The following is a 57,671-nucleotide window of genomic DNA, read 5'->3' on the forward strand; positions in this document are numbered from 1 at the left end:
TAAGGAAGAATCAGAAATCGATCCACTTGCTAAGGCAATTTTTGAATTACCCGGAGTTGTATCTGTTTTTTACATGGATAGATTTATAACCATTGAAAAAGAGCCAAATACAAGTTGGGGAAAAATTCAAATGCCATTTGTAAATTTGATTAAAAATTTTAACAAAGATTTAATTCCACAAGAATCTGAAAATTCTTCTTCAATAGAAAATGATACTGAGTTACTTAAGCAAATTAATGACTTACTAGATAAAAGAGTTCGACCGGCACTGGCCGGAGATGGTGGAGGGTTGCAAGTTTTAGATTTGCATGATAAAACTTTAACAATCAGATATCAAGGAGCCTGTGGAACTTGTCCAAGCGCAATTCAAGGAACTTTAGTTGCAATTGAAAATTTACTAAAACGTGAAATTGATCCTTTTATGGAGGTTGTAAGCGGATAAATTTTTAATAAATCCCAACTCTTATATTGTTGGGATTTATTATTTTTCAATAAGCTGAGGTTACATAATTGATCCAAATTTGTTTAGAGAAAACAAATATTCCAAATTTATTCTGTTATAAATCCTTTCGCCTTGTTCAACTTAAAAATTATATAAAATTGAATATCTTTGGTCTATTAATTTATTAAACTGCTTAAATACATTTCATTTTTTTCAGTTAAGAAATTTGTTAATTCTTCATCAAAGAAAAATTCTTCATTTCCGAATGCTGGAGTTAAATGTGTAAACCATGTTGCGGTTGGATCATAAGATGCAAAAAACGGTTTCTTAACCCAATCCGGGTTTCTTGCTTGAAGCAAATTTAGTACAAATACTTTTTCGTCATTAATTTCTGCAACTCCTTCAATTGCAACTTTTCCCGGTAATGCAGACATTACTGGTCCTTTTGCAGTTCTTGATAATCCAGATAATTTACTAAATGCACTTTTGTAAATTTTAAATACCTGTGCAATCGGAATTTCAAAATATTTTTTTGCACCGGTATTTCTTTCTACAAACATATAATATGGAATTAACCCCATTCGTACTTGCTCTTTCCACATTTTTTCCCAAATTTCCGATTTATCATTAACATGTTTTATTACCGGAGATTGTGTTCTAATTTCTACACCAATATTTCGCAATTTTCTTATTGCTTCATCAACAATTTTTGTTTGAAGTTCTTTATAATGACTAAAGTGCGCCATTATTGCAATATGTTTTCCGGATTTAATAATTCTTTCAAATAGTTTTAAAATATCATCAGCATCGTTATCCGTAACAAATCTATAAGGCCAATAAGCTAAAGATTTTGTTCCGATTCTTATATTTTGAATGTGCTCAAACTGATGTGATAAAAATGGTTCTAAATAAATTTTTAATTTCTGATATTTCATTACCATTGGATCTCCTCCGGTAAAAAGTATATCAGAAATTTCTTTATGTTTTTTAATATATTCTTGGAATCTTTTTGATTCATCAGTTGCGAATTTTAAATTATCAATTCCAACAAACTGCGCCCATCTGAAACAAAATGAACAATAGGAATGACAAGTTTGTCCACCGGATGGAAAAATCAAAACTGTTTCTTTATATTTATGTTGCAAACCATTTATGGGAAAGTTATCAAGATATGGAACATTTGCCGTTAATTGTCCCGCCGGATGCGGATTTAATTGCATTCTGATTTCATCAGAAATTACTTTTATTTTTTGGGGAGATAATTGATTTTTTATTGCTTCGGCAATTTTATTAAAATACGGTGGACTTAACATATCCTTATGCATAAAAGTTAATTGAAATATTGGATCTTCCGGAATGTTCGACCAATCAATTAATTCTTCAATAACATAATTATTTACTCTAAAAGGAAGAACATTTGCAACTACTTCCATATTAAAAATTTCGGTTTTAGGAAGTATTTTTAGTTGTGGAATATTATATAAATCTTTTAGTTGAAATATTTTCAGTTTTGGAGTATTCATATTTCCTCCTTACTTATTTTTAATTTAACTAAAAATCCGCTTTGCGAAGATTTGATTATAAAAAAGGAAACTAACTTAAAACGAGATTGAGAAAAGGAAATTTGAGAAAAGCGGCATATGCCGCCTTTTTATTTAATTGTATTTACTTTGCTGATATCGTCAATTTTTACAAAACTTTCTTGAAATTTATAACTTCCCTTATCAGATTTCATAGTTCTTACAACTTTTACATTAACGTCAACTTTTTTACCAACGTTTTTTGCTTTATCTGCAAATGTTTGCTTTTTTGCCATTTTTATTTTCTCCCAAAATTTACTTTTAAAATTACTAAAAAAAAGCTAAAGATGAAATGCAATAACTTTTACTTTATCAACTTTGAGTTTGGAGCAAATCAACCAAAATATGTCCGCTTTCTTCCAAATACGGATCTTCAACTTTTAAACTTTTTTTAGTTACTTCTTTTTTATCGATTATTTCAATTTTATTTAATTTTGCTCTTTCTTCTTCTCTCTGTTTTCTTTTTTGTTCACGTTCATCACGCTCTTTTTTTCTAATTTCCTCATTTAATGAAAATTCAACTTTATTCTTATTTTCTATGTATTCTTTAATGTCTTCAAGAATATAATTAAACTCCGGTTCCTTTAAAATTCTATCCTTATGATTTTCAATTAAACTTGGAAGAATTTTTGTAAAATCTCCATATTTTTTAAATTGACTTGTTTGAATTTGGTCCCATTTTAATGCACTTGGCATTGAACTTTCTCCATATTCACTCGGATCTAAAGCAGTTGGAAATTGCACATCTGGAATTACACCGAGATTTTGCGTACTGCTTCCATTTATTCTATAATATTTTGCAATTGTGAGTTTTAACTGTCCACTTTGATCTCCAGCAGATGGAACAAATCTTTCTAATCCAATTAAATTTTGAACAGTACCTTTGCCATAAGATTGTTCACCTAAAACAATTCCTCTTCCGTAATCTTGAATTGCACCAGAAAAAATCTCAGAAGCTGAAGCGCTATATCTATTTATAACAACTGCTAAAGGTCCATCATAAATAATCGTTGGATCAGGATCTTTTTCAACTGTAACATTTCCATTTGACTGCCTAACTTGAACCACTGGTCCATCTTTTATAAATAATCCGGTTAATTCAACAGCTTCATCAAGAGCACCACCGCCATTATTTCTTAAATCGATAATAACACCGTCAACTTTTTCTTTCTTCAATTCACGTAAAATTTTTGAAACATCACGAGTTGTACTTCTAAAATCCGGATCACCATTTCTTTTAGCATCAAAATCAACATAGAAACTTGGAATTTCAATTACGCCTAATTTATAATCAACATTATCTTCATTTATTGTTATAATTTTTTTCTGTGCTGCTTGTTCTTCTAATTTTACTTTATCTCTAATAATTGAAATCGTATCGGGTTTTGAATCAATTCCATTTTTCGCACGTAAAACTGATAAGCGAACTTTTGTTCCTTTATCACCACGAATTAAATCGACAACATCATCAATTCTCCAACCTATAACATCAACTAATTCTTCATCGCCTTGTCCGACAGCAATAATTAAATCATCTGCATGAATATTATCTGCTTTGAATGCAGGACCGCCGGGAACTATATTAACAACTTTTGTGTAATCATTATCAGTCTGCAAAGTTGCTCCAATTCCTTCTAAAGAGAGTTTCATTCTGATGTTAAAATTTTCAGAAGTTCTCGGAGCTAAATAATTTGAGTGCGGATCAATTGCATCTGCAAACGAATTTAGATAAAGCTGTAAAACATCTTCGGATTTAAATTGCAAAATCGCTTTATGATAATTTTTATATCGATTTACTAAAGTCTCTTTTGTTTTATCCCATTCTTTCCCGCTAAGTTTTAAATTTAAAGCTTCATTTTTTAATTTCTTTCTCCAAACTTCGTTAAGTTCATTTTCAGAAATTGGCCATGGTTCTTTATCTCTATTAATTTGATAAGTTTCATTTTTTGTAAAATCAAACTCTTTGTTTAATCTGCCAAAAACGTATTTCATTCTTTCATTCATTCTTGTTTTGTAAACATTAAAAATTTTAAATGCCGCATCAAGATTTCCGAAATGCAGATTTTCATCAATTGCAAATCTATATTTTTCAAATTCATCAATATCGCTTTTTAGAAAATACGATTTGTTATAATCCAAAGAATTTATATAGTTATCAAAAATAACTGATGATAGAGAATCATCAAGATCAAATTTTTTATAATGATAACGCGATAATATTGTTGTTACCATTTTATTTATTTCCGGATAAAAATCTAACGGTTCAACAACTTTGTTTGAGTCTAAAATTTGATTTTGCGCGTGTAATTCTTCGGAAATATTTTTCTGACAATTATTTAAAACAAAAAATACAGTTAAGAGAATTATATATTTCTTCATTAAAATAATCCTATTTTTAAGCGTAAGGTTTGTTACAATAAAAACAAATTAATGTTTCATTGATGAATTGGGAAATATAAGAAATTTACATTCCAAAAAATAAGGTAATGATATGGAACTGGAAAAATTAAGAGAATATTGCTTAACTAAAAATGGTGTAAAAGAAGATTTTCCTTTTGATAATGAAACTTTGGTATTTAAAGTTGGAAGTAAAATGTTTTGTTTGGTTAGTTTAGAATCTCCCTTACGAATAAATTTGAAATGCGAACCGGAAGATGTTATAAATTTGATTGAAGAACATGAAGAAATTTTGCCCGGATATCACATGAATAAAAAGTATTGGATTACCATTAAATTAAATGGGAAATTAGGTAATAAATTTATTTTTAAGCTAATTGATGATTCATATAATTTAGTTTTCGAAAAGTTACCAAAGAAAGAAAGGGATTTAATTGAGAAAAGTTTTAGATAATTGACCGAGGATTTTCCCCGGTCAAATTATCTCGCATTCATTAACTAACAGAAGTCTATACCCACAACTCGAGTTTATTCTTTAAACCGCTGACCACTTCGTTAAGTTGTATATCTTCAGAAGTTAATTTTTCAATATTTGTAAAAGCATGAATTACAGTAGAATGATCTCTTCCGCCAAAATGAAGACCTATGGTCTTTAATGAAGCTTTTGTTAATTTTTTTGATAAATACATTGCAATTTGTCGAGCTAAAACCACTTCTTTTTTTCTATTTTTTTCACGAACTTTATTTTCATCAACTTTAAATTCTTGGCATACAATTTTTGTAATACTATCAATTGAAACATTTACTTCTTTTCTTGTAGAAATTTCGTTAACAGTTTTTCTGGTTAGTTCAAAATCAATTTCTCTTCCGCTTAAAGAAGAATTTGCCAATAATTTAATTAAGCAACCTTCTAATTCTCTTATGTTTGAAGTAATGTTATAAGCGATGTAATCCAAAATTTCATTAGAAAGCGAAATTCCGAAACTATTGCTTTTATTCTTAAGAATTGCAATTCTAGTTTCAAAATCCGGAGCTTGAATATCTGCTGTTAATCCCCATTGAAATCTTGAAATTAATCTATCGTTCATTCCCTTTAGATCTTTTGGCGGTCTATCACTTGATAAAATTATTTGTTTTCTTGATTGATGAAGATTATTAAAAATGTGGAAAAACAGATCTTGGGTCTTTTCTCTTCCGGTTAAGAATTGAATATCATCAATTATTAAAACATCCATATCATTATAAAAACTTGAAAACTCACCAACATTATTTGATTGAATTGCTTCAACAAATTGTGTTGTAAAAATATCTGCTGAAAGATATATAATCTTTTTATTTGGATATTTTCCAAGAATGTTATTTCCAATTGCTTGTATTAAATGTGTTTTTCCTAAACCAACTCCGCCGTAAATAAAAAACGGATTAAAGGAAGTTTCTCCCGGATTATCAGAAATTGCAATTGCAGCAGCTCGCGCAAGTTGATTTGATTCTCCTTTTATAAAATTATCAAAAGTGTAACGCGGACTAATATTTGATTCAAATTCTAACTCAACTGATTTTTCTGCAATTTTAGTTTTTTCAACAATTGGCGGATCAAATAATTGAAGATCTTCTTTTTCTTCCTCATTTATTATATAAATTAATTTTGCTTCCGGACCTAAAACTTGATTTAAAGTTTTATTAATTAATGTGTTGTAATGTTCTTCTATCCACTCAATAAAGAAATTATTTGGCACCGAAATTCTTAAAGTTCTACCATCCCAATCATAAGGTTTAATTGGTAAAAACCAAGTATTGTATGTTATATTTGATACGTTTTGCTTTATCAATTTTAAACATTCCTTCCAAATCGGAATAGAACTGTTATCTTGCAATTTTGCCACAGAATTTATCGAAATTTTTAAGTTATCCACAGATTTTATCAAGAAAAAAGATGATTAAAATAGCATTTAATGTTCGATTTAATTTTCTTCAATTTGTATTATCAACAAATTATCCACATTTGAAATTTGCAACTAACTTGTTTAATTTTAACAATTTACAAAATGTATTTAATACTTAATCACAAATAATTACCGTAAACCGAGAAAGAAATCTTTGAATTTACAGCATGAAACGTTTCACGATTTCAAATTATTAACAAGTTATCAACAATGATTGTGGTGTTCAACTTTGAATCAAAATATGATTAAAAATCATCTCGCACAAATTAATTTTTCAACAATTTTATAATGTATTGTTTTATAATAAAATAAAATTTTTATTTAATGTTGCGAGTTGAAAGAAGTCAGAAATATTGATAATTAAAAGGAATAAAAATGTTTATTTAAGTTTTTTTATAACCAAAACAATTATAAACTTGCTGCTTCTGATTAGTCCAAATTATTGGAATTATTTTTTTTGAACAAATTAATTATTTACAATTTCTGTAAAACATTATTTTATAATAAAATAAAATTTGATGAGTTTCGATTATGTAAGAGAAATATTTATTTTCTTAAAACCAATTTGTTAAAAATATTTTGTTAACTTATTATTTTATTTAACGTTACGGTAAATGAAAAAATTGAAAATTTGATTAGATATTACAAAAAAAATTCAACTAATTTGTAATTATATAAACCATTAAAATTTGCTTATTTTTCTAAACATTTTAAATTTTTGAGAGGAATTTTATGAAAATTGTTGTTACTGGAGGTGCGGGATTTATTGGAAGTCATATTGTTGAATATTGGTCAAATAATGGTGCAGAAGTTCATGTTTTAGATAATTTAAGAAGCGGATTTGAAAAAAATATTGCAAATTTTAAAAATGTGGTTTTTCAAAAAGGCTCAATTACTGATAAAAATTTTGTGAGTAAAGTTTTGGAAAACACGGATTATGTTTTTCATCTTGCGGCATTAATTTCTGTTCCGGAATCTTTAGAAAAGCCCGATGAATGTTTAGATATAAATGTAAAAGGTTTGTTAAATGTTTTGGATGCAGCAAAATTACACGGAATTAAGAAAGTTGTTCATTCAAGTTCAGCAGCAATTTACGGTGATGATCCTCGTTTGCCAAAAGATATTTCTATGAGACCAAAACCTCAAACTCCATATGGAATTACAAAACTTGACGGCGAATATTATCTTCAAATGTATTTTGAGCAATATGGTTTGCAAACAACTTCGTTAAGATATTTTAATGTTTTTGGTCCGCGTCAAGATCCTAAAAGTCAATATGCTGCAGCAATTCCAATTTTTGTTTATAAAGCTTTAAAAAATGAACCAATAATAGTTTATGGCGATGGTGAACAAACTCGCGATTTTGTTTATGTAAAAGATGTTGTTGCAGCAAATGTTTTAGCCGCAAATTCAGAAAATGTAATAGGCGTTTTTAATGTTGCAAACGAGCGAGCAATTACAATAAATGATTTAGCAAAACTAATAATCAAAACTACAAACTCAAAAAGTGAAATTGTTTATCAACCAATACGACCCGGAGATATTAAACATAGTTTAGCATCTATTAAAGAAACAAGAGAGAATTTAAAATTTAATCCTTCACACGATTTAACTTCATCTTTAGAAACAACAATAAAATATTTTGAAAATCTGAATAAATAAATGAAAAAGAAAAATATTCTAATAGTGTTTACCGGTGGAACTTTTTCAATGAAAATTGATAAAGAAACCGGTGGTGCAATTCCATATTTCCACGGCGAAGAATTAATTGAAATGATTCCCGAAGCAAAAGGATTGGCAAATATTTCTATTTATAATTTTGGAAATTTTCCCGGTCCGCACATGACACCGGAATTAATGTTAAAACTTTCTCAAACAATTCAAAAATTTGTAAAGAAAAAAAATGTTGATGGAATTATTGTAACTCACGGAACCGACACACTTGAAGAAACAGCATATTTGCTTGATCTTACAATTAATACAGAAAAACCAATTGTAATAATTGGTGCAATGAAAACAAGCACCGAACCGGATTGGGACGGACCCAAAAATTTAATTAATGCAATTAGTATTTGTAATAATGAAAACAGTAAAAATTTGGGAGTTTTGGTTTGTCTAAACGGAGAAATAAATGCTGCAAGCGAAGTAACAAAAACTCACACCGAAGATATTGAAACATTTCACAGTTTAGATTTTGGCGCATTGGGATTTATTGATAAAGGGAAAGTTTGGTTTAATCGTTTGCCGAGAAAATTAGAAAAAATTGAAACCGATAAAATAAATTCCAATGTTGATATAATAAAAGTTTATGCCGGAATTAAAGAAAATATTTTTAAACTTATTGCCGATACAAAAATTGATGGATTAGTTGTCGAAGCTTTGGGAGTTGGAAATGTTCCGCCGCCAGCATTTGAAGGAATTAAATATGTGTTGAGTAAAAATATTCCAGTAGTTTTAGTTTCTCGTTGCCCCGCAGGAGAAACTTTGGATATTTACAGTTATGAAGGTGCAGGAAAATGGTTGAAGAAATCTGGAGTAATATTTTCTGATTATTTAAACGGACAAAAAGCCAGAATTAAATTAATGCTAGCTTTGGGAAAAGGATTAAAGTACACAGAATTGAAAAAAATATTTGAGAATTAAAGTTTTCTAAATTTAGTTCTCAAAATAAATTATGTTGTAATTTTTTTTTTAATGTTAATAACAGAATGAAATTAATTTTCTAAAAAGTTGAAAATTCTATTTAATGTAATGTTATTAATCTCTGCCGAAATTATATAAGTCCCACTCGATAAAAATTCTAAATTAAGATTATCTGAATTTTCATAATTATTTTTTGATCTGGAAAATTTATACACTTGCTGCCCGAGAATATTAAATATTCTAATATTTAATTCACCCAACTGTTCATTCTTAACAGAGTATTTTAAATTTCCATAAGATGGATTAGGATATATTTCAAAATCTGTTTGGGATTGATTATTATCATTTTTAATAGATGTTGGATTTCCAATTAATTGCAAAATTCCATAATCATCACTATTCATCCAATGGTTATTATAATTTTCCTCCGTTACAAAAACTGAACCGAAAAAATTATCTCTTAACTTTGGAGTTTCGTTTGGATCGTCATTATCACAATACGCTACTGAAAGTCCAATAATATCATTTTGTTTTAATATAACTCTTGATGCTTCTGGACTTTCATTATCATAAGTATTATCAAAAACCTTCAACGAAAATTCCCAACAGTACTTATCACCGCTTTTACGCAAAACTAATTCTGGAAAATGTTTTGTATAATTTATTATTAAATTATTTGCCCAGCCAGTTCCGTCAAAATCTAAAGCAACAAAGTTTGAATTGACACTATCTTCAGAAGGAAAATCGATTGAAATATGATAGGAAAATGCATCTTCGGAAATAGTTCCAGCAACTTTATCATCAAATATATGTACACCGCCAGAATTATCTTGATCAATAAAAACTTCAATTATGTCAAAATTATAACTTTCATTACTTCCTTTAAATTCAAAACCATCAACCCAAACATCATCATAAATTTCTACCAAAAAGTATAAAAGATTTGTTTCGGGTGACCAAAGTACTTTGTAGTTTCCATAATAATCAGAAGAATCAACATAATTTCCCCAAGGAATCCAAACTTGATCAATACTTTGCCAACTGGCTTTTTCCCAAGCAATATCATTACTTATTCCGTCAATTACAGGAACTTTATCTGATTGCATAACTTTTACTGTATCATCTTGCTTAGCAAAAACACATAAATAACTAATTGTTAGAATAATCAGAAATATGATTTTCTTCATTTATTTTACTCTTACTAATTATACTGATTTTAATCTTTTTTATAGATCTTAAAATTATTTATTTCATAAGTATCTTAAGAACTTAGAATTACCAAATTTAAATTTGGAATTACAAATAAATATTTTGAATTAAACTTTTCCGACCATATTTTCCGGTGCAAGTAATTTATCTAATTCTTCAACCGATAATAATCCCTTTTCTAAAACCAATTCATAAACTCCTCGGTTATTTTCCAAAGCTTCTTTTGCAAGCTGTGTGCTTGTCTCATAACCCAAAACCGGATTTAAAGCTGTAATTAATCCAATACTATTTTTCACCAAATTTGCACAATGATCGGCATTTGCTGTAATTCCATCAATACATTTATATTTTAAAGTTGTCATTCCGTTTATCAACATTGAAATTGATTCAAAAATACTTTGAGTAATTATTGGTTCCATTACGTTAAGTTCAAGTTGTCCGGCTTCTGCGCCAAGTGTAACGGTTAAATCATTTCCAATAACTTTAAATGCAATTTGATTTACAACTTCGGGAATTACTGGATTTACTTTTCCCGGCATTATTGATGAACCCGGCTGCATCGGCGGTAAATTAATTTCGTTAATTCCGGTTCGTGGTCCCGAAGAAAGTAATCTTAAATCATTAGAAATTTTTGAAAGTTTTACTGCCAATCTTTTTATTGCTGATGAATAAATTACAAACGCACCAGTATCTTGAGTAGCTTCAACTAAATTTGTTGCACTAACAATTTCTAAATTTGTAATTTCTCTTAAATGTTCAATACATTTTTCTCTATATCCAATTGGAGCATTAATTCCAGTACCAATTGCGGTTGCGCCCATATTTACTTCTAAAAATAAATTAGCATTTTGCTCAAGTCGCTGAATTTCTTCACCAAGTGTTACAGCGTAAGCTTCAAATTCTTGTCCTAAAGTCATTGGAACTGCATCTTGTAATTGCGTTCTTCCCATCTTAATTATATTAGAAAATTCTTTTCCTTTTTCTCTGAAAGATTCAATCAACTCCTTTAATACAAATATTAAACTTTCGTTCGATTTTATAATTGCAATTTTCACTGCTGTTGGATATGCATCATTTGTAGATTGTGAAAGATTTACATGATTATTCGGATGACAGTATTTATAGTCTCCTTTTTCTCTATCTAATAATTCCAAAGCTCTGTTTGCAATAACTTCATTTGCATTCATATTTGTGGAAGTTCCGGCGCCGCCTTGAATCATATCGACGACGAAATTTGTGTGTAGTTTTCCATTAATGATTTCATTGCAAGCTTCAATTATTGCATCGGCTACAGGTTTTGATAAAAGTCCTAAATCATAATTAGCTTTTGCTGCAGCCATTTTAACAATTCCCAACGCAGAAACTAAATTTGGAAAGGTATTAATACTTTGTCCGCTTATATTAAAATTCTCTAATGCACGCAAAGTTTGAATTCCATAATATCTTTCTTGTGGAACATTTCTATCGCCTAAAAGATCATGCTCTTTTCTTGTTCTTCCAGATTCATACTGGTCACCAATATTTACCGCATTGATATTTGTCCTTTTCATCCTTCTGGAAATTACGCGCGAAATTGTTGAATAAAGTTTTACTGCAATTTCTCCGTGTTTGTTAGAAATATTAGTTAATTCCAACTTATCAATAATTATAATTTTTGTGTTTAATAAAGTTCTTGCAGATGTTGAATGTGGAGAATCATCAATCAACGAGCCTTCTCCGAGAAAATCATACTTTGAAAAAAATGCTAATCTTTTTTCTTGTCCAAACGGAGTTCTTTTAAACAACTCAACTTCACCTTCATAAATTATGAACAAAACTTCATGCGGATTATTTTCACTAAATAGAATTGCATCTTTTTCATAAGATTCAATCACCATCTTTTCCGCAACAATGTTAAGTTCTTCATCTGTAAAATTGTTAAACAATTCAACTTTTTTGATAAATTCCTTAATATCTGCAACACTCATAAAAACTCCTAAAAATTTTTTATTTTTTTTGTAACAAAATGAATTTCCATTTCGTCTTTATGTATAGAAACTATGTTAACTGATACAAAATACAATTTTTTAGTTCAGCAATACAAGAGCAGAATTTACAATTATTCTGTTTACTTGTTAAAAAATAAAATGGATGCTGAAGATGTTACTCAAGAAGTTCTGATTAGAATTTGGAAAAATTTGGGGAACTTTAATATTCTTTCTGCAAAAACTTGGATTATGAAAACGACACACAATTTATGTTTAGATTATTTGAGAAAACGAAAATCAGATTTTTCTAAAAACCCTTATTCTATTGATGATGTAAGTGAATTTATTGAAAATAAAGATTCTGAAAATCCGGTTTTGAAATTTGAAAATGATTTACAAAACGAAAATATAAAATTGCAGATTCAAGAACTTCCGGAAAATTTAAAAAGTGTTTTTGTTCTATACGAATTGCAAAATATGAAATACAAGGAAATTAGTAAGTCGCTTGATATTCCAATAAATTCCGTAAAAGTATATTTATTAAGAGCGCGAAAACAATTACAAGAAAAACTCAGCAAATTTAAATTGCAAGAGGTGGCTTAAGTGAATGAAGAATTATTAAATAAAATTATTGACGTCGCATATAGAAATGCTTCGGTTTGGAAAAAGTTTGAAATTTATTTTCTTGCCTTTAAAAATTCTGAAGTGAAAAATACTTTGGCTGAATATAAAGTTACTGCCAAAAAGGTTAAAAATTTGGAAATAGAAGATTGTCCGGAAAATATTATAAATAATGTTGCAAAAATCATAAAATCAGAAAACATAAATTCACATTCGCTGATTTCTGATATATATAATATTTTATTCAATCGACCTTTGCTTTCCGGAACTATGGCAACAGTTTTCATTTTAGCAATAATTTCAACATTTGTTTTTCAACGACCGGAAATAAAGGAACATTATACAAAACAAGAAATTGAAATTGCCGAAAAACAAACCAGAGAAACATTTGAATTAATTGCAAGTGTTTTGAATAAAACAAAAAATACCGTTGAACAAGAAGTTCTTGCAAAACGCGTAAGCAAACCAATTAAACAAAGTTTGAATTTAGTAAACGATTATTTAGAAGGAGAAAATAAAAATGAAAACATTAATTAAATCAGTGTTGATTACCATATTTTTTGCAGCAATAAATATTACTGCACAAGAAAACGATTATTCAAAATATGCGGGTTATGTAAATTTTGGTGATTTAACTTCACTTCAAAGCGATGAAGAAGTTACTGAAATTTTGATTGAAGAAAAATTATTGAAAATGGTTTCCAAATTTACGGATGAAGATCCGGAACTTTCTGAATTAGTAGGCGGATTAAAATTAATTAAAGTAAATACATTTGCTGTAACTCCAAATAATTCCGGTGATTTGATGAAACGTGCGCAATCTATTGACAAGGATTTGATGAATAAAAAATGGGATAGAGTTGTTAAAACAAAATCAAAAGGAAACGTTGCAAATGTATATTTGAAAACTGCCGGCGATGATGAATTTGTTGGATTAACCGTTGTAACTGTTGATGAAGGCGGAGAGGCAGCTTTTGTAAATATTGTTGGAAATATTAATATGGACGCTTTGGGAAAATTGGGCAAAAAATTTGATATTCCCGGTTTGGATGGAATTAAGAAAGAAAATTGAAATTTAATTTTGTTCTATAAATCTTTTTCTTAATCTTACTCTTAATCATAATCGCTCAGTGTTTACAAAAAATGATTAAGAATAAGATTAGGATTAAGAGTAAGATAAAAATGTAAAAAAAAGATTAAATAGGAAAACACAATCCGCGAGGATGAAATGAAAATTAAATATTTATTTCTATTATTCGGAATTTCAATTTTAAATTCTGGTTGCATTGGAATAAACAGAGAATTTAAGAATATTCGTTCACAAATTTTGGAAAGCTTAAATGATGATTTTGATAGAGAAATAGAATTTTCTGTTGGTCCCGTAGGATTTTTTATCGCAAGTCAATTTGTAAAATTTGCAGATACCGAAGAAAATGTTGATGAAATGCTTTCAAAAATTAGAAATATTCAAATTGGTGTATACAATAGATTGAGTAATTTTTCACATCCATCATTTAAACTTTTAACAAATATCTCAAAATCTTTTGATGATGAAAAATGGAAACCAATTGTTAAAACTATTCAAGAAAATGAACTTACCGGAATATTTTTAAAAGAAAATTTTCATGAAGATATAAACGAACTTATTATAATTTCATTAAATGATGAAGAACTTGTATTGGTTAAACTTCAAGGAAATCTTGGTGCAATAATGGATGTAATAATTAGAGATTATGGTCACAATATAAAACTTGCTGAGAATAATTAACTTCTGAATAATCTAATAGTGCTTGTCATTCCCACGAAAATGGGAATTCAGTAGATTCCCGTCATTTAGTTAACGGATTCAGAAGTTTCAAATTTTCCTTAAATTTTTAGTTAATCTATTTCGATCAAAACACTTTGTTAAAACAAATTTCACAACTATTTTTCATTTCGCAAGTCTAAATACAATAAATCTAAATCAAATCCGTTTACAAAATAAAAAAGGTAATTTATGTTGAAATATGTACTACTTATTCTAACAATTTCTTTAATTTCGGTAAATACATTTTCGCAAAAATTGCCTTCACAAAACGAAGTAAAAGCTTACAAAACTTCTGAAACAATAGTTTTAGATGGTGAATTATTAGAAAATGTTTGGAAACAAAATCCTACAACATATTTTATTCAAAAAGAACCTCATGAAGGAAAGCCGGCAACTCAAAATACAGAAGTTAGGGTAGCATTTGATAACGAAAATTTATACGTGAGCGGAATGTTTTATGATACAAATCCCGATTCTATTGATCAAAGTTTGATGAGAAGAGATAATATGGTTCCTTCAGATTGGTTTTTCCTTTTTCTTGATCCTTATAATGATGACCGAACCGGATATTATTTTGCCGTAAATCCCGGTGGTTCTATAAATGATGGAATTTTATTCAATGATAGTTGGGACGACGATACTTGGGATGGCATTTGGGAATCTAAAACAAAAGTTCATGAAAACGGCTGGACTGCGGAAATGAAAATTCCCTTTTCACAATTAAGATTTAGTGAAAGCAATAAAATGATTTGGGGAATTAATTTTAACCGCGATATAAAAAGAAATGGAGAAAATTCTTTTTACATTATGGTTCCACCGAGTGAAAGCGGATTTGTTTCAAAGTTTGCTGATTTAGTTGGATTGGAAGGAATAAAGTTTAAACAGCGTCTCGAGTTTTTACCGTATATAGTTCAAAAAGCTCAATATTTAAAGCATGATTCGGGTGATCCATTTTACAAAGCAAATCAATATCAAACTTCTGTAGGTGCAGATTTTAAAGTTGGAATTGGAAGTAACTTTAATGTGGATGCAACTGTAAATCCGGATTTTGGACAAGTAGAAGTTGATCCGGCGGTAATTAATCTTTCCGCATTCGAAACATATTTTCAAGAAAAGCGACCGTTTTTTATTGAAGGTCAAGATATGTTTTATTTTGGAATTGGCGGTGCAAACAATAATTGGGGATTTAATTTTGGAAGTCCGGAACTATTTTATTCAAGAAGAATTGGAAGAGCTCCGCAAGGGAATTTGCCGGATTATGATTATGGAGATTATCCAAAAGAAACACGAATTTTAGGAGCAGCAAAACTAACTGGAAAGATTGATGAAAGCTGGTCGCTTGGTGCAATTAACGCAATTACAGAAAGAACTTTTGCAACGATTTCTTTAAACGAAAAAAAATCTAATATTGAAGTTGAGCCATTTTCAAATTACGGAGTTTTACGTACACAAAAACAATTTAATGATAATCGTCAATCAATTGGAGCAATTTTTACTTCAGTAAATAGAAATTTGGAAACTGCGGATCTTAAAACTTCATTAAGCAACCAAGCTTATACTTTTGGTTTAGATGGATGGACGTTTTTAGATTCCGCAAAACAATATGTAATTACAAGTTTTTTTGTTGGTTCTTATACAAGCGGTTCAAAAGAATATATGTCTTATCTTCAAGAACAACCATATAGATATTTCCAAAGACCAGATGCTACATATATGAAACTTGATTCAAATAGAACAAATATTGCTGGATATTATGGCAGAGTTATGTTAAATAAACAAGAAGGAAATTTTTATATCAATACAGCTTTAGGTGCAGTATCTCCAGGATTTGAAAATAGTGATTTAGGATTTCAATGGATGGCTGATAAGATAAATGGGCATTTGGTTTTAGGCTATAGATGGTTCGATCCAGATAATATTTTTAGAAGAAAATCTATTTATATGGCTCATTTTAGAGATTACGATTTTGAAGGAAATTTATTGAACAATGGAGTAATGCTTTTTTCTAATTTACAATTTGTCAATTATTACAGCTTTGTTTTTCAAGGATTTTACAATACTGAAGAATATTCAAGAAATTTAACTCGCGGTGGACCTTTAGCAAAAAATCCCGCACAAAAATCACTTTCCATTAATGCTTCAACTGATTCAAGAGAAAAAATAATTTTAGGATTAGAAACTTCATATTATGATGATGAATTTGGTAGCAATGCATTTGATATTGAATTAGAGTTAGAGTGGAAACCTATAACTCAGCTTAGCTTTAGCTTTGGTCCTAATTATTCTATAAATAAAGATAAGCGTCAATGGATTGGAAGTTTTGCAGATGTTAATGCAAATAATACTTTTAAAAATAGATATGTTTTCGGTGAACTAAATCAAAAAACAATTTCATCAAATATAAGATTCAATTGGACAATTACACCGCAAATGAGTTTTCAATTATTCTTACAGCCATTAATTTCTGTAGGAAATTATGATAATTTCAAAGAATTGGCAAAATCAAAATCTTTAGAATACAATAATTATTCGGAAATTGGTGACGTAAGTTATAATTCTGAGAATGATGAATATTCAATTGATCCAGATAAATCGGGACCTTCGGAACAATTTACTTTTAGTAATCCAAATTTTAATTTTAAATCTATTCGAGGAACATTTGTATTTCGTTGGGAAGTTTTACCCGGTTCGATATTTTATTTAGTTTGGTCGCAAGATAGAGATGATTATAACAATCCCGGCGATTTACAATTTGGAAGAGATTTTAGAAATTTAGTTAAAGCTGAATCAAATAATATTTTTCTTGCAAAGTTTTCTTACTGGTTGGATTTTTAAAAGTTAAAAAGCGAAAATCTTTTTAAAATAGCTTTATTTTGAATTTTGAGAAATTCTTAAAAACTAAAAATAAAATTGCCATTAATACGTTTACCATAATTGTAAATATCATCGATAATTCTTTCGTTGGTAATGTTATTATTCCCCAAATGTGATAAAAACTCGCAGTAAAAACTATTAAAAAATAAATTACAACAAAAATTAGTTTGAATTTTCTCTCGTCAATTTCATTAAAAATTAATTTTAATAAATCGAAAAGAAATAAAATAAATGCTACACTTAATGGAGCCATCAATCTTTCGGGTTCACCAAAAAATGAAAGTGCCATAACAGTTATTGAAAAAATTAAAAAGTAAAAATGTTTTCTGAAAAATAAAATCGTTTCTCTAAAAAATATAATTGGAATTAATCCAAACGGTGTGAATGGAACAATAAATCTTTTAATCAACAAAATTGGTTTTGAGAAATAAATAACTTGCGTTGTGTATTGAACATACAAACTTTCTCCGCCTTCTGAAAATATTATCATCCTGATTAAAACATATACAAGTATTGAACTTAAACTAAGAATGAAATAAATAATATAATTTTTTGCAGATGTTCTTTCTAAAAATAAATAAACAAATCCCGCCGGAAGAAAAAGCAAAACATATTCTTTTATCAAAACACTAATTGGAAAAATTAGAAAAAGTAAAATCCAATTTTTACGTTTCAGTAGAAGAAAACTTAAGAATAAAATTCCAAGAGAAATTACATCTCCAACTTGAAAATAATTCCAAGTATTGTATAGAAAGAAATATCTATTAAGTTGAAATGTTAACGTGAGAAAAAATGATAATTTTATTCCAACATTATTATCCAACAAAAATAAGAAAACGGAAAACGCTAAAAATAGAAGTGCAATATGATTTAGTAAAACAAAGTTATTTATTATTGAAAAAGGTAAAAGTCCGGCAAGCCAAGGAACAACAATTCTATAAACAAACGGACGTATAACTTCTTGATTCAATTGCGGCGAAGCTTCAGCCATTAAAATGTATTTATTAAAATCTGAATTTGAGTATAATGAATTTGAGTAATCAATTTTATTTGTTAAAAGAATCAGAAATTCAGTCACAAGAAATATTACAATTAAATATTTCCAGTTTTGTTTAGCGAGTTTTGAAATTGGGATAATATTTTCTTTCAATTTAAAACCAATAAATCAATTTGCGAATTGCTTAATCCAATAATTCGGATTTAGTTCTTCTCCGGTTGAACGTTTGATAAGCTTATCCCACTTGAATAAAGCTCCGTATGAGAAAAATAAATTAATTAAATATTCTCCGACTTCCTTTTTGCCAACGAATGAAATTTTTTCAGATGAATTATTTTTCAAAACTTTTTCTTTTATGTAATAATAAAGTTGCGATGCTAACAATTCTCCAAGCATATAATTATGATAGTAAACCGGATAAAGTGCAATGTGAATTTTTGAAGCCCAGTCTGGCTCATTTCTGTATTCCGGTTTTTTCAAACCTTGATATTTTTCTGCTAAACTCCACCAAAGAGAATTTAAATCTTGATCTGGATTTTCAAATAAAGCTTTTTCAAATCTGTAAATAACTTGTACCCAGCATGAGAAAATTATTTGCTCTAGTTGAAGCGTTTTAAAACTCTTTTCGGAAATATCATTTTTTTCTTCATTACTTATTCCAATCATTTCTTCAAGCCAATTTGGATTGGATGCAAATCTTCCGAATAACATTGCAATTGCTTCTGTAGTAAAAATATGTGCATGTTCCCGTAAAGCCCACGGTAATTTTGGACTTACATATTTATCATAAACTGCGTGACCAAACTCATGAAGCATTGTTGACATCCATTTATAATTTGGTTTGATGTTACACAAAACTCTTACATCACCTAATTTATCTATTTGGGTGCAATATGCATGCTGATATTTTCCTTCCTTTTCATACAGATCACTTTTGGCAAGCATATCTTTAATATTCAAACCAATTCCGGTATAATATTCATCGGTGAGTTTTTCAATATTTTTGTCTTCAAAGAATTTATCGAAATCAACATCATAAATACTTGGTCCTTGCTGAAAAAATTTATCTTGATAATGCCAAGGCATTAATTTTTCTTTTTCAATTTGATAATGATTTGATAAATAAATATCTATTTCATATTTAATTTCCAAAAATTTTGGTCGCGTTAATTCATCAAGTTCATCAAAAAGATTATCTAAAAATTCTGGTTCAAGTTCGTTCAACTTTAAACTCATTTCATGATAATTCTTATAACCTAAATTTTGTGCGGCTTCATTTCGTAATTTTACTAAGTCAATTACATCATTGCTAACCATTTTACCAATCTGCTTGCTTGCCTTCCAAATTTCTTCAAGCTCAGTTATATTTTTAGACTTTTCTAAAATTTTATCAATTTCATTATCAGTAAATTTCTTTCCATTTACTTCTGCTCTGTAAGTTGCAAAAGTTCTCTCTATCTTGTTTGATAGGGAAATTGTTTTTGCGATAAGTTTTTCCTCAATCTGGTAGCTAGCATAAGTGTTATATAGAATTTCAATTTCTCTCTGATTTACCGAATCAAAATTTTGAATTGAATGCTTAAACTTTTTTAATTTTTCAAAATCTTCTTTGTTTGAAAATATTTTCTTTAGTTTTAATTCAAGTTCTGCGGTTTTTTCATAATCTTCCGGTTTGCCGGAAATTGTAGCATTGAAATTAGAGAGACTCAATTCTTTGCTTAGATTTACAACTTTTTTTTCAAATGATTGTATGAATTCTAAAAATTCTTTTTCCATTTTTTATCCAATAGAATGTAACCTCAACCTTTAAGTTGAGTGTTTTTAATAAAAATCGCAAACTAAAGTTTGCGACTACAAAAATATTGAGTTGAGAATTGTTTGAATGTTAATTAAATAAATCTTCATCCCGCATTAAAAGAAGTATTGCAGATTGAGGAACGATAACAAGTTTTTGTTTATCAAGTTCAATATCAATTGCTTCTTTCCGAACAAAAATTGCAAAGTCTCCTTCTTTAGCTTGTAAGGGAATATATTTTGTATCTTTATTTTTTTTCCAAGGTTCGTCTTCATCAATTGCAGAAGCAACCGGATAACCCGGACCAGCTTTAATTATATATCCGCCTTGAACTTTTTCTTTTTCTTTAACTCCGGGCGGAAGATAAAGTCCGCTGTTGGTTTTTTCTAAATCATCTTCGGGTTTAATTAAAACACGGTCGCCCACAATTATTATTTTCTTTGTATCAATCATATTTCATCTTATTTTAAAATTTATTTTCAAAAATAGTAAAGTTTGTATTCTATAAAAACTAACTAACAATTAAACTATTATCTTTTTTTAACATTGATTTTGGAATTACAGAAATTATTTCAGATACTAATGCATCAATAAGTTGTTTTTTTAAATGCGCGCGGTGATAAATTATATTCACTATTCTTTTAGGAACCGGCGATTTAAATTCTCTTACAAAATGAATTTTATCAGATTTATTTAATTCCAATGTTGCAAGAAACGGAAGCAATGTCATTCCGAAATTATTATCAACAAGTTTCATTAAAGTATCTAAAGTGCCGCCTTCAAAACTAAGCTGATTTAAACTTCCGGTTTTTTTTCTCTCAATAGTATTACACACTTGAATTACATGATCTCGCAAACAATGTCCTTCTTTTAAAAGCCAAACGTCTTCTACATTTAAATATTTTGCATTTATTTTTTTCTCATTATAGAATTTGTGATTTGGAGAAACATAAGCCACAAAAGGTTCATAATATAATTGTTTTTCAATAAGTTCTTTTTTGAAACTTGGAGATGCAATAATTGCAGTGTCTAATTCATCCTTAAGTAATTTCTGTATTATTTGATCTGTTTGAATTTCATCAAAAATCAATTCCACTTTGGGATATTTATTTATGAAGTTTACAAGGAATAACGGAATAAGATACGGAGCAATTGTTGGAATTATTCCAATTTTAAATTTTCCGCTTAATTCACTTTTTTCTTGATCGACTAAATCCAAAATTCTTTCGTGCTCTTTTAGTACAATTCGTGCTTGTTCAATTATTTTTTTACCAATCTCTGTAGCTTCAACCGGCTGTTTACTTCTATCAAAAATTATTGCGCCTAATTCTTCTTCTAATTTTTTAATCTGCATACTTAGAGTTGGCTGAGTAACATAGCAATGATTAGCGGCAGTTGCAAAATTCTTGTAATTATCAATTGCAATAATGTATGAATATTGGGTTAATGTCATTATAAATTTTATTTATGATAATATCAAAAATATCAATTTGATTTATAACTTATCAAGAAATAACTTGAACATTATAAAATTTATTTAATAAATGAAGAAAGTAGTTTTCAAAATATTAGGAATCTTCTTTGTAGCAATTGGAATAATTGGAATATTTGTTCCACTTTTGCCGACAACTGTTTTCTTACTTATTGCTTCATATTTCTTTTTAAAAGTCTCACCAGAGTTAAATACTTGGCTTTTGCAAAATAAATATTTGGGTATTTATCTTAGGAATTACAAAGAAAAAACCGGAGTTCCGCTAATTGCAAAAATTAGTTCAATTTCCTTATTGTGGATTTCAATTTTATATACAATTTTTTTTCTGATCCAAAACGTTTACTTACAAATTTTTCTTTTTCTCATAGCAATTATTGTTTCAATACATATTCTATCAATGAAGACTTTTAAATTACAATCAAAAACAAACGATATTTAATTAACGTGGAGAACAAAATGAACGAAAGAAAATTAACAACCGCACATGGACAACCGATTGGTGATAATCAAAATTCTTTAACTGCAGGAAAACGCGGACCTTTACTAATGCAAGATTATCAGCTTCTTGAAAAAATGGCAACATTCAATCGTGAACGAGTCCCAGAAAGAGTTGTTCATGCAAAAGGTTCCGGTGCATTTGGAACATTAACAATTACAAATGATATTACAAAATATTCGAAAGCAAGAGTTTTTTCAGAAGTTGGAAAGAAAACAGATTTATTAATTAGATTTTCAACAGTTGCCGGAGAGCACGGCGCAGCTGATGCAGAACGTGATGTTAGAGGTTTTGCAATTAAATTTTATACTGAAGAAGGAAATTGGGATATGGTCGGAAACAATACACCGGTTTTCTTTATCCGCGATCCATATAAATTTGGTGATTTTATTCATACTCAAAAAAGAGATCCAAAAACTAATGTAAGATCAAATACTGCAATGTGGGATTTCTGGTCACTTTCACCGGAAAGTTTGCACCAAGTTACAATATTATTTAGCGATCGAGGTTTGCCACAAAGCTATAGATTTGTTAATGGTTACGGAAGTCACACTTACAGTTTTATTAATTCCAACAACGAAAGATTTTGGGTTAAGTTTCATTTTAAAACAGTACAAGGAATAAAAACTTGGACTAATCAAGAATCTGCAGAAGTAATTGGCAAAGATCGAGAAAGTTCACAACGAGATTTGTTCAATGCAATTGAAAATGGTGATTTTCCAAAATGGAATTTCAAAATTCAAGTGATGACGGAAGCGCAAGCGGAAGTTTATCATATAAATCCTTTTGATCTTACAAAAGTTTGGCCGCACGGCGATTTTCCATTGATTGATGTTGGCGTTATTGAATTAAACAAAAATCCTGAAAATTATTTTGCCGAAATTGAGCAAGCTTCGTTTGAGCCTTCCAATATTGTTCCGGGTATTAGTTTCTCTCCGGATAAAATGTTGCAAGCAAGAATTATGTCTTATGCAGATGCTCATCGATATAGAATTGGGGTTAACTATGCATCGCTTCCTGTAAATAAATCAAAGTCTGAAGTAAATACTTATCACAGAGATGGAAATATGAGGTTTGACGGAAACCATGGCGGAGCAGTAAATTATGAACCAAATAGTATGGGCGGACCAAAACAAAATTCAGCATACAACGAACCGGCATTAAAAATTTCCGGAGACGCTGACAGATATGATCATAGAGAAAATGAAGATTATTTTTCACAACCGGGAAAACTTTTTAATCTGATGAATGCTGATCAGAAAAATCAACTTTTTAATAATATTAAATGTGCTATGGATGGAGTACCGGAAAGAATTAAAGTCCGCCAGCTTGCTCATTTTTATAATGCAGATTTTGAATACGGAAAAGGAGTTGCAAAAGCTCTTGGTATGGAGAATATAGATTTGGACAAATGGTCATCAAAATCATATTCGGATTTAGTAGAAAGTACAACTGAAGAAAATTATAAATAATTCAATCATATTTTTGAATCATAATTATTAATTTTTCTTTCAATAATTTAATAAACCCCAGTGTTCTTGGGGTTTTTGTTTATATGAAAAAATTCATCCATAGGAAGATATTTTTTTCACAAATTTATTAGTTAAATTTCAGCATGAAAGAAAAATGGAATGATAGATATAGTTCGGAAGAATATTATTTCGGTAAAGAACCAAATGAGTTCTTTAAAGATGAAATTGAAAAATTAATTCCCGGAAATGCTTTATTTATTGGCGATGGCGAAGGACGAAATTCGGTTTACGCAGCAAAGCTTGGCTGGAATGTTGATTGCTTAGATATTAGTGAAAACGGTAAAGAAAAAGCTGAAAATTTAGCTAAAGAAAATAATGTAAAAATAAATTACAAAATTGCTGATGCAATTGAATTTAATTATCCCCAAGAAACTTACGATGCAGTTTTTGTTATTTACTTTCATGTTGATGAAGAACTGAGAGAAAATTTTGATCATCAAATTATTAATTCTCTAAAACAAAACGGAGCTGTAATAATTTTAGTTTATGAAAAAGATCATCTTAAACTAAATACAAAAGGACCTTCCTCATTAAATCTACTTTATTCGCTTGATGAAATTGTTGAAAATTTTATTGATCTGGATTTTGAAATTCTGAAAAAGGAAAAAATCTCTCGCGTGAAAAATGGAATTCCTCAAGAAGCAATTGTAATTAAGTTTGTGGGAAGAAAAATATAATTTGATAAAATTCATTTCAATTAATTACTTAATAATTAATAATTAGAAAATAGAGCACTGTTTACATTGAGTTATAATGATTTTAACAATTATAAAATTCAAAATAATTTATGTTTCTTCTTTTTTCCTTATTTCAAACATTATATTAAAATTTTAGATTAAAATCATTTTTTCATTTCTTATATTTCATCAATAATTTACTTCAATTTGAGTAGCCAATGCAAATACAATTGATTAATGAGAATTTCAATATTTACAAATACAAATTAATTGATTTCTTAAAAGAACTTCATCAGTTTACCATTGATGCCGGAAATCCGGATTTTCAGAAAATTATAAGCGATTTAAGATCAAACATTAATGAACCATTTTTATTTGTAGTTGTTGGTGAAGTTAAATCCGGAAAAAGTAGTTTTATAAATGCATTGTTAAATGATGACATTTGTAAAGTTGATGCTGCGCCTTGCACGGATGTTGTGCAAAAGTTAGAATATTCGGAAACGAAAAACGAAACTCAACTTAGTGAATTTTATAAAAGAATCGGAGTTCCTTCAGAAATATTAAAATCAATTGCAATTGTTGATACGCCGGGAACGAATACAATAATAAAAAATCATCAAGAAATTACACAAAAATTTGTGCCCAATAGTGATTTGGTTTTATTTGTCTTTCCCGCAAAAAATCCTCACACACAAACTGCATGGGATTTGTTGGATTATGTAAGTGAAGAATGGAAAAAACACGTTGTGTTTATTTTGCAGCAAGCCGATTTAGCAAGACCAGATGAACTTTCTATAAATATTGAAAAGGTAAAGGAATATGCAATTCAAAGAGGAATTACATCACCTATTGTTTTTACAACTTCTGCAATTTTAGAAATAGAAGGAAAAGAAAATTCCGGCTTCCATGAAATTAGAGATTTTATTCACAACACAATTACAGGTGGAAAACATTTAAAGTTAAAACTTCAATCAATTTTAGATACTTCCGATCAAGTAATTATAAAAACCAATTCAAGTTTAGATCAACTGAAATTAACTTTGGAAAAAGATTTAGCATTTGCGGTAAAAATTAAATTAAGATTAGAAACCGGCGAAAAACATTCTACATATGAAATTAAAAGTTTAGTCGATAGATTAGTAGCAAATTACGATAGAGTCTCTAATGAAGTTAAAGAAGAGTTTGAAGAAGGATTGTCAGTGTTTTCATTATTCAAAAGAACATTTGGTGCAATCTTTAATAAAGAAAGTTCAATAAACAATTGGATAAAAGAGCTTCAAAAAAGATTTGAAAATAAATTACATACATCGTTTGAAGAAATTGCAGATGACGGAGCTAAACATTTTCTTAGCGGAATTAGACAATTATTACAAACATTAATTGATGAATTAAATTTCAAAGAGCAGCAAAGAATTAATAGAGATGAACTTTACGTGAAAATTGGCGAAGAACGTCTTCATGTTATTCAAGATGTAAAAAATAAAATTAGTGATTTAATGTCCAATGATTCTTTTACAACTTTCTTAAATTCTAATCCTTCCAATATTGCCCCAACAGCAATGGGCGGCGGATTGCTTGCAATTGTTGGTGCAATTATTTTATCAACAACACAAGTAGCGTTTATGGATATTACCGGAGGAATTTTAACCGGTGCCGGTTTATTAATCGCTGGCGGAGTTTTAATTTTTAGGAAATCAAAAATTGTGAAACAATTTAAAGAAGGATTAGATTCCGGAAAATTAAAATTTGAAAATGAGTTGAGCAAAAAATTAAATACAAAATTAAGTCTTATTTATGAAGATATAAATCGTACTTTTATTCCATTTTACGAATACACTGAAAGTGAAAAGAAGCGACTTGATCCATTGTTTGAAAAAATAAAATTGGTTAAAGAAAATTTTATAAAGTTGAAGAATGATGTGAATTCGAATTTATAATCAGAGATGAAAGAATTAAATTTTCAACCGGCAAAATCTAAAGATGATTTTAGAAAAAATTACAAACTACATGATCTTGCTGAATATCATGGAAAAAATCTTTTAACTCAATGGGGAATTGATTTTGATGATTTTGGAAAAGATAGACGTTATGAAAAAGTTTGGGAAAAGGGTGAAGACAAACCCGATGTCATTGCCCAATTAAACGATAAGAAATTTTTAATTGAGTGGAAAAGTAAATCATCAAATTTATTTTTAGTAAATAAACGAGCAATAGAATCTTACACAAGTTGGTCTGTAAAATTAAATCTTGATGTAATAATATGTTTTTTTGTATTTGATGAAAAAAAATTTCTGAAAGATAAGAGGTTTGCGAAAATATTTTTTCACTATTTTGAAATAATAGAAAACAAAGCTTGGGATAAAAATATAGTTGCAAATTTCACAGATGAATTACCAATTCTAAATAAATTAAATCTCTTAAAAATCCTTAATAATAATACCCAATAGTAAAATAAAACATAAATGGACCTCTACTGATTATTCTTTCCGGTGAAGTATCTTTTAGATGTAAGCTTCTACCAACTGAAAATTCTGCCGGACCAACTGGCGTATCCAATGCAATTGATAAACCCAATGCATGTTTCAAATCATTAAATTGAATTTGTTCTTGGTTAACCCAAGATGAACCTAAATCATATCTTAATTTCAAATACGTATCAACGTAAATTTGAATTGGCAGTTTATATCTGTATTCCATTGAAGCAATTAAAATTTGTCTTCCTCTATATTCATATTCTCTGTAACCAAAGAAATTTTTCTGTCCGCCAAAATCAAACTGCTGACTTAATGGAAGGGTTTCATCGGCAAATCCAAAAATGAATCTGGGTTTTATTGTGTGGTTTTCAATTGAAACATAACCGGAATAATCAAAACTAAATTTTGCAAAACTTATATCCCCGCCTAAAATTTTTTGTGCAGTTTCGTAATATGTATTAACATACAAACCTCTTGTAGGAAATGGATATTTATTTTGCGAATCAATTTGGAGTCGAAATTTTAAACTAGAAATATCCGTTTTATAAGTTTGATTTTCTGAGATTGATGCAATGCTTTTTATTTCATCAACTTGATATTTTCCTTCTGCTGTAAGTGTTCCAAGTTTTTTTAAATGTGCACCAACTCCAATAAAACCACCGTAAAATATTTGTCGGTATTCGCCAATTTCTGATCTTCTAAATTTGTAACTATTTTGTAAAGTGTCATCTGCATAAACTTTTACATCATTGAAATTATAAAAAAGTTGCGCTTTGTATGTTAGATATGTGTTGAAAATTCTATTAGTTTTGTGCTCAATTAAAAATGATCTGTTTCTTATTCCGCCCGATAATGAAAAACCAAGTTCCGAACCAGTTCCGAATAAATTTTCATTTCTTAAATCAATTGCAAATTGAGTGTAGTTTTCGTTATCAATTCTTAAACCCAATCTTAATACTGTTGGTAATTTTTCTTGGAGCTCAATTTTAACTTTTTTCCCTAAACCATTTTTTGCAAAACTTAATTTAACATTATCAAAAAGATCAGTTGCTGAAATATTTTCAAGTCCTTCATCCAGATTTTTTTTAAGTAAAAAATCCCCAACATCAGAAGCAAATTCTCTTGTTACAACAGATTTTAATGTTGTTTCGTTTCCCTCAACTTCTATTTCTGTAATTTGACCTTCATTAATTGTAACATATAATTTTTCTAAATCGGGACTAAAATAAACCAAATCAATAGTAGAAAGAACAAATCCAAGTTTTCTATAATTTTTAATTAAAGCTAAAACAGATTTTAATACTTCATCGGCAGAATAAGGTTTATTCAAAATATTTTCAAAATTTTTTTGTGCTACATCATTCGGAATTTGTGTTAACCCTAATAATTCAACATTTTTTATTTTTTGATTAACTTGATAATTAATATTTATAATTGTGGATGAATCACTATTTGTAGCTATGGCATTTATATTATTGTAAATTCCTCTTTCGTGAAATTTATACAGATCGCACAAAATATCAGTTTTGCTAAACAAATTTGATTTTTTATATTTTTCAAAAATTTCTTTCTCCAGAATATTTGCATTTTCCGGAAGAATTATTTTGTTAAAATATTTTTTTTCAGTAGATAATTTTTCTCTGAATAGCTGAGTTAATTCACTTTTCGTATTTAACAGTAAATACTTTGCGGAATCATAACCTGAATTTATTACTTCATCTAATTTTTCAAAGTTATCATTTTTACGTTTTTTAAGACTTTGTTTAATTAAAACATTTGCTTTGGAAATATTTTCTTCCCAAATAATACGTGATGGAATTGTTACTAATTGATCTGCAATTTCCCAAGGATATTCAAGCTCGTTTTTATTTCTTAGGGAACTTGTTGCATCGGAAGCGATTATATAATCCGGATTTAATTCTTCTGCTGTTTTAATGGGAAGATTATCAACTAAACCTCCGTCTACTAAAATTAGAGAATCAATATTAACCGGTGGAAGTAAAAAAGATACGCTTGAGCTTGCACGCATTGCTTCACTTAATAATCCTTCTTTTAAAACCGTTCTTTTTCCACTTACCAAATCCGTGCACACTGCTCTAAATTTATAGAACAAATTATCAAAGGTTTCAGAAGAATTAATTGGTGCATTTATAGTTAAACCGGTTAAAAAATTACTAATCTTTTTTCCGGTGTTAATTGATGTTGGAATTGAAGGTTTTAATCCCTTCAATCTTAATGTTAGTAAGGATTTATCTTCAGTAATTTTTTGATCAACAAATAAATTCCTTCTATCTGCATCGGTTAAAGAAAAAAATTCATCCCAATTTGTAGCATTAACAATTGAATCCATTTCTTCAATAGTGTATCCGGCAGAATAAAGTCCACCGATTACACTTCCCATACTTGTTCCTACAATTTGATCTATTGGAATTTCTAATTCTTTTAATGCACGAAGCACACCAATGTGCGAAAGTGCTCTTGATCCGCCGCCGCTTAAAACTAAACTTACTTCCGGTTTGTATTTGGGAACAAGTTTTGTAATTCCGAATGGTAATTTTTTTTCTTTTAGGAAAAGCTTTAATTCTAAAGTTTCTTGGGGAAACACAAATGTAGGAAAAAATAAAAACAGCAAAATCAGCTTATGAGATAAAGCCTTCATGAAATAATTCTATAATTTCCTTAATAATTCAATTTATAAAGATTATACTAGATAAATTTTCTTGTTTAATTTGGAATAAACAATCCACAAATCTATTTTATTTTTTCTTACCAATTTGTTTTTGAGTTTTTTGCTGCTGTTCTGCAGCTTCCATCATTCTCTGCATAAATCCGGCTTTCTTTTTAGGATTTGCAACCGGCACCAACTCTTCTCCATGTTGATGGTTGATATAATATTGCTGTGCGATTGAAAGCAAATTAAACATAAAATAATATAAGTTCAATCCAGAAGATAATGTCATAAAAAGAAACGTCATCATAACTGGCATAATGTAAATCATTGCTTTTTGAGTTGGATCTTTCACTGTCATTTTTTGTGTTACAAACATTGTAATTCCAAGAAGCGGAGCTAAACCGGTTATTATATCAACACCAAATAAAGGTATTTTAAATGGTAATTTGTAAATAACATCCGGTGATGAAAGATTTGTAATCCACCATAAAAATGGCTCATGTCTTAATTCAATTGCAACATTAAAAAATGTATAAAGAGCAAATAAAACTGGCATCTGCAACAACATCGGTAAACAACCACCGGCTGGATTTATTCCATAAGTTGAATACAATTTCATCGTCTCTTTTTGGATTTTTTGCTGATCGCCTTTAAACTTTTCTTTCAACTCTGCAATTTTAGGTTGAAGCTGAGACATTTTCTTCATCGATTTATAACTTTGTCGAGTAAGCGGAGATAAGGCAATTTTAAGAATTATTGTAAAAACAATAATTACCCAGCCATAGTTTGGAATAAATTTATGTAAAAAAACAAATAGCGGATGTAAAATATATTCTGAAATTGGTCTTGTTATAAATGACAAACCAAAGAAACTTCCAAAATCATAAATTGCTTGGTAATTATTATTTTTTGACTTTAAGAGGTCGAAATCAAGCGGACCAATATATAATCTGAAATTATCCTTTTGTAATTTTTGATTGTTAAACGGAATTCTCAAGCTTGCTGAATAATATTCTCTATTTCCAAATTGATTTAAAACATGCTCACCTTTAAAATCCGCACCTCCGTCGTTACTTGGTTTTTCCGGCGCGATAATTACTGTAAAATATTTATTTTTAATACCAACCCAGTCAATTTTTCCATTCATTACTTTATCAACCGGTTCATCAACGGAGCTTGCATCAATTACAACTTTCTCATCTCCGGAAAATGCTGCAGCACTTGAATAATTTGCTTCATCAACAGAATTTTGCTCAACAAAATTTATTCCGTGTGACCATTCCAAATCATATCTGTAACTGCTAATTACATCATCAAGATTGTTAAGAATAATTTGAACTTTTGAGTTATAATCATTTCCAAAGAATTTAAACTGTTTTGTTAAACTTTTATTTCCTTCAATTTTAAAAGTATAATTTAATGTTAGTGAATCACCTTCTTTAACTTTGTAGTATGATTTGTATATATCAGATTCAAAATCCAAATTTTTCGTATTTATTAATTGTCCTTCTTTTGTAACAAATACAATATTAAAATCGCCACCGTCTTTTTTATAATTTATCAATTGAACATATGTATTGAAAAAATCATTTGAATCAATGTCATTATGGTACCAAGTTTTGTAATTTTTTAAGTAGAACTTCTTTAACCTTCCGCCTTTTGATGTAAGTTCCAATAAAGCTAAATCAGTTTCAATAGTAATAACTTTTTCTTGTAGAATTGGTTTATTAAAATTTGAAGGAGGTGCAATTTTTTCAGTTTCTTTTGGTTGGGAAATTGTGGTATTATCAGAAATTATTGTATCATTTTTTTCAATAACTTTTGTGCTATCTTCTTTTTTTGGCTGACTTACCGGCGGCTGTGGTGAATTAAGATATAACCAAAAAACTAAAATTATTCCAATTAAAATAAATGCTATTGTAGACTGTTTATCCATAAAATTTGTACCAAATATTTATAAATTATGCCGGATCGTATCCGCCTTTGTTAAATGGATTACACCTTAAAATTCGCCAAATTGATTTAATTCCGCCTTTTATCACACCATATTTATTGAATGAATCAATTGCGTAATTTGAACATGATGGGTAAAATCTGCATGATGGCGGAAACATTGGTGAAATTGCTTTCTGATAAAATTTAATAAAATATATCAATACATTACGCATGTTTTTCTAATTTTAATTTAACTTTTTGCAGCAAATCAATTACATCATCAATTAAAAAACTTTGACTTAATTTCTTATTCTGTTTCTGATTTATAGTTTTAGGAGAGAATATTAAATAAAGCAAAAAATTATTAACAACACAAAATTCAACAACTTCTAGCTTGCTAATTCTATAAGCAGCTCTTAAAATTCTCTTAAATCTATTACGCCAAACTGCATTTCCATTCTTCTTAGAAACTACAAAAGCAGCTTTAATTCCACTCTCATTAACGCTGCTTTCAAAATAGTAATTAACCTTTAATTTATTTTGTGCTGAATTTAGAAGTTTTCCGTTCAAGTAAACTTTCTGAAAATCTTTTTTTTGCCTTAATCTTTCTACTTTAGAAAGAGAATACTTCTTCAAAACTAAAATTCATCACTTACTGTTAATTTTTTTCTGCCTTTTGCTCTTCTGCTTGCGAGAACTTTTCTTCCGTTTTTAGATGCCATTCTTGATCTAAAACCATGTTTGTTTTTTCGTTTTCTATTACTCGGTTGATATGTTCTTTTCATCTTTTTACACCTCTAAATTACAAAGAACACAAAGTTAAATAAATTCAGATAAATAAACAATTTTTTTAAATTGATATAATTATTCTTAACTAATTGTTATTAAACGTCTTAACTTCTAAATAAACATAATATTCAATAAAGCATTTGATTGTTTTATTCATTTCACATCAAAAATATCCAATAAAAATTAAACATTTAGATAATTTTACTTAAAGTGAAAAATTGTAAATTATGCATAAACTTGCTATATTTCTTTATTAAAAAACTTTTCAAATTTGAGGAATTTTATGGAGTTTAAGGTAAATAGCAAAGAATTGGAAAAACTGCTCTCTAAAATTATTCCGGCGGTACCAACCAGAACACCAATGCCTATTTTAGAAAATTTTCTCTTCGAAATTAAAGACGGTCAACTTACAGTTTATGCAACTGATCTTGAAATTTCTCTAAAATCTTCCCTGAAAATTGTTGCTGATGAAAATGCAAAATTGCTTTTACCCGCTAAACTTTTATATGATGTTATAAAATCTCTAAATGATACTACAATCCGTTTTGAAATTTTATCAAACGGAAAAGTAAATTTATTAACTGATCAAGGAAAATATAATTTAAGTTACTTGAGTCATGATGAATTTCCCGAAATTCCAGATTTTCCAAATGATACTTTGGATAAAGAAGAACTTAATGAAATTTCTATGAACGGAAGCGATCTCAGATTTGCATTTGAAAAAACTTCATTTGCAATGAGTAAAGAAGAAATGCGTCCGGCAATGATGGGTACGCTTTTTCAATTTACGGAAGAAGGATTAAGATTTGTTACAACAGACGGTCACCGACTTGTAAATTTACTTTATAAAAATGTTAAAATTCCAATTGATTCTCAATATGTTTTGCCGGAAAGAGCTGTTTCTGTACTTCTTAAAATTTTAGATGAAAAAGATGTAAAAGTTTATTTTAGCAAAAGTCACATGTCGTTTAAGCTAAACGAATATGAATTGATTTCCAGATTGATTAAACAAAAATATCCGGATTATTCAAGCGTAATTCCTTTAGAAAATGAATTTGCTTTAGAAATTGAAACTAAAGAATTGCATAACGTAATTAAAAGAATGATGTTGTTTTCAACATCAAATACAAGACGTGTAAAGTTTTCAATTAAAGAAAATAATTTAGAAGTTTCTGCGGAAGATTTGGATTTGGGTGCTTCCGGAACTGAAAATATTTTATGTAAATATAAAGGCGATAATCTTGAAATCGGATTTAACTCATCTTATGTAAACGATGTTTTAAATCATCTTGGCTCAGAAAAGAAAATTGTTTTCAAACTTCACTCGGCAACAAAAGCCGTAATTATTTTACCGATTGACGAAAAAGAAAATTATGAGCTTATGATGCTGCTTATGCCGGTTCGTTTAAACAATTAATTATGATTTTGAAATCTATTGAATTAAAAAATTTTAGATTACATACGTATACGAATTTAGAATTTTCAAATAACCTCAACTTTGTTGTTGGTGGTAACGGACAAGGAAAAACATCATTATTAGAAGCAATTTATTATTTGTGCACAACTAAAAACTTAAATCAAAATTCTGATATTGATGCATTAAATTTTAATAAAAACTTTTTCGAAATTAGTGGAATTTTTTCTGAATATTCTACAAATAAAGTTAGAATATTTTTTGATGAATCCGTTAGAAAGAAAAATGTTTTTTTAGATGATAAACAAGTTTACAGAGCGGCTTCACTTATAGGGAAATTTCCAGTTGTTGCTTTATTGCAATCTGATCATGCAATTACGCAAGGAGCTCCATCTGAAAGAAGGAGGTTTGTAGATTCAATTATAGCTCAATCAAGCGAAACATATTTAAAACTCTTACTGGATTATAATAAAATACTTCGAAACAGATCCGCTTTGCTTTCAAAAATCAAAGAATTTAACTCGCCGGAATTATTTGACCAGTTTGATGCATGGACTTTTTCGTTAGTTAAAATCGGTTCTGAAGTTATTAAACATCGTATGACTTTCCTTAATGAGTTCAATGAGTATATTCAAAAACCATATGAATTTATTATGGGCAAAAAGGAGTTTCCTGAAATAAAATACGTTTCATTTTCATCTGAGATTGAGAACACAGAAAATTTGTTTCAATCAAAAATAAATGAATTAAAAAATGAGGAATTTAAAAAAGCGAGAAATTTGGTTGGACCTCACATTGATGATTTTGATTTTTTTATTGATGGACTTGAATTAAAAAAATTTGGTTCGCAAGGTCAGCATAAAACTTTTCAAATTGCATTAAGATTTAGTCAGTTTTTTTATTTAAAAGATAAACTAAAAATTACTCCAATATTTCTAATGGATGATGTATTTGGCGAGCTTGATTCGTTCAGAGCAGAAAAAATTAGCAGTTATTTAAAAAGCATTGGACAAGCATTTATTACAATGACAGATTTTTCCAAATTGGAAAATTTAAATGTTTCAAAAGATGATATTGTAATAAGTGTTACCAATGGAGAAGCTGTTTATGCCTAATTCATTTAGAAGTATAACGGAAATAATAAATAACGAAAGTGTGTTCGAAAAATTTAGAAAATCTGCAAAGGAAAATGAAGTTGTTGATAAATTCTTTTTAATATTTCCCGAATTAAAAAAAACAGTTTCGGTGAAAAGTGTAAAAAAACAAATTCTTTTTTTAAATGCAGAAAATTCAGTTTTAAAAAACGAACTTTTTCTAAATAGAAAATTAATTGTTGAAAAAATAAATAATTACTTTAAAGAAAAAATTATAATTGATATAAAATTTTAAAAAAGTAGGAATATCCGTGACAAAAGAAACAGCACAAAAAAATTATACCGCAAGTAATATTAATGTTTTAAAAGGTCTTGAAGCTGTTAGAAAAAGACCAGCAATGTATATTGGTGATATCGGCATCAGAGGATTACACCATTTGGTAAATGAAGTTGTTGATAACAGTATTGACGAAGCTTTAGCCGGCTACAATGATACAATTATTGTTACAATTAACAAAGAAGGAAGCGTAACGGTTGAAGATAATGGACGTGGAATTCCGGTTGATATGCATCCAATTGAAAAAAAATCTGCGTTGGAAGTTGTTATGACGGTTCTACATGCCGGTGGAAAATTTGATAAAGATAGTTATAAAGTTTCCGGCGGATTACACGGTGTTGGTGTTTCGGTTGTTAACGCACTTTCGGAATGGCTAAAAGTTGAAGTTCGTAGAGACGGAAAAGTTTACTTCCAAGAATATGAAAGAGGCATTCCAAAAGCTGACGTTAAAGAAATTGGGAAAAGTAATAAAAAAGAATCCGGAACTAAAACAACTTTTATGCCGGATCAAGAAATTTTCAAATCCACAAAATTCCAATTTGAAATTCTTACAGAAAGAATGAAAGAATTGGCATTCTTAAATAAAAATGTTACAATAAAAATTACAGATGAAGCTGAAAAAGAGGAAGAAACATATCATTACAAAGGCGGAATTATTGAGTTTGTAAAATATCTTGATGAGACAAGAGAGCCTCTTCACAAAACAGTTTATATTGAAGGCGAGAAAGATAATACTCCCGTTGAAATAGCTTTTGAGTATAGTGATGCTTATTCGGATAACATTCACACTTATGTAAATAATATCAATACTCACGAAGGCGGAACACATCTTGTCGGATTTAAAACAGCTCTAACAAGAACATTCAACAATTATGCTACAAAAAATAAACTCATTAAAGAAAATAGTAAAGTTACTTTAACCGGCGATGATTTTAGAGAAGGATTAACTGCTGTAATTTCTGTTAAAGTTATGGAACCTCAGTTTGAAGGACAAACAAAAACCAAACTCGGAAATAGTGAAGTTAAATCAATTGTTGAATCAATTGTTGGAGAAAAACTTGCTGATTATCTTGAAGAAAATCCGGCTGTTGGAAGAAAAATAATTGATAAATGTTTACGGGCTGCGGAAGCACGCGAAGCTGCAAGAAAAGCAAGAGATTTAGTAAGAAGAAAAAGTGCGTTGGATTCAATGCATCTGCCGGGAAAACTTGCCGATTGCTCAATTAAGGATCCCGAACATTGCGAAATATATATTGTTGAGGGAGATTCTGCGGGCGGTTCAGCTAAACAAGGAAGAGATAGAAGGTTTCAGGCAATTCTTCCAATTAAAGGAAAAATTCTAAATGTTGAAAAAGCAAAAATTAATAAAGTTCTTGAAAACGATGAAATAAAAACCATGGTTACTGCAATTGGTGCCGGAATCGGAGCCGATTTCAATACCGAAAAAGCAAGATATGGCAAGATAATTATAATGACAGATGCCGATGTTGATGGAAGTCATATTAGAACTCTTTTGCTCACGTTCTTTTACCGACAAATGAAAGATTTAATTACTTCCGGACATGTTTATATTGCACAGCCGCCACTTTATAAAATCAAAAAAGGAAAAGAAGAAATTTATGCTTATGATGATCAAGAAAGAGATAAGATTTTAGCAAGAATGGGAAACGGAACTTCAAAAAATGTTGAGAATGAAGAAAGCGATAGCAATTTACCCAAGGGTGTAAATATATCAAGATATAAAGGTTTGGGAGAAATGAATCCGGAGCAATTATGGTCAACAACAATGAATCCGGAAACAAGAACAATATTGCAGGTAAATTTAGAAAGTGCCGCCGCCGCCGATAAAATATTTGAAACCCTAATGGGCGATGTTGTTGAACCGAGAAGAGCTTTTATTGAGAAACATGCAAAATATGCAAATTTAGATATATAATTTTTTAACAAAATAAGTGTTGAAACATGACTACAATTTTCGAAAAAGTTTTACCTGTTGCTTTAGAAGATGAAATGAAATCCTCTTATATAGATTATGCAATGTCTGTAATTGTTGCAAGAGCATTGCCTGATGTTAGAGATGGATTAAAACCCGTTCACAGAAGAGTTTTATTTGGAATGCACGAATTAGGTGTGGCGTATAATAAGCCGTATAAAAAATCTGCAAGAATAGTTGGAGAAGTTCTTGGTAAGTATCATCCACATGGAGATTCTGCAGTTTACTTAAGTATGGTGAGAATGGTACAGGAATTTTCTCTTCGCTATCCGCTGGTAGATGGACAAGGAAATTTTGGCTCAATCGATGGTGATTCGCCCGCAGCAATGCGTTACACCGAAGCACGTTTGGCAAGAATTTCAGAAGAGATATTAAAAGATCTTGATAAAAACACAGTTGAATTTACATCAAACTTTGATGAATCTCTGCAAGAGCCAACAGTAATGCCATCTTATTTGCCAAATCTTCTAATAAATGGAGCTAGCGGAATTGCAGTTGGTATGGCAACAAATATTCCTCCTCACAATTTAACAGAAGTTGTTGATGGATTAATTGCAATGATAGAAAAACCTGCAATTACAAATGAAGAATTAATTAAATATGTAACTGCTCCGGATTTTCCAACCGGCGGAATAATTTTTGGCTATGAAGGCGTAAGGGAAGCTTATACAACCGGAAGAGGAAAAATTATTATTCGTGCAAAAGCTAATGTTGAAACCCACAAAAATGAAAGAGAAAGTATAATTATTACTGAACTTCCATATCAAGTGAATAAAGCAAATCTAATAGAAAAAATAGCAGAGTTAGTTAGAGATGATAAAATTAGCGACATATCAAATATTCGTGATGAATCCGATAGAGACGGAATGAGGGTTGTAATTGAAACAAAAAGAGGTTCTCAACCTGATGTAATAATTAATCAACTTTTTAAGCACACACAAATGCAAGTTACTTTTGGAGTGATAATGCTTGCTTTGGTTAATGGGGCTCCAAAGGTTTTAACATTACGCGAAACAATGGAGCATTTTTTAGCTCACCGAATGAATGTATTGATTAGAAGAACTCAATATGAATTAGATGCCGCAGAAAGAAGGGCTCATATTTTAGAAGGCTATATAATTGCTTTAGATAATATTGATGAAGTTATTGAAACCATTAAAAAGTCTAAAGATGTTGAAACCGCAAAAAATAATTTGATTAAAAAATTCAAATTAAGTGAAATCCAGGCAAAAGCCATACTGGATATGCGTCTACAAAGATTGACCGGACTTGAAAGAAAGAAAATTGAAGATGAATATAAAGAAACAATTAAATTAATTGAAAAACTTCAAGGTATTCTTGAAAGCGAAAGAAAAAGAAATTTAATCATTAAAGAAGAGTTGCTTGCAATTAAAGAAAGATATGGCGATAAAAGAAGAACAGAAATAATTAGAGATTTTAAAGAATTTTCTCTTGAAGATATAATTGCCGAAGAAGATGTTGTTGTTACAATTTCCCACTCCGGATTTATTAAAAGATTCCCGGTAAGTGGATATAGAAAGCAAGGTCGCGGAGGAAGAGGTGTAACTGGTGCCGGAACAAAAGATGAAGATTTTATTGAACATATGTTTATTGCATCTACTCATCACTATATTATGTTTTTCACTGATCAAGGAAAATGTTATTGGAAGAAAGTCCACGAAATTCCGGAGGGCGGAAGAGCTTCTCGTGGAAGATCCTTGCAGAATTTAGTTGAGAAAGAAAACACAGAAAAAATTACGGCATTTGTTACTGTAAAAGACTTTTCAGAAGATAAATTTGTTGTGATGGTTACAAAACAAGGAACTATTAAAAAGACAGTTCTTTCGGCTTATTCAAATGTTCGTAAGGGAGGAATTAATGCAATCAATATTCTTAAGGGTGATGAGCTGATTGAAGTAAAATTAACCGAGGGAAATAATGATTTGGTAATTGGTACAAAGAAAGGTTTGGCAATACGATTTAATGAAGCCGATGTTAGAGATATGGGAAGAACCGCAACCGGAGTAAGGGGAATTAGATTGGGTGCCGGTGATCAAGTAATTGGAGTAATAGTTGTTCGCACAAATACATCTTTATTAGTTGTAACTGATAAAGGATTTGGAAAAAGAAGTAGTATTGACGATTATAGAATTACAAAACGTGGCGGTAAAGGAATTATTACAGTACGAACCGGTGAAAAAACCGGAAATCTAATTTCTATAAAAGAAGTTAACGATAATGATGAGTTGGTAATAATTACAAATGGCGGAATGGTGATTAGACAAGCTGTTAAAAATCTTAGAGTTATGGGAAGAGCAACACAAGGCGTTAAATTGATTAATTTAAAAGATGGTGATTCAATTGCAGATGTAGCAAGAGTTGTTAGTGAAGAAATTGATGAAACCGGAGAACAAACAGACGAACAAACTGAATTAGACAATATCGAAGAGTAAATATTTTGAACAAGAATAAGAATTTACAAATTGAATCAAAATGTGTTCATGCCGGAATTAAAGAATATGAACACGGACCTGTAGTTCCGCCAATATATCAAACATCAACATTTAAGTTTGAATCTGCTGATCATGGCGGCTCATTGTTTGCGGGAGAGCAAAAGGGATACATTTACACAAGAATGCTAAATCCCACAATTGAAGCTATGGAAGATGCTATTGCAGAACTTGAAGACGGTTATAAAGCATTAGGTTGTGCAAGCGGAATGGCAGCAATTAATACAGTATTTACAGCCTTGTTAAAATCTGGAGATCACGTTGTATGTTCCAAATCAGTTTATGGTCCAACATCAACTTTGCTTGCAACAGTTTTTAATAAATTTAATGTTGAAGTTACATTTGTAAATACTTCAGATATTTCAAAAGTTGAAGATGCAATAAAATCAAATACGAAAATTATTTATATAGAAACTCCCGGAAACCCAACTTTAGAAGTTACGGATCTTGAAGCAGTTTCAAAAATTGCTCACGAAAATAATGCGCTTGTTGTTGTTGATAATACTTTTATGAGTCCGGTATTGCAGCAGCCATTTCAATTTGGAGTTGATATTGTATTACATAGTATGACAAAATTTTTAAATGGTCACGCTGATGTAGTTGCCGGAATAATTATTGTTAAAGATGAAGATACATATAAACATTTAAGAAAAACATTAAATCAAGTTGGCGGAGTTATTGATCCATTTAATTCGTTTTTAGTTCATCGGGGTTTAAAAACTCTTTCTATTAGAATGAAAAAACATTCTGAAAATGCATTTAAAATTGCAGAGTTTTTAGAAAATCATCCCAAAGTTGAATGGGTGAGATTTCCGGGTTTAAAATCTTTCCCAAATTATGAAGTTGCACAAAAGCAGCATAAATCTCCGGGCGGAATGATCTCATTTGAGTTAAAAGGCGGAATTGAATCCGGAAAAATATTAATGAATTCTGTAAAACTTTGCCAGCTTGCTGTTAGCTTAGGCGGAGTTGAAACTTTGATTCAACACCCGGCAAGTATGACGCATTTAACAATGGGAAAAGAAGCAAGAGAATCCGCCGGAATTACAGACGGTTTGGTTCGTTTATCTGTTGGAATTGAAAATGCAGATGACATAATAAAAGATATTTCTCAAGCACTTAAAAAAATTTAAAGTAAATTGATTTAATCAAAACCCCGTAAAGACGGGGTTTTTTATTATAAAAAACATTTTATATTTTAACTTTACTTAAATATTCGAAAGGAATAAAATGTTAAAATATTACATTTTATTTTTCTTTATATCTATTAAATTTTTCGCAAATACTAATATTCAAGAAAAAGATAGTAAAATTTATTTTACAGATAGAGTAATTTTAAAATTAAAAGTAACTAATTCTCTCTCTAAAATTTCTAATTCAATATTTAATAAATTCAGTGATTCTGAACTCACTAAAACTTTTAAAATATCAGAAGAAATTAATTCTTTTAATAAAATTCTAAAAAATATTTATACTCTTAAAATAAAATCACCTTTTGAAATAAATTATGTAATTAAGGAAATATCAAAACTTTCTGAAATAGATTGGGTTGAACCACATTACATAAACAAAATTGTTTTTACTCCAAATGATCCGTCTTTTCAAATTTCTCAACAATATTTAAATGTGATTAAAGCCCAAGAGGCATGGGATGTTAATACCGGAAGTGAAGAAATTATTATCGCAATTGTTGATACTGGTGTTGATTGGGAACACGAAGATCTTTCTTCAAATATTTGGAATAATTCAGATGAAGTTGATTTAAACGGAATTGATGATGATGGAAACGGATTTATTGATGACATTCATGGTTGGGATTTTGGTGGAGTTAATGGAACTTCCGATAATAATCCCAAAGAAGATAGAGCTGATCATGGAACATTGGTTGCGGGATTGGCAAGCGCAGTTACAAATAATGAAATTGGTATTGCATCAATTGGATTCAAAAGTAAATTAATGCCCGTAAAAACTGCACAAGATGATATCAGAAGTGAATCCGGAACTGCATTGGTTGCTTATGGATATGAAGGAATTGTTTATGCTGCAGATAATGGAGCAAAAATTATTAATTGCAGTTGGGGAAGTAATAATTATTCAAATGCTGCACAAGCCGTAATTGATTATGCAATTTCAAAAGGTGCATTGGTTGTAGCAGCTGCGGGTAATGATAACAGTGATGCCGGTTTTTACCCGGCAAATTATCGTGGGGTTTTGTCAGTTGCCGGAACAAATAATTCAGATATAAAAGCAAGCTGGTCGAATTATGGAACTAAGGTTGATGTTTGCGCTCCCGGAGTTAGTATATATTCAACTTGGCAAGATGATCCAAAATATATTTCTGCAGATGGAACTTCTCTTTCTTCGCCAATAACTGCGGGACTTGCGGCACTTGTTGCAAATCAATTTCCTACTTTTACGCCGTTGCAAATTGCCGAACAAATTAGAGTAAATTGTGACAACATTGACAATCTTAATTTATTATATAATTTTCAATTAGGTAGCGGAAGAATTAATGCATACAAAGCTTTAACAAATACAAATTCAAAATCTGTTAGAATTTCTAATTTGTTTTTTTCTGAAATTGGTGACGGTGATGGAATTTATGAATCAGGTGAAACTATTAATGTTAGTCCAACATTTACAAATTATTTAAATGCTATTTCAAATTTGATTATAAATATTGAAACTGAAAATCAAAATTTGCAGATATTAAAAAATGGCGGAAATATTGGATCACTTTCAACTCTGCAAAATTTCAACACGCCCTCGGATTTTTTCTCAATTTCTATAAATGAAAATGCTGAAGAAAACATAGATATAAATTTGAAATTGACATATACAGATAATAACTATCAAGATTTTGAATGGATAACAATTTCTATAAATCCTACTTACGAAATTCAGACAACCGAAAATTTATCAATCACTTTTACAAGCAATGGTTCAATAGGTTTTGATGATTATCCAACTAACTTAAAGGGAACCGGATTAAAATATAAAGATGGACCAAATGTAATTTTCGAAAGTTCATTAATATATGGAACATCAGCAACATCAATTGTGAATTGTACAAGGAATAATGATGGCGATAAAGATTTAGATTTTTCCATCATAACTCCAATTAAAGTAAATATAAATAGCGAAGTTGCCGATAAAGAAGGTTATGCTGTTTTTAATGATGCTTCAGCTTCACCAAAAAGTTTGGGAATTGAAACTGAATTTTTTTCATACTCTTTTTCTGATAATTCAGATTATATGATTGTTAGATATTCGTTAACAAACAAATCCAATGCAAATATTGATAATTTTTATATCGGTCAATATTGGGATTTTGATATGGATGACACAAGTTTTGATGATGATATGATTGAGTATAATTTTGAAAATGAGTTTGGATATGCGCATGATGATAATGGCGATCCGGTTAATACACATATTGGACTTGCGGTTTTATCAGATGATCAAAAAAACTTTTTTGCAATGGATGATAAAGGTTCATCAAATCCAACAATTTCATGGGATGGTTTCACCGATGAGGAAAAATGGAGTTCTTTAACATCGGGAAAGACATACAGCTCAATTGGACCAAATGATATTTCACTTGTAATTTCTGCGGGACCAACAATTCTTTATCCAAACACAAAACGAAATTTTGATTTTCTAATTGCTGCCGGTGATAATTTAGAACAATTAACACAAACTGTAATTATTGCAAAACAAAAATATAATGATGTTTTAACATCGATAAATATTAATGAAGAAGATATTCCAACACAATTTGAGCTTTATCAGAATTATCCAAATCCGTTTAATCCAACAACAAAAATAAAATATGCAATTCCGCAAAACGATAAATATGAAACATCTAACGTCAAAATATTAATTTATGATTTGTTGGGAAGAGAAATAAAAACTCTTGTTAACCAAAAACAAAATCCCGGAGTTTACGAAATTAATTTTGATGGTTCATCACTTTCTTCCGGTGTTTATTTTTATAAATTAACCTTTGGAGATTTTACATCAATAAAGAAAATGATTTTGTTGCAATAATAAAAACTTATGATAATTTTAAAACATTTTGGAAAACAAATGAAATTTTTAAAATACTTTATGTTTATCAACATATTGATTCTGTTGGCTTCGTGCGGATTATTCAAAGAAATATTTGTTGTTAAATATAATTTAATTAGTCCAAAAAATAATATTTACGAAATAATCAAAAAAGATGTTAGTGAAAGTGAAATTAAAAATAATTTTTTTGAGAAAATATCCCTTCTAAATAATAAGCCGATAAAGATTGAGCGCTGCGATAATAATGGAAAGTTAACAGATGAATTATTTGCACCGGCAATTACAACTTTTGAATATTACGAAAATGGTAATACAAAATTTGTAAAGTATTTTAATAAAAATTTAAAATCATTTTCAGATAAAAATTTTGGCTTTGCATCAATTGAATATGTTTATGATGAATTAAATCGCGTGCGAATTGAAATTTACAGAGATGAGAATTTTAAATTTTTGAAAATACCTTATGATACGAGCGGTAACGTTGTAATGGCCGATTTTATTGCTCCAATTTTGGTTTACGAATATTTTGATTTTCAAACAAGAATAAAAGCATTTGACCAAAATTTTAATTTGTTAAAGGAAATTGTGGGCGAAAAACCTTGTATTCCTTTTATTGATTGCGGAGATTAAAAGAGCTATGAAAAATATTGTCAGAGAATATCATCAAAACGAATTTACAATTTCTACCGATTTTGAAAAATTACAAATTAATGTAATTCATAACTTTTTAAAAAATTCTTATTGGGCAAAAAATATTCCCATTTCTATTGTAAAAAATTCAATTGAAAATTCACTCTGTTTTGGAGTTTATTATCATCAAAATCAAATTGGTTTTGCAAGATTAATTACAGACTTTTCAACTTTTGCTTACTTAGCTGATGTATTTATTCTTAACGAATTTAGAAGAAAGGGATTATCTATATGGTTGATGAAAACGATTCTTGAATTTCCTGAACTTCAATCATTAAGAGGCTGGATGCTTAAAACTTCTGATGCGCATGGACTTTATGCAAAGTTTGGATTTACTTCACCAAAATTTCCTGAGAAAATTATGGAACTTTCCAAACTGCCAAATGGTTATTCGTAATATTTTTTTTACTTTAATCCAATTATAATTATATGAAAATTCTCGTTGGTTCAATAAATCCGGTTAAAATAAATGCGGTTTCAGAAACTTTTTCACTTTATTTTGAAAATATTATTGTTGAAGGAATTTCTGTACCATCGAATGTACCCGATCAGCCAATAAATGATGAAACTTATTTGGGCGCACAAAATAGAGCAATGGCTTTGCAAAAAATTAATTCAGAACAAAATATTAACGCAGATTTTTTTGTTGGAATTGAAGGCGGAATTCAGAAAACTTTTGGTAAATGGTTCGCATTTGGGTGCATGTGTTTAATTCACAAAAGCGGAAACACTTCTTTTGGGACTTCGGCACATTTTGAATTACCGGAAATTGTGATAAATCAATTATTGCAAAGAAAAGAGCTTGGTAACGTTATGGATGAAATTATGAAACAAGAAAATACAAAACAAAAAGGCGGAGCAATTTCATATTTTACAAATGGCAGAATGAATAGAAAAGAATTATATATTCCCGGTTTAATAAGTGCGCTAGTACCTTTCCAGCATGAGAATTTATATTTTATAAAATAATTAGCTTAGTGGTAGCTGCAGACCAGTTTGCAGGCAGGCAAGCTTTAGTCTGCGGAAATATATATGTAGTTTATTTCTATAATCTTTACAAAGATCCGTCTTTTTTAATATGTACTTCAGTTTCCAAACTTCCCTATTTTAATTGCAGTCTTCATTTCTTATTTTTACAAATCATTTTCCAACAAACTTTGAAAACCATGAGACTTAGCAACGCCTTTATTCCAACATTAAAAGAAAATCCAAGTGATGCAGTAATTACGAGTCACATTTTATTAGTAAGAAGCGGAATGGTTAGAATGTTATCCGCGGGAATTTATTCATATCTTCCGCTTGGTTACAAAGTTATGAAAAAAATTGCCGAAATTATTCGTGAAGAAATGGATGCAATCGGCGGACAAGAATTTCATCTTCCGGCTTTGAATCCTAAAGAAATTTGGGAAGCCACAAATAGAGTTGAAGCTTTTGGTGATACACTCTTTCATATAAAAAACAGAGATTATGTTTTAGCTCCAACCCACGAAGAAATAATGACATTTCACGCAAAGGGAGTTTTAAAATCTTATAAAGATTTGCCACAAATTTGGTATCAAATTCAAACTAAATTTAGAAATGAAGCTAGACCAAGAAGCGGAATAATTAGAGGAAGACAATTTTTAATGAAAGATGCTTACTCGTTTGATTCATCAAACGAAGGATTGGATGTTTCCTATGAGTTGCATGATAAAGCTTACAGAAAAATTTTTGATAGATGCGGATTAAATTATTTTGTGGTGGGTGCATCAAGCGGAGCAATGGGCGGAAGCAAATCAGAAGAATTTATGGTTAAATCTGATGCAGGTGAAGATTACGTTGCTTATTGCAGCGGTTGCGGTTATGCCGCAAATGCAGAAGTTTCAACATCTACATTACCCAATATTCATAGAGATGAAATTAGTAAAGATATTTATGAAATAAGCACACCAAATGTAAAATCAATAGATGAACTTTGTACTTTCTTAAATATTAGTGAATCTGAAACTGCAAAATCAAGAATTTATATTTTTAATAATAATCCCATCTTAGTTTTAATGAACGGAAATGATGAAGTTAACGAAACAAAACTTCAAACTGTTTTGGGCGGAGAAGTTCGTCCCGCACATCCTGATGAATTAAAAGAAATTTCTGGTGCTGATGCCGGTTCAATTGGACCAATAGATTTTAAACACAAAATAATTGCAGATTTAAGATTGAAGAGTGGAAATAATCTATTCAGCGGTGCAAATAAAAATGATTATCACTTAGGCGGAATTGATTTGCAGCGCGATGTTCCTCTAATTGAATATTTTGATTTACGATTAGTTGCCTCCGGAGAACCTTGTCCAAAATGTTCAAAACCAATTGAAGTTTTTAAAGCAATTGAACTCGGACATATTTTTAAACTTGGAACAAAATATTCTATCGGATTAGGTGCAATGTTTTTGGATGAAACCGGAAAAGAAAATCCAATAATTATGGGAAGTTATGGAATTGGCTTGGATAGAGTTTTAGCTTGCTATATTGAACAAAATAATGATGAGAACGGAATAATTTGGAAAAAACCTTTAAATCCTTTCGATGTACACTTGATTGGATTAAACATGAAAAAAGATGAAGTTGTGAATGCATGTGAAAAATTATTTAAAGAATTGAATGAAGAAAACATTGAAGTTATTTTTGATGATAGAAATAATGTTCAAGCCGGATTTAAATTTAGCGATGCAGATTTATTAGGAATGCCTTTACAGATAATTGTTGGTGAGCGCGGATTAAAAGAAAATCAAGTTGAAGTTAAAGTTCGTTCAACCGGCGAAAGAATTAATGTTAAACTTGATGGATTAATTGAAAAAGTAAAAAATTTAATAGAAAAAAGTTAATTTTATACTTTGTTTTACATAGCTGCGACTTTCAAGTTGCGGTTTATGGTAATTGCGCAAGCTGAAGCTTGCGACTACTTAAAAAAATTTATGCAGCCTACACTTTATATAACTCCAACGCCCATTGGCAATTATGAAGATATCACTTTACGCGCGTTAAAAGTATTGAATGAAGTTGATTTTATTTTCTGCGAAGAACTAAAACCGGCAAATCGTTTACTTGCACATTTCAATATATCCAAAGAATTAATTTCACTTAACGAACACAATGAACGAGAAATTGCAGATGAAGTTATTTCAAAATTGATTGAAGAAAATAAATCTGCTGCTTTAATTTCTGATGGCGGAACTCCTTTATTTTCTGACCCCGGTCATTATTTGGTTGAGTTATGTATTTTAAATAAAATTAAAATTGTTCCTCTTCCAGGTGCAAATTCTCTTATACCCGCTTTGGTTTCATCGGGATTGGATATTGAAAAATTTTATTATTACGGATGGCTCTCACCTAAAAGTGAAATTAGAAAAAATGAATTTCATAAATTAAAAAAGCTGCATGAATTAATTATCATTTTAGAAACACCATATCGTTTAAAAAGAATTCTCACCGATGTTATTTCATATTTTGGTGCAAATCAGAAAATTGTTTTAGCTTTTAATCTAACAATGGAAGACGAACAAATCTTTAGAAATTCTGCATCCAAAATTCTGAAGATTATTACTGAAAAAAATCTGAAAGGAGAATTTGTTCTTCTTTTAGATAACAGAAAAAACTAATGATTTTAGAAATTTAGATTAGATAAAAGTACCTTCTTAACCACTTTATTTTATAATTGTAAAATAATTTGCTCTCTTTCAAAAAGTTTTATATTTTAATGTCAAATCATGCAATAAAATAAAAAAATAAAAGAGGAGGAATCAAATGCTAAAAAAATTGGTTATAATTTTGTTAGTTGTTGGTTTTCTTTGGGGATGCAGTCAGCAAAATATTGTTAAACAATTTTCGAGCGAGGAATTAAAATCTGAAATTAATTCCTTAAATAACACAATGGCAAAAGCCGTAATGGAAGGCAATTACGAATTAACAACAAATATGTATAAAGAAGACGGAATTTCTTTACCAAGTTATCAGCCAATGTTAAGAGGTAAAGCTGCAATTATACAACAGTCAGAAATGGAAAAGCAAAATCCGATGAAAATGGAAAATTTTGTTTTAAAATCAACTGATATTTGGCAAAGTGGAAATATGATTGTTGATATTGGCACCTACAGTTTTTCAATGGATATGCCACAAATGCCCGGCGGAGTTTTTAAAGATCAAGGAAAATATATAACTATTTACGAAGTCCAATCTGATGGATCACTTTTGATTAAAGCAGATACTTGGAATACTGATAATAATCCTTGGATGCAGATGGGTCAAAAGTAAGGTTAACAACTTTAATTTTAAATTTAAATAAAGAAAGTAAAAGAATGACAAACGCTATTAATTGGTTTGAAATCCCTGTAACAGATTTCACAAGAGCAAAAAGATTTTATGAAACAATTTTAGGTGCAGAAATTATTGAAATGCCCTTTCCTGGCGGGAAATACGGTATGCTGCCGGCAGATATGCAAAATGGAGTTGGCGGCGGACTTGCACAAGGCGAAGGTTTTGAACCCTCTGAAAAAGGAACCGTTGTTTACTTAAATGGTGGAGAAGATTTGAGTTTACCATTAAGCAAAGTTGAACAAGCCGGCGGAAAAATAATAATGCCAAAAACTTCAATTGGAGAAAATGGCTTTATGGCACATTTTATTGATACCGAAGGAAACAGAGTTGCATTACATTCAATGAAATAATTTTTATGTATAATAACAAGCAGTTGGAAAAAAAATTAAGCTTAGACTTTATGACACCAATGTTGTAGAAAAAGAAATGATGGAGAACCAACTTTTAAATATAATGACAAATTGTGTGTTGGGATAATAAAAGATGAGTTAATGTGTAGCATAGATCCTTTATTAAATTAAAAAAGTGTAGAAAAAAAGTTGAAGAGCTATAGACTTTACAAAAAGACAAATGAAAGGGTATGTTATGATTGACGAAAGTGGAATGAAATCTCAAGCTGACTTTGACTAATGGTTAAACCTCGAAATTTACTTTTACAAACAAGCAATAACTTCAAAGAAAAAAGTAAAGTGAGAAAATAAGCCACAATCACTATCATGCTGTATTGCGAACTAATTTACGAAATTTAAAATCCGGAATTGTTAAATAAATAATTCCGGATTATTATTTAAATGCTTTTGCAAAATCTTCTGTCTGCTTCCAAACTCTTAACATATTTCCCGAGCAAATTTTTTCAATATCATTTTCAGAGTAATTTTTTTTCAATAATTCATAAATGATATACGGATAATATGAAGCGTCTTTTAAATTTTCAGGAAGTGTGTTTACTCCTTCAAAATCTGATCCCAAACCGACATGATCAATTCCAACTAACTTTACAACATGATCTATATGATCTGCAACGTCTTCAACAGTTCCGGGTTTCATTGGATCATTTTTTAAATAATTTTCAACAAAATTTTTTCCTTCTTCAGAATACCTTGCAATATGATTATGCGATAAATATTTATCAATTTCTTCGGATTTTCTATTAAAATCTCCACTTATAAAATATGACCCAAATGTAATTTGAATTACTCCGCCTTTTTCCGCTAATTTTTTTATCATTTCATCACTCATATTTCTTTCAAAATTTGGAGTGTAAAATCTGCAAGATGAGTGTGTTGCAATTACCGGAACTTTTGAAATTTCTACTGTTTGATAAAATGCATCATCTGAAACGTGTGAAATATCAACCAAAATTCCGAGTTTGTTCATTTCCGGAATTAAAGATTTTCCAAACGGACTTAAACCTTTCCACTTTTTATTTGGATCGTAAGAAGAATCACATATGTGATTTGATTTTGAGTGTGTTAAAGTTATATACCTAATTCCTCTATCATAAAAATGTTTTAAATTTTCAAAATTTCCGTTAATCGGACTTCCATTTTCCATTCCCATTGGAAATGAAATAATTCCTTTACCAAATTGATTTTTTACATCTTCTGTTGAAACTGCAATTGCAAATTTATTGGGATAAGTTTTTGCTAAATATTCAACCAAATTTATTAATGAATCAGCTAAATTGAAAGCTTGATCGGATTCACCCAATTCTGCCGGAATGTAAATTGACATAAATGCAGCGTTTAATCCGCCTTGGATTGAACGCTCGTAATCAAAATGACCGTTATTTGATTTAACAGAAATATCTTCCCAATTACTATTTAAACGCATTGGCAAATCAATATGGGTATCAATTATTAATAATTTTTTACTTAACTCAACGGCTTTGTTAAAAAGTTCTTGATCAATTTTTGAAATACTTTCAGCATTAAAATTCATTAAACCACCCAAAAAAATTATTAGAAGAAATTTTCGCATCAAGAAATACCTCTCTGATATTTTATTATCGAAAAAAATTTAACTACAATTTCAAATCTATTCATTTTTTTGCTAATTGATTTATATCACTAAATTTTTTTTGAACTTTCTCGAATATAAGATAAAAAATCACATAATACTTTGGCTATTTCAAATATCATATTAGTTTGCTTTTTGTTATTCTTTACATTTTCCAGTATAAAAACCGTTAGAAAAAATAAGAAATCAGATTTGCTTAAAAATCAAATGTGATTAAAATCACTAAACAAAAAGTTTTGAATACCGAATCTGATTTAGAAAAATTAATAAATTCTATTTCTATTCAAATCAAGAAAGGAAATTTCAAAAACAGGGAAGCTCCAAATGAAAAAATCATTTTTATTTATAGCTATAATTTTATTTACATTTATTGCATGCAGCGATGAAAATTCAATTTTAACTCCGCAAACAAATTTTAGCAATGAGAGTTTAACGATTACTAAAATTATGGGAGATACTGTAATTGAAACTGTTGATACAACATTCTTTAAACAAAAACACTCTTATTCTTTAACAGTAAATGGAGAAAAAGGCGGAAAGGTTTTTGTTAAACATCAATTTAAAAATAAGAGAAGCAAAATCTTAAAACTTGATGCTGTTCTAAATATTCCGGATAGTGCTTACAAAGGTGATTTAACATTTGATATTATTTTTGATTTAGAAACATTGGGTGTAGAATTATATCCCTCACCATTTACATTTGATAAACCGGTAATTCTTGATTTGAAATTTATGAATGCTGATTTGAAAGAATTTGATCTGAAAGATTTTAATTTCGATTATCTTGATGGAGAATCCGAACATTTAAAATTTGATAATATTAAATTTGATCTTGAAAAGGGACTACTTGAAATTATCGGAGTTCAAATTCCTCATTTCTCAAGATACGGCTGGACAAGAACAAAATAGATTTTTATTATATAATTTTTTGAAAAGATCTGCTGCCAAAAACAGCAGATTTTTTTTGTATTTTAATAAATAATTCTTCTAATTCAATTCAATTTTTTGTGCTGATATGTGTGATTAAAATCACTAAAGTTTAAACTTAAAGTTCCGAACATAATGTAAGAAAATAAATTTTGATTTTACTGATTTATTATGATTTAGAAATTTTTTCGGAGGTTCAGGGGGGAACCAAAGAAGTCTGTTAGGTGCCTTGCGTGCCTAGCAGATTTTTATTTTAAAGAAGTCATAAAAGTTTAAGATAGAAAAATTAATTACGCAGCCGATTGAATTTTTATTGCGAAACTTATTATAAAAGTTGTCCCTTTTCCAAATTCACTTTCTACACTTATATTTCCACCAAGTAATTCAATATATTTTTTTGTGATTGCCAAACCTAAACCGCTTCCTTGAAAATCTTTTGTAAATCCTTCACTAAGTTGTTTAAATTCTTTAAAGATTAACGGAATTTGATCTTTCTTTATTCCAATTCCCGTATCTTGAACTTTTATAACAAATTTTGAATCAATTAAGTCATTTTCTATTGATGTTAAAATTCTTATCTCACCATTTGATGTAAACTTAAATGCATTATTAATTAAGTTTTCCAAAATTACTCTAAACATCGATTGATCCATATCCAGCATAAAACTATCTGTGTGAAGATTTACATCAAAGCCTAATTTTTTATTTGATAAAGCTCCTCTAAAACTTGTACAAGTTTCTTTAATTTCTTGAATTATATCAATTGGTTTAAGATTTATTTCAAGCATATCTGATTCTAACCTTGCTAAATCTAAAACCAAACTTAATGTTGAAAGAAGTCGGTTGCCGGTTCTGTTTATTCCTTCCGCCATTTCTTTTAAATCGGGATCTTCAATCATATTTCTCATTAAATCAGAATAACCTAAAATTCCAACTAAAGGAGTTCTAAGTTCATGACTCATATTAGCCAAAAAAACTGATTTTGAATTGCTTGCAGCTTCAGCGGTTTCTTTAGCAATTACCAAATCTTTTTCAATTTTTTTTCTTTCTTTAATTTCGCTTTCTAATTCTTGAGTTCTCTCAAAAACTAATTGTTCTAATTGACCTTGATAAATTTCAAGTTGAATTTTTTTTGATCTGAGATTTTTCTCGGTTTCTAAAAGTAATTTATTTTGCTTTTGTTTCTTTCTGTAAAAAACATAGATAATTATTGCTGTTGAAAATCCTATAAAGAAAAATCCAAACAACCCAAATGCTATTAAAGTTTTCTTTTCATTTTCTTCATTTAAAAGCAAAATTTCGTTTTCTTTTGATTCCAACTGTTGTTTGATTTCCAATTCCGCAATCATTTTTTTATTTGCAGAATTGTTTAAACTATCTTGCAGAATTTTTGCCAGCGAAAAATTTTCCAATGCTGATTTATAATTTCCGTTTATTTTATAAAGTTCAGCAAGATACAAAAGATGTGTTTTTTCTTCATCAATCATTCCTAATTTACGGAAACCCAAAATTGAAATAAGATAATTTTCCTTTGCTTCGTTTAGAATTTCATTTAGTTTTTCTTCGCTTACTAACTTTTTGTTTACGTTAAAAATTTTAATTTTCAGTCTGCCAATATTTCCATGAAGATATGCAATTCCGTAATTATCATTAATTTCGTTCGCAATTTTAAGGGCATTTTTATAATACATTAATGCTTCGGAAAATTTATTCTGCTCAGCGCAGACCAACCCAATGTTTCCCAAAAAAACTGAATAATTATATTTATCTTCAATTTTTTTGAAAATTGCCAAAGCATTGTTGTAATATTCATTCGATAATTTATAATCTTTCAATTCAAAATATGTTAATCCTATATTCCCCAATTGCACGGCTATATTTGATTGATTATTAGTTTCCTCATAAATTTTTAACGCACTTTTAAAATATTCTAAAGCACTTTCATACTTCTTAAATGTGCTGAGTAGAATTCCAATTTTTCCTAAATTATCACCAATTCCTTCTTGAATTTTTAACTCTTGATAAATTTGCAGCGAGCTTTCAAAATTTTGCAGCGAGTTCTTAAAATCGGAAACATTATAATATGCCATTCCGATATTGTTTTTTGTCTTGGCAATTTTTTCTTTCAAATGTAAATTTTTGAAAATAGAAAGTGCATAGTTATGATTTTCAATTGATAATTTTATATCACCTTTATATCTGTAAATTTCTCCAAAAATATTGTACGCGTCACCAATTCCTTTTTCAAATCCAACTTCAGAAGAGAGTTTTTTTGCCATTTCTGCATATTTGATACTTTCACTATAGTCAGTCGGAGCCAAATACCAAGCAATTTCATTAAGAAGATTTACTTTTACTGTATCTATTGATTCTTGTGTAAGTAAAGTTTTTAAACTATCTGATTTTGTTAATGCAAATGAAGAATCAAAATTTTGCTGTCCGGCAAAGATTTGAAAATATTCCAAAAGTAAAATTATAATTGGTAAAAATATTTTTTTTTGAATTTTTATCATTTATAAAAATTTGTAAAAATATTAATTATTAGTACGGTTCATATAATTATCGAATAAGTTGTTAACAGTTTTAAAACAAAAAACCCGCAAATAAGCGGGTTTTATAATTTTATTTTAGCAAGTTTTTATTTCATTAAAATCATTTTTTGAGTTTTACTAAAGTTATCAACTTGAAGTTTATAAAAATAAATTCCGCTTGGAAGACTATTTCCATCAAAATTTACTTCATAATTACCCGAATTTTGTTTTTCATTTACTAAAGTCGCAATTTCTTTTCCTAAAATATCAAACACAACTATTTTTACATTAGACGTTTCACTTTTCAAGTTTGACGGAATACTATATTTTATTGCTGTAACTGGATTAAACGGATTTGGATAATTTTGTGATAAATTAATTTCTTTCGGAGCAGAAATATTTACTTCAATTTCATCTGAATATTCGAATTTTCCATCAATATCAATTTGTTTTAATCTGTAAAAATATTTTCCGGCAATTTTTAATGATTGATCTTCATAAGTATAATATTTTGGCGAATTGCTGTTCCCATTTCCTTCAACAAATCCAACTTTTTCCCATGTTAAATTCTTACTTCTAATTTCAGATTTCTTTTTTTCAATTTCAAAACCATAATTATTAACTTCTGTTGCTGTTTCCCAATTTAGAAGAATTTTATTTTCCTCAACATTTGCAGAAAATGAAGTTAACTCAACCGGAAGCGGTGAAGTACTTTCAAAAATTATTGCTCTCATTTCATAATCTTTTGAAAAAGTGCTCCAATTTGTTCCGTTAAAAGAATATGATCTTCCGTGCGAATTATTGCTAACAACCATGTGAACAGAGTTCGTTGGAACTGTATATCCTATGAAAAAATCATTTTGTAAATCATGAAGTTCAGAATAATTTCTTAGATCAATTTTAGTAAACGGAAACGGATTATCTAAAGTTGCTTCCGGAGTTACAGAAAACGGAGTAATTAAATCGGCTCCCGGAACTCCGTTATTATTGCTCCAAACATGAAACAACATATTTCCATTTGACAAATTTGTGTCTCGGTAATTTCTGATTAAAACCGTAACTAATCTTCCATACATATTTGTAGGAACTGTAATTTTAACCGCAACAGCTGCTGTTCCAGTAGTTGTTGCAACTGCATCAACAATTCCATCATCGTAAGCTAAATAAGTTCCAGAAATGTATTCATATTTTGGAGCTGATGTTGTATCTGTTTGATTTTGTGAAATTGCATTATCAACAGCTTTAATTTTGTAAGAAATTTTTGATCCGGGATTTTGTACCGGAATTGTAAAAGAATAATTATTTCCGCTTGAGTTTACTCCCGAAACTGAAGTTGGACCAACGCCATCAACAAAATAAAAAAGAGTTGCTGAATTTATTCCGGAAACATCTGTAATTTCTGCAATTACATTATTTACATCTTGCATTCCTTCATAAAATTGAGGTCCATTATGTACAATTAACGGTGGAGAATTATCAATTGTTGAACCCAAAATTTCTACATCATCAATATAAATTCCATCGGCAACAACATATTGATCGCTATAAAATCTAAAACGTATTTTCACATTTGAATATCCGGCAAAGGTTCCAATATTAAAAATATATTTTTGCCATGTTGATGAAACTCCCGTAAATTCCGTAAGTTTTACATAACTTGTTCCGTTATCTTTCGAAATTTCGATATAAATATAATCAAACGCATTTTCCAAATTGTATTTCGACCAAAAACTAAATTCCGCACCTTGATAACTGCTTAAATCAATATTAATTGATGTTGCAGAAGTGTTTTGCATATTTGCATAATTTCCGGTGGGACTTTCGGCTAATGAATGAGAAGCTGAATTATAATTGGAAGTTGTTAATCCCCAACTTCCGGTTAAAACCCAATTTGAAGTTCCGGAGCTGAAATTATCTGTAAACACTTGAGTTTGTGCAATAATAGTGTGCGATATTATAAAAAATAAAATTGCTAAATATTTAAATTTGCTAAAATTTAAAATTGATTTTTTCATATGCTTTTACTGGTTATTTGATTATTAAATTACAATAGATGTACCAGTAAAAAATGTGTGATTTTAAGAGAAATTCGAACGAATTGTTTTATTAAAATGTTATAAATTGAATTATGTGTTTCAAATCACAACAACATATTTTATATTTTTTGCGATAAATTTTGGAAAACAAATAACATCTCTCGGGCAATTTCACTGCATCTTTCCAAATATTTTGATTCTTCCAATTCTGTATCATCAAACTTTTTGGGATCTTCATATCTAATTGGAAATCTCTTTTCTGCACCAAATACAACGGGACAATTTTCATCTGCATCAGAGCACGTCATAATTGCTGCAAAATTATTTTGCGGATTGTTCGAATCTGAGTAAATTTTTGAAAAACATTTTATAGTTTCGGAATTTTCCGAATATTTTATTAAATAAGCTGGATTTTCGGTTTTATCACTGTTAATAATTTCAAAACCAATTTGTTTAAGTGTTTTTATTGCTCTTGGATTAAAAGCTGTAACTTCTGTTCCGCCGGAAAAGCAATTAATATTTTCTATTCCGTAAAAGTCAGAAGCAACTTTTGCCCAAATTTGAGCAAATTGACTTCTTCGTGAATTATGCGTACAAATGAAAATTAAATTGCTATTTTCTTTATAATTTTGTTTTTGTAAAATATAATTTACAAAATCATTTAACAAATCTTTTCTTTGATCAGAAATTTGGTAAAATTCTTGAGTTAAAGAGTTTAAGTAATTTTCTATTTTTGAAAACATATTAAATTTCCTTTTCAAAGATTCATATAAATTCTGTTACAAATTAATTTTTTTATTCAACATTTTTGAGATTTCTCAATCTTCTTGTAATCTTTAAATTTTGCAATCCGCTTGTTAATGGATGTAATTTATTTTTTATAACCAACAACTGTTATGCTAAAAATTCCAATTTCATTATTTCTAAATATTTTTATTTCTTCATCATTTAAATAATCAATTAAAACTTTATCCGGTAGTTCAATTACTTTTGTTTTCTTCACTTCAATATTTTCAAATCCGGTTTTTGAAATTATTCCCAAATAATCTTCTTGCTGAATTGCGCCGGCAACACAACCCGCATACATTTCCGCAGATTTTTTTAATTTTTCCGGAAGATTTCCTTTTATCACAATATCAGAAACACAAAAATGTCCGCCGGATTTTAACACTCTAAAAATTTCAGAAAATGCTTTTTCTTTATTTGGAACTAAGTTTAAAACACAATTACTGATTACTACATTTGCGGAATTATTTTCCAAAGGAAGATTTTCAATTTCACCTAATTTGAATTCAACATTTTCAAATCCCAGTTTTGCCTTATTGGCATTAGCTTTTGCAAGCATTTCTTCAGTAAAA

The 57,671-nt window shown here is 29.3% G+C and carries 49 protein-coding genes (2 of these 49 cut by a window edge); 29 read left to right on the forward strand and 20 right to left on the reverse strand.

Annotated features, from left to right (window positions below):
• Positions 1 to 442, forward strand: partial view of a NifU family protein gene (locus IPM32_04200; protein ID MBK8944455.1) — the 3' portion only. Its footprint begins 101 nt before the window's first position; the window shows 442 of its 543 coding nt (coding positions 102-543); its start codon lies beyond the left edge, outside the window; its stop codon occupies positions 440 to 442.
• Positions 443 to 618: 176 nt separating this feature from the next.
• On the opposite strand, the gene IPM32_04205 is transcribed toward IPM32_04200, so the two are convergent.
• The 3 genes from IPM32_04205 to IPM32_04215 all read right to left on the reverse strand — a co-directional run bounded on the left by IPM32_04205 (position 619) and on the right by IPM32_04215 (position 4,401).
• Positions 619 to 1,965 (reverse strand): lysine 2,3-aminomutase, encoded by a 1,347-nt coding sequence (locus tag IPM32_04205; GenBank protein MBK8944456.1) that lies wholly within the window; start codon positions 1,963 to 1,965, stop codon positions 619 to 621.
• Positions 1,966 to 2,093: 128 nt separating this feature from the next.
• The gene (locus tag IPM32_04210) at positions 2,094 to 2,258 is read right to left on the reverse strand and encodes a hypothetical protein (GenBank protein MBK8944457.1); all 165 of its coding nucleotides are present in this window, start codon (positions 2,256 to 2,258) and stop codon (positions 2,094 to 2,096) included.
• Positions 2,259 to 2,334: 76 nt separating this feature from the next.
• Positions 2,335 to 4,401: a carboxy terminal-processing peptidase gene (locus tag IPM32_04215; protein ID MBK8944458.1), complete on the reverse strand. Its 2,067-nt coding sequence runs from the start codon at positions 4,399 to 4,401 to the stop codon at positions 2,335 to 2,337.
• A 112-nt stretch (positions 4,402 to 4,513) separates the two neighbouring features.
• On the opposite strand from IPM32_04215, the gene IPM32_04220 reads away from it, so the two are divergent.
• Positions 4,514 to 4,873, forward strand: a complete 360-nt coding sequence (locus IPM32_04220; GenBank protein ID MBK8944459.1) for an MmcQ/YjbR family DNA-binding protein — start codon at positions 4,514 to 4,516, stop codon at positions 4,871 to 4,873.
• Between the two features lie 55 nt (positions 4,874 to 4,928).
• Here IPM32_04220 and dnaA read toward each other — a convergent pair whose 3' ends face one another.
• Entirely contained in the window at positions 4,929 to 6,332 is a 1,404-nt protein-coding gene (gene dnaA, locus IPM32_04225) for a chromosomal replication initiator protein DnaA (protein ID MBK8944460.1), read from the reverse strand.
• 762 nt (positions 6,333 to 7,094) lie between these two features.
• Between dnaA and IPM32_04230 the strand changes: the two genes are divergently transcribed.
• Both IPM32_04230 and IPM32_04235 read left to right on the forward strand, forming a co-directional pair.
• Positions 7,095 to 8,024, forward strand: a complete 930-nt coding sequence (locus tag IPM32_04230; protein MBK8944461.1) for an NAD-dependent epimerase/dehydratase family protein — start codon at positions 7,095 to 7,097, stop codon at positions 8,022 to 8,024.
• The gene (locus IPM32_04235) at positions 8,025 to 9,005 is read left to right on the forward strand and encodes an asparaginase (protein MBK8944462.1); all 981 of its coding nucleotides are present in this window, start codon (positions 8,025 to 8,027) and stop codon (positions 9,003 to 9,005) included.
• A 71-nt stretch (positions 9,006 to 9,076) separates the two neighbouring features.
• Here the strand turns inward: IPM32_04235 and IPM32_04240 are convergent, their stop codons facing one another.
• Positions 9,077 to 10,192: a T9SS type A sorting domain-containing protein gene (locus IPM32_04240; protein ID MBK8944463.1), complete on the reverse strand. Its 1,116-nt coding sequence runs from the start codon at positions 10,190 to 10,192 to the stop codon at positions 9,077 to 9,079.
• 129 nt (positions 10,193 to 10,321) lie between these two features.
• Entirely contained in the window at positions 10,322 to 12,181 is a 1,860-nt protein-coding gene (aspA, locus tag IPM32_04245; GenBank protein MBK8944464.1) for an aspartate ammonia-lyase, read from the reverse strand.
• A 72-nt stretch (positions 12,182 to 12,253) separates the two neighbouring features.
• Between aspA and IPM32_04250 the strand changes: the two genes are divergently transcribed.
• From IPM32_04250 to IPM32_04270, 5 genes are all read left to right on the forward strand, one after another.
• On the forward strand, positions 12,254 to 12,784 hold the full coding sequence (locus IPM32_04250) for a sigma-70 family RNA polymerase sigma factor (GenBank protein ID MBK8944465.1): 531 nt from the start codon (positions 12,254 to 12,256) through the stop codon (positions 12,782 to 12,784).
• Positions 12,785 to 13,339 carry a hypothetical protein gene (locus tag IPM32_04255; GenBank protein MBK8944466.1) on the forward strand — a complete coding sequence of 185 codons (555 nt, stop codon included), beginning with the start codon at positions 12,785 to 12,787 and terminating at the stop codon, positions 13,337 to 13,339.
• Positions 13,323 to 13,874: a DUF4252 domain-containing protein gene (locus tag IPM32_04260; protein ID MBK8944467.1), complete on the forward strand. Its 552-nt coding sequence runs from the start codon at positions 13,323 to 13,325 to the stop codon at positions 13,872 to 13,874. Before IPM32_04255 ends, IPM32_04260 begins: the two co-directional genes overlap by 17 nt.
• A gap of 156 nt (positions 13,875 to 14,030) precedes the next feature.
• The gene (locus IPM32_04265; protein MBK8944468.1) at positions 14,031 to 14,570 is read left to right on the forward strand and encodes a DUF4252 domain-containing protein; all 540 of its coding nucleotides are present in this window, start codon (positions 14,031 to 14,033) and stop codon (positions 14,568 to 14,570) included.
• A gap of 228 nt (positions 14,571 to 14,798) precedes the next feature.
• Positions 14,799 to 17,444: a carbohydrate binding family 9 domain-containing protein gene (locus tag IPM32_04270; GenBank protein ID MBK8944469.1), complete on the forward strand. Its 2,646-nt coding sequence runs from the start codon at positions 14,799 to 14,801 to the stop codon at positions 17,442 to 17,444.
• Between the two features lie 22 nt (positions 17,445 to 17,466).
• On the opposite strand, the gene IPM32_04275 is transcribed toward IPM32_04270, so the two are convergent.
• The 4 genes from IPM32_04275 to IPM32_04290 all read right to left on the reverse strand — a co-directional run bounded on the left by IPM32_04275 (position 17,467) and on the right by IPM32_04290 (position 21,728).
• Entirely contained in the window at positions 17,467 to 18,633 is a 1,167-nt protein-coding gene (locus tag IPM32_04275; GenBank protein MBK8944470.1) for a hypothetical protein, read from the reverse strand.
• A 15-nt stretch (positions 18,634 to 18,648) separates the two neighbouring features.
• Complete coding sequence (locus IPM32_04280; GenBank protein ID MBK8944471.1) at positions 18,649 to 20,256, reverse strand: M2 family metallopeptidase; 1,608 nt, start codon at positions 20,254 to 20,256, stop codon at positions 18,649 to 18,651.
• Between the two features lie 109 nt (positions 20,257 to 20,365).
• A complete protein-coding gene (locus tag IPM32_04285) occupies positions 20,366 to 20,728 on the reverse strand; it encodes a co-chaperone GroES (protein MBK8944472.1) in 363 nt (120 codons plus the stop codon).
• 58 nt (positions 20,729 to 20,786) lie between these two features.
• Positions 20,787 to 21,728, reverse strand: a complete 942-nt coding sequence (locus IPM32_04290; GenBank protein ID MBK8944473.1) for a LysR family transcriptional regulator — start codon at positions 21,726 to 21,728, stop codon at positions 20,787 to 20,789.
• Positions 21,729 to 21,819: 91 nt separating this feature from the next.
• Between IPM32_04290 and IPM32_04295 the strand changes: the two genes are divergently transcribed.
• The 5 genes from IPM32_04295 (at position 21,820) to IPM32_04315 (ending at position 26,919) form a co-directional block, all read left to right on the forward strand.
• Complete coding sequence (locus tag IPM32_04295) at positions 21,820 to 22,206, forward strand: YbaN family protein (GenBank protein MBK8944474.1); 387 nt, start codon at positions 21,820 to 21,822, stop codon at positions 22,204 to 22,206.
• Between the two features lie 17 nt (positions 22,207 to 22,223).
• Positions 22,224 to 23,735, forward strand: coding sequence for a catalase (locus IPM32_04300; GenBank protein MBK8944475.1), 1,512 nt, complete (start codon positions 22,224 to 22,226; stop codon positions 23,733 to 23,735).
• Positions 23,736 to 23,878: 143 nt separating this feature from the next.
• Positions 23,879 to 24,472 (forward strand): class I SAM-dependent methyltransferase, encoded by a 594-nt coding sequence (locus IPM32_04305; GenBank protein MBK8944476.1) that lies wholly within the window; start codon positions 23,879 to 23,881, stop codon positions 24,470 to 24,472.
• A gap of 218 nt (positions 24,473 to 24,690) precedes the next feature.
• On the forward strand, positions 24,691 to 26,409 hold the full coding sequence (locus IPM32_04310) for a dynamin family protein (GenBank protein MBK8944477.1): 1,719 nt from the start codon (positions 24,691 to 24,693) through the stop codon (positions 26,407 to 26,409).
• A 6-nt stretch (positions 26,410 to 26,415) separates the two neighbouring features.
• Complete coding sequence (locus IPM32_04315; GenBank protein MBK8944478.1) at positions 26,416 to 26,919, forward strand: hypothetical protein; 504 nt, start codon at positions 26,416 to 26,418, stop codon at positions 26,917 to 26,919.
• On the opposite strand, the gene IPM32_04320 is transcribed toward IPM32_04315, so the two are convergent.
• The 5 genes from IPM32_04320 to rpmH form a co-directional block, all read right to left on the reverse strand.
• Complete coding sequence (locus IPM32_04320; protein MBK8944479.1) at positions 26,900 to 29,605, reverse strand: BamA/TamA family outer membrane protein; 2,706 nt, start codon at positions 29,603 to 29,605, stop codon at positions 26,900 to 26,902. The genes IPM32_04315 and IPM32_04320 overlap by 20 nt on opposite strands.
• Positions 29,606 to 29,702: 97 nt before the next feature.
• Positions 29,703 to 31,553, reverse strand: a complete 1,851-nt coding sequence (gene yidC, locus IPM32_04325; protein MBK8944480.1) for a membrane protein insertase YidC — start codon at positions 31,551 to 31,553, stop codon at positions 29,703 to 29,705.
• 25 nt (positions 31,554 to 31,578) lie between these two features.
• Positions 31,579 to 31,785 carry a membrane protein insertion efficiency factor YidD gene (gene yidD, locus IPM32_04330; protein ID MBK8944481.1) on the reverse strand — a complete coding sequence of 69 codons (207 nt, stop codon included), beginning with the start codon at positions 31,783 to 31,785 and terminating at the stop codon, positions 31,579 to 31,581.
• Positions 31,778 to 32,188 (reverse strand): ribonuclease P protein component, encoded by a 411-nt coding sequence (gene rnpA / locus IPM32_04335; protein ID MBK8944482.1) that lies wholly within the window; start codon positions 32,186 to 32,188, stop codon positions 31,778 to 31,780. The genes yidD and rnpA overlap by 8 nt, the downstream gene beginning before the upstream one ends.
• A gap of 2 nt (positions 32,189 to 32,190) precedes the next feature.
• Positions 32,191 to 32,337, reverse strand: a complete 147-nt coding sequence (gene rpmH, locus IPM32_04340; GenBank protein ID MBK8944483.1) for a 50S ribosomal protein L34 — start codon at positions 32,335 to 32,337, stop codon at positions 32,191 to 32,193.
• A gap of 287 nt (positions 32,338 to 32,624) precedes the next feature.
• Between rpmH and dnaN the strand changes: the two genes are divergently transcribed.
• The 14 genes from dnaN (at position 32,625) to IPM32_04410 (ending at position 49,150) form a co-directional block, all read left to right on the forward strand.
• Positions 32,625 to 33,758, forward strand: a complete 1,134-nt coding sequence (gene dnaN, locus IPM32_04345; protein ID MBK8944484.1) for a DNA polymerase III subunit beta — start codon at positions 32,625 to 32,627, stop codon at positions 33,756 to 33,758.
• A 2-nt stretch (positions 33,759 to 33,760) separates the two neighbouring features.
• Positions 33,761 to 34,870 (forward strand): DNA replication and repair protein RecF, encoded by a 1,110-nt coding sequence (recF, locus tag IPM32_04350; protein MBK8944485.1) that lies wholly within the window; start codon positions 33,761 to 33,763, stop codon positions 34,868 to 34,870.
• Positions 34,863 to 35,144: a DUF721 domain-containing protein gene (locus IPM32_04355; protein MBK8944486.1), complete on the forward strand. Its 282-nt coding sequence runs from the start codon at positions 34,863 to 34,865 to the stop codon at positions 35,142 to 35,144. The genes recF and IPM32_04355 overlap by 8 nt, the downstream gene beginning before the upstream one ends.
• A gap of 16 nt (positions 35,145 to 35,160) precedes the next feature.
• On the forward strand, positions 35,161 to 37,122 hold the full coding sequence (gene gyrB, locus IPM32_04360; protein MBK8944487.1) for a DNA topoisomerase (ATP-hydrolyzing) subunit B: 1,962 nt from the start codon (positions 35,161 to 35,163) through the stop codon (positions 37,120 to 37,122).
• A 26-nt stretch (positions 37,123 to 37,148) separates the two neighbouring features.
• Positions 37,149 to 39,632: a DNA gyrase subunit A gene (gyrA, locus tag IPM32_04365; GenBank protein MBK8944488.1), complete on the forward strand. Its 2,484-nt coding sequence runs from the start codon at positions 37,149 to 37,151 to the stop codon at positions 39,630 to 39,632.
• 5 nt (positions 39,633 to 39,637) lie between these two features.
• Complete coding sequence (locus tag IPM32_04370; protein ID MBK8944489.1) at positions 39,638 to 40,822, forward strand: aminotransferase class I/II-fold pyridoxal phosphate-dependent enzyme; 1,185 nt, start codon at positions 39,638 to 39,640, stop codon at positions 40,820 to 40,822.
• A gap of 97 nt (positions 40,823 to 40,919) precedes the next feature.
• Positions 40,920 to 43,739, forward strand: coding sequence for a S8 family serine peptidase (locus tag IPM32_04375; GenBank protein MBK8944490.1), 2,820 nt, complete (start codon positions 40,920 to 40,922; stop codon positions 43,737 to 43,739).
• Positions 43,740 to 43,778: 39 nt separating this feature from the next.
• The gene (locus tag IPM32_04380) at positions 43,779 to 44,390 is read left to right on the forward strand and encodes a hypothetical protein (GenBank protein MBK8944491.1); all 612 of its coding nucleotides are present in this window, start codon (positions 43,779 to 43,781) and stop codon (positions 44,388 to 44,390) included.
• Positions 44,391 to 44,397: 7 nt separating this feature from the next.
• Positions 44,398 to 44,847, forward strand: a complete 450-nt coding sequence (locus IPM32_04385; protein MBK8944492.1) for a GNAT family N-acetyltransferase — start codon at positions 44,398 to 44,400, stop codon at positions 44,845 to 44,847.
• A 32-nt stretch (positions 44,848 to 44,879) separates the two neighbouring features.
• The gene (gene yjjX / locus IPM32_04390) at positions 44,880 to 45,419 is read left to right on the forward strand and encodes an inosine/xanthosine triphosphatase (protein ID MBK8944493.1); all 540 of its coding nucleotides are present in this window, start codon (positions 44,880 to 44,882) and stop codon (positions 45,417 to 45,419) included.
• Between the two features lie 197 nt (positions 45,420 to 45,616).
• On the forward strand, positions 45,617 to 47,311 hold the full coding sequence (locus tag IPM32_04395) for a proline--tRNA ligase (protein ID MBK8944494.1): 1,695 nt from the start codon (positions 45,617 to 45,619) through the stop codon (positions 47,309 to 47,311).
• 90 nt (positions 47,312 to 47,401) lie between these two features.
• On the forward strand, positions 47,402 to 48,085 hold the full coding sequence (gene rsmI / locus IPM32_04400; GenBank protein MBK8944495.1) for a 16S rRNA (cytidine(1402)-2'-O)-methyltransferase: 684 nt from the start codon (positions 47,402 to 47,404) through the stop codon (positions 48,083 to 48,085).
• Positions 48,086 to 48,230: 145 nt separating this feature from the next.
• Positions 48,231 to 48,737, forward strand: a complete 507-nt coding sequence (locus IPM32_04405; protein MBK8944496.1) for a DUF4440 domain-containing protein — start codon at positions 48,231 to 48,233, stop codon at positions 48,735 to 48,737.
• A 44-nt stretch (positions 48,738 to 48,781) separates the two neighbouring features.
• A complete protein-coding gene (locus IPM32_04410) occupies positions 48,782 to 49,150 on the forward strand; it encodes a VOC family protein (protein ID MBK8944497.1) in 369 nt (122 codons plus the stop codon).
• Positions 49,151 to 49,583: 433 nt separating this feature from the next.
• On the opposite strand, the gene IPM32_04415 is transcribed toward IPM32_04410, so the two are convergent.
• Entirely contained in the window at positions 49,584 to 50,780 is a 1,197-nt protein-coding gene (locus tag IPM32_04415; GenBank protein MBK8944498.1) for a dipeptidase, read from the reverse strand.
• 363 nt (positions 50,781 to 51,143) lie between these two features.
• On the opposite strand from IPM32_04415, the gene IPM32_04420 reads away from it, so the two are divergent.
• Positions 51,144 to 51,728: a hypothetical protein gene (locus tag IPM32_04420; GenBank protein ID MBK8944499.1), complete on the forward strand. Its 585-nt coding sequence runs from the start codon at positions 51,144 to 51,146 to the stop codon at positions 51,726 to 51,728.
• Positions 51,729 to 52,036: 308 nt separating this feature from the next.
• On the opposite strand, the gene IPM32_04425 is transcribed toward IPM32_04420, so the two are convergent.
• The 4 genes from IPM32_04425 to arsM form a co-directional block, all read right to left on the reverse strand.
• Positions 52,037 to 54,259, reverse strand: a complete 2,223-nt coding sequence (locus IPM32_04425; protein ID MBK8944500.1) for a tetratricopeptide repeat-containing sensor histidine kinase — start codon at positions 54,257 to 54,259, stop codon at positions 52,037 to 52,039.
• 125 nt (positions 54,260 to 54,384) lie between these two features.
• Positions 54,385 to 56,292, reverse strand: coding sequence for a T9SS type A sorting domain-containing protein (locus IPM32_04430; GenBank protein MBK8944501.1), 1,908 nt, complete (start codon positions 56,290 to 56,292; stop codon positions 54,385 to 54,387).
• Positions 56,293 to 56,432: 140 nt separating this feature from the next.
• Positions 56,433 to 57,056 carry a protein-tyrosine-phosphatase gene (locus IPM32_04435; protein MBK8944502.1) on the reverse strand — a complete coding sequence of 208 codons (624 nt, stop codon included), beginning with the start codon at positions 57,054 to 57,056 and terminating at the stop codon, positions 56,433 to 56,435.
• A gap of 128 nt (positions 57,057 to 57,184) precedes the next feature.
• Positions 57,185 to 57,671, reverse strand: partial view of an arsenite methyltransferase gene (arsM, locus tag IPM32_04440; GenBank protein MBK8944503.1) — the 3' portion only. 308 nt of this gene lie beyond the right edge of the window; 487 of the gene's 795 nt are visible here — the last part of the coding sequence; its start codon lies beyond the right edge, outside the window; its stop codon occupies positions 57,185 to 57,187.

This window comes from Ignavibacteriota bacterium (assembly GCA_016716225.1).
Classification (GTDB): Bacteria; Bacteroidota; Ignavibacteria; order Ignavibacteriales; family Melioribacteraceae.

Excerpts from the sequence above, each read along its gene's own strand:
- IPM32_04430 (MBK8944501.1), bottom strand. The coding sequence starts at position 56,292 with ATGAAAAAATCAATTTTAAATTTTAGCAAATTTAAATATTTAGCAATT.
- IPM32_04205 (MBK8944456.1), bottom strand. The coding sequence starts at position 1,965 with ATGAATACTCCAAAACTGAAAATATTTCAACTAAAAGATTTATATAAT.
- IPM32_04410 (MBK8944497.1), top strand. The coding sequence starts at position 48,782 with ATGACAAACGCTATTAATTGGTTTGAAATCCCTGTAACAGATTTCACA.
- yidD (MBK8944481.1), bottom strand. The coding sequence starts at position 31,785 with ATGCGTAATGTATTGATATATTTTATTAAATTTTATCAGAAAGCAATT.
- aspA (MBK8944464.1), bottom strand. The coding sequence starts at position 12,181 with ATGAGTGTTGCAGATATTAAGGAATTTATCAAAAAAGTTGAATTGTTT.
- gyrA (MBK8944488.1), top strand. The coding sequence starts at position 37,149 with ATGACTACAATTTTCGAAAAAGTTTTACCTGTTGCTTTAGAAGATGAA.
- IPM32_04385 (MBK8944492.1), top strand. The coding sequence starts at position 44,398 with ATGAAAAATATTGTCAGAGAATATCATCAAAACGAATTTACAATTTCT.
- IPM32_04230 (MBK8944461.1), top strand. The coding sequence starts at position 7,095 with ATGAAAATTGTTGTTACTGGAGGTGCGGGATTTATTGGAAGTCATATT.
- IPM32_04250 (MBK8944465.1), top strand. The coding sequence starts at position 12,254 with ATGTTAACTGATACAAAATACAATTTTTTAGTTCAGCAATACAAGAGC.
- IPM32_04420 (MBK8944499.1), top strand. The coding sequence starts at position 51,144 with ATGAAAAAATCATTTTTATTTATAGCTATAATTTTATTTACATTTATT.
- IPM32_04215 (MBK8944458.1), bottom strand. The coding sequence starts at position 4,401 with ATGAAGAAATATATAATTCTCTTAACTGTATTTTTTGTTTTAAATAAT.
- IPM32_04375 (MBK8944490.1), top strand. The coding sequence starts at position 40,920 with ATGTTAAAATATTACATTTTATTTTTCTTTATATCTATTAAATTTTTC.
- IPM32_04310 (MBK8944477.1), top strand. The coding sequence starts at position 24,691 with ATGCAAATACAATTGATTAATGAGAATTTCAATATTTACAAATACAAA.
- IPM32_04235 (MBK8944462.1), top strand. The coding sequence starts at position 8,025 with ATGAAAAAGAAAAATATTCTAATAGTGTTTACCGGTGGAACTTTTTCA.
- IPM32_04320 (MBK8944479.1), bottom strand. The coding sequence starts at position 29,605 with ATGAAGGCTTTATCTCATAAGCTGATTTTGCTGTTTTTATTTTTTCCT.
- IPM32_04240 (MBK8944463.1), bottom strand. The coding sequence starts at position 10,192 with ATGAAGAAAATCATATTTCTGATTATTCTAACAATTAGTTATTTATGT.
- rsmI (MBK8944495.1), top strand. The coding sequence starts at position 47,402 with ATGCAGCCTACACTTTATATAACTCCAACGCCCATTGGCAATTATGAA.
- recF (MBK8944485.1), top strand. The coding sequence starts at position 33,761 with ATGATTTTGAAATCTATTGAATTAAAAAATTTTAGATTACATACGTAT.
- IPM32_04425 (MBK8944500.1), bottom strand. The coding sequence starts at position 54,259 with ATGATAAAAATTCAAAAAAAAATATTTTTACCAATTATAATTTTACTT.
- IPM32_04415 (MBK8944498.1), bottom strand. The coding sequence starts at position 50,780 with ATGCGAAAATTTCTTCTAATAATTTTTTTGGGTGGTTTAATGAATTTT.
- IPM32_04290 (MBK8944473.1), bottom strand. The coding sequence starts at position 21,728 with ATGACATTAACCCAATATTCATACATTATTGCAATTGATAATTACAAG.
- IPM32_04305 (MBK8944476.1), top strand. The coding sequence starts at position 23,879 with ATGAAAGAAAAATGGAATGATAGATATAGTTCGGAAGAATATTATTTC.
- yidC (MBK8944480.1), bottom strand. The coding sequence starts at position 31,553 with ATGGATAAACAGTCTACAATAGCATTTATTTTAATTGGAATAATTTTA.
- IPM32_04260 (MBK8944467.1), top strand. The coding sequence starts at position 13,323 with ATGAAAACATTAATTAAATCAGTGTTGATTACCATATTTTTTGCAGCA.
- IPM32_04280 (MBK8944471.1), bottom strand. The coding sequence starts at position 20,256 with ATGGAAAAAGAATTTTTAGAATTCATACAATCATTTGAAAAAAAAGTT.
- IPM32_04355 (MBK8944486.1), top strand. The coding sequence starts at position 34,863 with ATGCCTAATTCATTTAGAAGTATAACGGAAATAATAAATAACGAAAGT.
- IPM32_04265 (MBK8944468.1), top strand. The coding sequence starts at position 14,031 with ATGAAAATTAAATATTTATTTCTATTATTCGGAATTTCAATTTTAAAT.
- yjjX (MBK8944493.1), top strand. The coding sequence starts at position 44,880 with ATGAAAATTCTCGTTGGTTCAATAAATCCGGTTAAAATAAATGCGGTT.
- IPM32_04295 (MBK8944474.1), top strand. The coding sequence starts at position 21,820 with ATGAAGAAAGTAGTTTTCAAAATATTAGGAATCTTCTTTGTAGCAATT.
- IPM32_04315 (MBK8944478.1), top strand. The coding sequence starts at position 26,416 with ATGAAAGAATTAAATTTTCAACCGGCAAAATCTAAAGATGATTTTAGA.
- IPM32_04405 (MBK8944496.1), top strand. The coding sequence starts at position 48,231 with ATGCTAAAAAAATTGGTTATAATTTTGTTAGTTGTTGGTTTTCTTTGG.
- IPM32_04380 (MBK8944491.1), top strand. The coding sequence starts at position 43,779 with ATGAAATTTTTAAAATACTTTATGTTTATCAACATATTGATTCTGTTG.
- IPM32_04270 (MBK8944469.1), top strand. The coding sequence starts at position 14,799 with ATGTTGAAATATGTACTACTTATTCTAACAATTTCTTTAATTTCGGTA.
- IPM32_04300 (MBK8944475.1), top strand. The coding sequence starts at position 22,224 with ATGAACGAAAGAAAATTAACAACCGCACATGGACAACCGATTGGTGAT.
- IPM32_04395 (MBK8944494.1), top strand. The coding sequence starts at position 45,617 with ATGAGACTTAGCAACGCCTTTATTCCAACATTAAAAGAAAATCCAAGT.
- IPM32_04210 (MBK8944457.1), bottom strand. The coding sequence starts at position 2,258 with ATGGCAAAAAAGCAAACATTTGCAGATAAAGCAAAAAACGTTGGTAAA.
- rpmH (MBK8944483.1), bottom strand. The coding sequence starts at position 32,337 with ATGAAAAGAACATATCAACCGAGTAATAGAAAACGAAAAAACAAACAT.
- IPM32_04435 (MBK8944502.1), bottom strand. The coding sequence starts at position 57,056 with ATGTTTTCAAAAATAGAAAATTACTTAAACTCTTTAACTCAAGAATTT.
- dnaN (MBK8944484.1), top strand. The coding sequence starts at position 32,625 with ATGGAGTTTAAGGTAAATAGCAAAGAATTGGAAAAACTGCTCTCTAAA.
- IPM32_04220 (MBK8944459.1), top strand. The coding sequence starts at position 4,514 with ATGGAACTGGAAAAATTAAGAGAATATTGCTTAACTAAAAATGGTGTA.
- IPM32_04285 (MBK8944472.1), bottom strand. The coding sequence starts at position 20,728 with ATGATTGATACAAAGAAAATAATAATTGTGGGCGACCGTGTTTTAATT.